Origin of the sequence: Enterobacter asburiae, assembly GCF_008080435.1 — a bacterium.
In the GTDB taxonomy this organism is placed as follows: Bacteria; Pseudomonadota; Gammaproteobacteria; order Enterobacterales; family Enterobacteriaceae; genus Enterobacter; species Enterobacter asburiae_C.
On sequence record NZ_VRKN01000001.1, the window covers coordinates 343296 to 400966 of the forward strand.

Consider the following 57671-nt stretch of genomic DNA (forward strand, 5'->3'; position numbering starts at 1 on the left):
CCTGACTGTTCGACTAAAACATGGTTACCTTTGCTGACAACTAATTTCACGGGTGCATAATATTGATTAGTTGACCGTTGCAAAATGCATCGGATTGAATCTGGCAGCCCATTGCTGAATATCAGCATGAATAACCTGGCTATTATCAGATGACTGGTAATGGATAACGTCAGACTCCGGAACTACCCAGGCTGCAAAGATTTTGCCGTCAGGATTGATAACCAGTGCGGATGCGTTATCCTGGTAGAGATCCTTTAGCCAGCCTTCAACAAACAATCCGCCACCTATGGTGGTATGCGGTTCACCAAAGACATCAAAGTTATCAATAAAGGTCTGGTAATGATTTCCCAGCGTCTTCCTGAGATTGTCTGTCACTTCGCTGTCGTTAACGATGCGACTGACCGTATCGAGGTTATTGTATTGCGATAATTCAAGCGCCGACGACGTTTCAACAACGCCTGTCAATAAAGCCGTGAACAATACGACTGCCAAATATTTCTTGGTCATAAATCACTCTGAAGAACCATTTTCGTAATTCATTGTTATTTTCACAACCTTACTGTCTTTAACCTCAAAAGAGAGCAATTTCTTACCCAATTCATAGGAAACCCACTGCTCCCCGGAATCATTTTCAACCTGGCCACTACCATAAGCGTTATTAAGTTCATTTATTGTTGAACCAATATGGATCCCGCGGGCTGTTTTGCCATCCGCAGCAGTTAGCGTAATCTGCGACACAATATAATCATCAACACTTCTCTCGGCTTTATCCCACCAAAGATTGGAACTGAATATTTCTAAACCAGCCTTTTGATGCTGGAAGAATTTATAATTTGTTCCGTCAAAAGGAACTTCCCCGACAAAATGGCCGTCAATTGGCAACTCAACTTTACGTGCCACGTCATTAGTCCATCTGTCGCCCAATGCGACAGACTGTTTGTTTATTTGTACAGAAAAATCGGGATTTGCTAAAAGATTATGTGATGAATTTTCAACTTCTTTATTGATTTGAGCAGTCGCGGCATAACTGTTCAAGCTGCAGAGCACCAGAACCGAACATAAAACACTCAGAATTTTCTTACTCATAAGTTGATCCATTACTTAAACTTTGGAATATCATATGATAGGTTTGCCCCAGGGAAATTATCAAACATTTTCTTCATGTTTGATGTTTGGGCTACAGCCCAGTTGACATCAGTTGCATACTGATGTGTTCCTGGCGAAGCTGGGTTCCATCGCATCTTATAAAGATTGTTTTGGGCATAATCCGCATTATTAATATATTTTTCGGAAATCCATTTCGCACCACCATCTATCGCTTTTTCTGGCGAAGTCCATCCCATTTTATATGCGTAATTGGAACCTGTTTTAACGGCATTGCCATCTAGAGCGCCAATACCGTACATGTTATAAACTTTTACACCGTTCACCTCGACACCTTTTGCCAGTTCACTCGCTCCGTTACCTGTTTCGAGAGCGGAATGCGAGGCCAGGTAAACTTCACTGACATTGTATTTCTTTGCTGCATCAAGATATGTTTTTTCTTGACCTTCAAGTACGCCTTTCCCTTTCAGGAAGGAAGCCATATCACTTTCAGAAACACCTGATGAAGATGAGAGATCAAGGAACTGATATTTATCAGTTCCAGTATTGTAGTTATCCGGGTTTGCATATTTCTTAATATCATCCTCAGAGGCGTTAACAAAACCGCGTCGCGTCCACTTTTGAGGTTTAGCCTTTAAATTCTTTTGCTTATCCACCATGTCCTGCAACGAATAATCATATTCACTGGTTTTGTCTGTGCCAGTCGATGCAGCTGAATTGTTTTGCGCAGGTGCCGCTTTACCTGCGCCTCCGGCAACTCCCGCACCAGCAGATTTTTTAGCCTGATCCGGAGAGAAATACACCTGCACCGCCGCATCAATATCCCCTTTATGCCCCGCCCCCGGTGCCGTTGTGCCCGGCTTGGTTCCCGAGGTATTCAGGTGCAGCTTACCGCCCGTGGTGATATAACCATCCCCTTCCACGAAGAAGTTAAACTCTTTGCCGATCAGGTTAATCTTGCCGTTAGCATTCAGCTCAATGGCGCTTTCACCAGAGACCAGCCGCAGCTTCGTCCCGGAAGCGATGACATACTGTTCCACCGCCGCATCCAGCTTGCCTTTCCCCGTCAGGATTTCGGTACCACCTTTCACGGCCTGGGTTTGGTTCGCTTCCACGCGATGCAGTTCATTTTTCTTCACGTAATGGCTGCGCTCGCCGCCGACGCTGTGCGTTTCATCATTTTTAACGCTGGTGTCCATGTTCCGCTCGGCCTGGATCCACACCTGCTCTGCGCCCGCCTTGTCCTCAAAGCGCAGGGCGTTGGCGTTGTCGACGGAACCGTCTTTCGTGCGGCTCATAAAGCCCATCTGCGTCGCCGCAGCAGGCAGCGCCCACGGCGGCATGCTCGCTTCGTTGTACACGCGCCCGGTAATAATCGGACGGTCCGGATCGCCGTTGATAAAGTCCACCACCACCTCGTCGCCCACGCGCGGGATCTGCACCCCGCCGTAGCCCTGCCCGGCCCAGGCGCTCGACACGCGCACCCAGCACGAGCTGGTGTCATCGCCCTTCGCCAGGCGGTCCCAGTGGAACTTCACCTTCACCCGGCCATATTTGTCCGTCCAGATACTCTCCCCCTGCGGCCCCACCACTTTCGCGGTCTGCGGGCCGTAGGTGCGCGGCCACGCGGTGGTCTGTGCCGGACGGTACACCACCGCCGACGGGATCACCGTGAAATCGGTGCGGTGAATGGTCTCCCCCTCGCCGCTGGCGTAGCGGTTCTCTTCGAGGTGGTAACCCGCTGCCGTCACCAGATACTCCCCGTTGTCGCTGAAGAACGGCGCGTTGGTTAACGTGAAGGTGTGCCCCGGCGCAATCCCCGCCGCCGTCGCGGTGGCCTGAATCTGCTGATGCTCAACCTGCCAGCGCTCCTGACGAATACGGGCATAGAACTCCCCGTGCCCTTTATCCACAAAGCGCCCCGGCCAGTCGTATACGTCGATGCTCCCCGGCTTCGGCGACGCCGGGTTCTGCTGGGCCTGGAACAGCCACGCGTTCGGCTTGCGGAAGTCATAGTCGTCGAGGCTGTAAATCCCCGGCGTCACGCTGTCCTCCAGCGCCCACTGGCTGATGCCCTCCTCATCCGTACTGCCGCCGGACGGCGTCTGGTGGTAAGGAATGACCTCATAGCCGCTGAACGGCTGATGCTGCGTCGCGGCGTCGGTGAGCACCAGGGTGTGTTTGTCCGCCTCATGGCGGAAGTGATACGCAATCCCCTCCAGCTCCATCAGGCGGCTGATGAAGTCCAGGCTCGACTCCTGATACTGCACGCAGTAGTCCCACACCCGGTAGCTGCCGGTGAGTTTATCCTCAACGTTGACCTGATGCTCACCCAGCAGGGTTTTCACAATCTGCGGTACCGTCTGCCCCTGGAAGATACGCAGGTTACGGTCGCGCTTCATCGGCCACAGGTCGGGCTCCACCGTCAGCTGGTACACCGCATAGCGGGTGCCCGTCAGCTCAACGGCGCTGACCGCCACGCGGGTAATCTTGCCGTTAACATAGCGGGAGGTCAGCAGGTTCTGCGTCGGGATGGTCACCGTGACCGGCTGGCCCAGCAGCTTGCTGCGGTCAATGCGCGCGTCCGTGCCGAGCACGGTCAGCGTCAGCGCGAACGACTCGGACATCGCCTCGCGGCCCGTCAGTTTCCAGAACAGAAGCCCCTCCACCGGGAGCTGAACGGTAATTCGGTTGAGCATAATCTTTATTCCATCTAGCTTATGCGATTCAGAAAAGAGGTTCGCATCTGTGACTGAGCGTAATTCTAAGGGTTCACCAACCAGGTGCCCGGCTTGGTGATATCCAGCGTCTGGCCACGCGTTCTTCCGTTGCCCTGCAGTTCAATCTTCACCTCACCGGCTGGCAGCTTGAGCGATGCATAGCCGTTTGTCGCCGGACGCAGCGCTTTTGGCTCGCCGTTTACTTTCAGCGTTTCACCGTCGAGGATGCGGATATAGACCAACGCAACAGGGCTCTCGACAGGCGGTGGAGTCTGTTGCGCCGTCGCCTGCTCGTTAACCTTCGCCGTTTCTGGCTTCACGTCTGGCGTGTTCGCGGCGGTTTCAGTCGGACGCGTCTCTGCCGGTGCCTGTGCGGTTTGCTCAGGTGCATCATTACCGCCGCTGAACAGCATCGCCCCGGCGACAACGCCCACCAGCACGCCTGCGGCAACCATGCCCGGGATCTTGTAGCGACGCCAGTCGAGTAGCGAAGCCGGTTTTTCTTCCTCCACCGGTACCAGCATCGTGCCAGGCTTTTTCGCCGTCAGCACATCGTTGATACCGGCGACCGGCATCTCTATCAGCGCAGCGAACTCGTCGATTGACTGCGGACGGTCCTCCATGTGCAGCGCCAGCGCGCGGTCGATGGCCTGCAGCAGCGGAATGGAATAGCCCTGCGGCATGATTTCCACCAGCGGTTTGCAGGTATCCTGAATAGAGCGCACCACGCTGACCGGCGGCGGAGACCCCACAATCAGGGTACGCAGCACGGCGCCGAGGGCGTAAATATCCGTCCACGGACCCTGCTCGCTTTCGTTGTCATCGGTGTACTGCTCAATCGGCGCAAAGCCCGGGCGCAGCATGGTTTCCGTTTCGTCGGACAGGTTACCGATGGTGCGGCGCGCCGAGCCGAAATCGAGCAGCACCGGCAGGCCGTTATCCTGGATCTGAATGTTATCCAGAGAGATGTCGCGGTGCAGGTAGCCTTCGTCGTGGATGGTCTTGATCGCACCAAACAGCATCGGCAGCGTGCGGCGGATCCAGGCTTCGTTGATCAGCTCCGGTTTTTCTTCGCGCAGGCGTGAAAGCGTGGTGCCGCTGTAAAACAGCGTCCCCATGTAGGCTGTGTCGTTTTGCACCCAGAAGCGCAGGACGTGCAGCAGGTTCGGGTGGTTAAAGCGCGCCAGCAGACGGGCTTCCTGAATGAAGCTGTTCAGGCCCGCGGAAAACGCCTTGCCAAAGCGCTCGCTGCGCAGCACCAGGGTCATGTCGTCGCCGCGTACGGCGAGCGAGGAAGGCATAAATTCTTTGATAGCGATAGTGCGTTCGAGCTGGTGATCCCACGCGCGATAGACGATGCCAAAACCGCCGCCGCCGATCACCTCTTTGATTTCAAACTCGTTGAAGCGGTACCCGACCGGGAGCGCGTTTGGGACAGTCCGATTGTTATCATTATCCGTCATCTTTTACAGTTCTCTTGATGATTATTACGCGGCAAACTGACAGTGAAACTCGCCCTGCTCGCAGGTGACGTGCAGACGTCGGTACTGCTCGTCGCTGCGGCTGGCGGTAAGTAAGATCTGACTCATCTGAGGCAGTAAGGTGTTGGTCAGAATAGCGTCCACCATGCGGCCACCGGACTCCACCTCGGTACAACGCTGAACAATCTGTTCCACCACGCTGTCGTCAAACTCAGAAATAATGCTGTGATTCTCTTCCAGACGACGCTGAATGCGCTTGAGCTGCAGGCGAACAATCTGCCCCAGCATCTCGTCGCTGAGCGGGTAGTACGGCACCACCAGCAGACGGCCCAGCAGTGCCGGTGGGAATACCTCCAGCAGCGGCTGGCGCAGGGCGCCGCTCAGGGCGTCCGGCTCCGGCATCAGCTCCGGATCGGCACACATGGCGCTAATCAGCTCGGTGCCAACGTTAGAGGTGAGAATAATTATGGTGTTACGGAAATCAATGTGGCGCCCCTCGCCGTCTTCCATCCAGCCTTTATCAAAGACCTGGAAGAAGATTTCGTGGACGTCCGGGTGCGCTTTTTCAATTTCGTCCAGCAGCACCACGCTATACGGGCGGCGGCGCACGGCCTCGGTTAACACGCCGCCTTCACCATACCCTACGTACCCCGGAGGCGCACCTTTTAAGGTGGAAACGGTATGCGCTTCCTGGAACTCACTCATGTTGATGGTGATAACGTTCTGCTCGCCACCGTACAGGGATTCGGCGAGCGCCAGCGCCGTTTCGGTTTTACCGACGCCGGACGGGCCGCACAGCATAAAGACACCCACCGGTTTGTTGGGATCGTCGAGCTTCGCCCGCGAGGTTTTCACACGGCGGGCAATGAGATCCAGACCGTGACGCTGGCCGATAACGCGCTGGTTCAGCGTGTCGGCGAGGTTGAGCACCGCGTCGATCTCGTTTTTCACCATCCGGCCCAGCGGGATCCCGGTCCAGTCAGAGACCACCGCGGCAACCACGTTTTCATCCACCGCCGCAAACAGCAGCGGTTCATCACTCTGTAAGGCGTTCAGTGCCTGCTGCTGCTCCACCAGCTGGCTACGCAGCACAGCGGTATCTTCATCTCCCGCCGCGAACAGTGCGGCGCGCAGGCGGATAATCTCCTGCACCAGGCTGCGTTCTTCTTCCCAGCGCTGGGCCAGGGCTTCGCGTTTTGTTTCATACGCATCGCGTTCGGCGAGTAAAGCCGTCACGCGATGGGCGTCACCGGCACCGACGCGCGCTTCACGTTCAGCTATCTCAATTTCCACGTCCAGCGCGGCAAGGTGGCGCAGGCAGTCTTCCAGCTGCGCAGGGGGCGCGCTCTGGCTGACCGCGACGCGGGCGCAGGCGGTATCGAGCAGCGCAACGGCTTTATCCGGCAGCTGACGCGCCGGGATGTAGCGATGGGACAGCTTTACCGCCGCGCTGACCGCTTCGTCGAGCAGCAGCACCTGGTGGTGCGTCTCCAGCGGCGACACGGTGCTGCGCAGCATCAGAATGGCTTTTGCTTCGTCCGGCTCGTGAACCTGCACCGTCTGGAAACGACGGGTCAGCGCCGGATCTTTCTCGATGTACTTTTTATATTCCGCCCAGGTAGTGGCCCCGATGGTGCGCAGCTGACCGCGCGCCAGCGCGGGCTTCAGCAGGTTCGCCGCATCGCCGGTGCCCTGCTGGCCGCCCGCGCCAATCAGGGTGTGGATCTCATCGATAAACAGAATGATCGGCGTGGCGCTGGACTGCACTTCATTGATTAACGCCTGCAGCCGGGCTTCGAACTCGCCTTTCATGCCCGCGCCTGCCTGCAGCATGCCGATATCCAGCAGCCACAGCTGAATATTTTGCAGCGGCTCCGGCACGTCGCCGTCGGCGATACGCAGTGCCAGCCCTTCCACCACCGCCGTTTTGCCGACCCCGGCTTCCCCGGTCAACAGCGGGTTGTTCTGGCGACGGCGCATCAGAATATCCACCATCTGGCGGATCTCCTCGTCGCGCCCGACCACCGGGTCAATCTTCCCATCGCGGGCACGCGCGGTCAGGTCCTGGCCGTACTGGGCCAGCGTCCCCTGCGCCGCCGGTACCGCACCCGCCGGTGCGTCGACGGCGGCAGCGGCCTGCTGCGTCTCTTTGCTGTTGGCACAGATGGCATCGAACTGCTCAATCAGCACCTCGACGTTAAGGCGGGTGAACTGCGCCGAGATGCTTTTCAGCACATTGGCCAGATTCCAGGTTTTAAGCATGCCGATCAGCAAATGGCCGCCGCGAATACGGCTAACGCCAAACTTCAGCGAGCCAAAGACCCAGGCGCGCTCTACGGCGCTGTCGATATGTTCAGAGAGATCGGAAACTGAACTGGCACCACGCGGAAGGACATCCAGCGCCGCAACGATATCGCGCGTCAGCTGCTGTTCATCGAGGGCAAAGTGGCGGATGATCTGCTGCAGATCGCCATCCTGCTGCTGCATCAGCTGATGCAGCCAGTGCACCAGCTCAACATACGGGTTGCCGCGCAGCTTGCAGAACGCAGTCGCGCTTTCCAGAGAGGTAAATAGCAGCGTATCCAGTTTGCCGAAAAGCACGGCACGGCTTATTTCTGACATGTTCGGTTCCGTTGATAACAATGCGTTAGAAAAATTATCGCTCTGCGCGATACACCAGATCGCCACGCGGGACAGGCTGCGACTGAAGACCCAGCCAGGTGTTATAGCCTAATCGCCCGGCGCTGCCGAGCGTGGTGCCCTGCACCGCGTCTTCACGCAGGATCACCCGTGTTTCCCATTCAAACTCCACCCCGGCGTACTGACGTACCCAGTCGCGCAGCTCGGTGACCCACGCTTCACCCGGCAGAAAACGGTTGTACTCCTCCGCGCTCAGCGGGCCAATCTCGATGCGAAACTTATGCTGCACGTCTCGCACCGCAACGCCGAGAAAAGCGGACTCACCCATGCGCGGCATGCGCCGTCCTGCGCCAAGCTGCGCCTGCTCGCGCGTGGAGAGCGGCATCCACTGCGGCACGTTGCTGACCAGTTTGACCGGCGCATTAAAATAGTTGCGCAGGATCTTCTCCAGCCCCTCCGGATCCCGCCCGTGACGGGTCAGATGTCCGGCGTGGGTAAAGCGGGCATGCGAACTCAGGCTGCCTTTGTTCATCTGCCCCGGCTGCCCCATGCCAATCAGCGACGCCAGGTAGCCCTCAAAGCGCCTGTTATCGGCGCGATCCAGAGAGACAGCCGGTTGCGCATCCGCCCAGGCGCGGTAAAACAGCAGCGCAAGGCGGTGATGGAACAGATCGGCAAACGCGCTGAGGCTGGTGTCCTGATGATGATAAATACGCTCGCGGGCGTATTCGGTCATGTGGACCGGCAGCGGGCCGTTCGGGCCAAACAGGCCGAAGCTGAGGATAGAGACCTCATGCAGCCCGCTCTCTTCCCGCTGACGGACCTGGGCCAGCGTCGACGGTGCAAAACTCATCGACGGCTGCTGGCCGATGCGCAGCGGCTCAAATTTCGGCAGCGGCGCACGCCCCAGCGGGTAGCGCTCGCCGCCCTGGGCATCAATGCGCCTTAACAGCTGAAACAGATCGTAGCGCCAGGGGGTCTCACGGACCCCGCGCCAGAACGCATCCGGCAGCCGGGTCAGGCGATGCACGCGCAGCGGTGCAGTGGCAGCGTCACTCATATCAGCGCCCTTTTACCCATGCGCGGCGCCCAGTAGCCAATCTCGCCGCGCTGCTGACTTTTCAGGGTGAACTCCGTAAAGCTGTTGATGGACACCAGACGGGCAAAGAGACGCTCCATCACGCTGCCAAAGAGCCACGGACTGGCGCCGGAAAAGGCTCGCTCATCTACCGTCAGAGTAATACCGATCCCGCGGGCGAAAACGACCGGGCCGGGTTCAGGCACGCGGCGGTGAACCGGCTCCAGCACGCAGTGGCGTACCCCCTCCACCTGACGCGCAACGGGCGTTTCTGCCAGGTTGGCGTACAGCCCTAACAGCTGGCGTAGCGCGGCCGCACCCTCTTCGTTTTCGCTGTCCATCAGGCTGAGGTAGTTCATCTGCAGCTGGCTGATGAGCCGCCAGGTGCTGAACCCTTCTGCCAGCGCCGGACGCGGCGGCGTCGGCCCTTTACGCAGGGTGAGTGATTTCACCGGCATGGAATCGGCCATAATGAACTGCCCGAGCTCCTGTTGCAGCATCAGCGGCAGATCGCGGCTGGTGCAGAGCACCTCGGCAGAGATATAGCGCAGGTTTTCCTGCCAGGGGGCATGCTGTTCATCCACCAGCGAGACGAAGACCTCCGAGCCGATATAGCCGGTTCGGGTACCGTAGCGCAGGGCGTGCTCGGAAAGCACGCGCTGTTCACGACGCAGGGAAAAATAGGCCCCGTAATTGCCCGCGTCGCCGCTCCAGGTGCTCCAGAATGGACGAAACGTCTGGTCATCACGCTGACCATCCGCGCTGCCATAGATTTTTTTAACCGCGTAAATTTCATAATCCAGCGGACGAATGTTATCGACCACCAGATGGTATTCATGCTGGCCTTCATTCAGCTTCTGACGCGCCGCGACCTTTGGGAACAGGTTGATGACCGGCGTACAGTGCAGCGCCAGATGGCTGGCATCGACCACGCGCTCCAGCTGTTCATCCGACTTATCCAGCAAAATAAAGATGTCGAAGGCTTTTTCGCCTTCACAGCGCTGGATAAGCGTGCTCAGACCGCTCAGGCTAATGAAGCGGAAACGGGCCGGAAACGCGAAATACTCCTGCAGCAGTCGATAGCCGTCAAAGTTACGCAGATCGTCCGGAAGCAGCGCCTGGTCAGGCTCAAAGCCCTCCTGGCGCAGCGCATCCGACGCCAGCAGCTGTCGCTGCGGCTGCGGGCTGACCGTCTGACAGACGATCCCGGCGTGGTGCTCCATCACCAGTTCCAGCAGCTTCAGTGCTTCAATGTCCGGACCGCCGAGGAAAAACTCCAGGCGGTCGAAATCCAGGTGCCCAAGGTTTTGCGGGCCGTCGCAGGCGATGCGGATCCGTAAAGCGCTGTTGATCCCCCGCTGGCTCAACCCCAGCTGCGCCAGCGGCAGGTCAGCAGGCACGCCGCCCAGCTCGACCTTGTCGATTTTCAGCGGGAGCAGGTTGACCTCGTGCGCCGTGGTATAGCTGCAGGTCACGCCGGTTTTTTTCAGCGCCAGGCTATCCATCATGGTACCGCGCGGCACAATGAAGCCCTTGCTCAGGTCGCCCCGGCTGCTGTCGGGCTCAATCTCAGCGATCGCCATCGACGGCGTGGGCGCGAGATAGTTAGGCGCAATCATCTCCAGCAGACGCTGGGAGAAGCGCGGAAACTCCGCGTCCATTTTCATCTGCACGCGGGAGGTCAGGAAGGCGAAGCCCTCCATCAGACGTTCGGTATACGGGTCCGCCACTTCGATGCCGCGCATGCCCAGCCGTCCGGCGACCTTAGGATAGCGTTCGGCAAACTCGGCCCCCATTTCGCGCAGGTAGGCCAGCTCACGGTTGTAGTATTCGAGCAGTTTACTTTCCATGATTACCCCGCATCTTTCAGTTCAAAATGGCCGTTTTCCAGATCGACATCGGTACGAAACAGAAACTCCAGCGGGTACGGCACACACCACAGACGCCCTTTGATCTCGATGGAGAGCACGTTGTGCAGATCCAGCGAGGAGGTATCCGACACGCAGCGGACCTGCAGCCCCTGCGGCAAAATGCGCGGCTCAAAATTGATGATGGCCTCGGTGAGCTTGCGCTGGATATCGTGCCATTCGATATCCGACATTCTTTTCCCGGCCAGCGGCGCGACGCCGAAGTTGACCACCGAGCGGTTCACGTGCGGCAAGGCGCTCAAATCGCCGGAGGCATCGTGGTTGATGGTGTTAAACAGCCACTGCAGATCCCGCAGGACATTGCGTCGCAGGGCGGCGTGGGTGATCAGATTGCTGTTGGCCGACTCGCGTTTTTTTTCCGGGTCGTTATCGGTGAGACGATCCAGCAGCGAGGGCTGCATTTTGTCACGCGCCCCCACCTTCTCCTGCTTGCTGCGGGCTTGCCAGCCGCTGCGCAGCAGATCGCCTTCGCCAGCGGGATTACTCATCAGCTCCATCCGTCGCAAACGTCACGAGGCTTAACGACAGCAGCGGGCTTTCGCTTTGCTCGCTCAGCCAGGCTTTCTGGCCCATCCCTTCGTAAAGGGTGCCGTCTTCGTCGAGCGGCTGCCATTCCGTGGTGCGGCCAAGTTTGACCGCATCAGTAGCTTCGGCAGCAAAAGGATAACGCGCCGGGATCTGACACACCTGCTCCGTACCATCGGTCAGGCGCACCAGCGCGTGACGCCAGACCAGATCGGTCACGCTGGCGGGAGCCTGGAAACGGATCTCCGCGATAGCGCTAAACGGCAGCCAGAAATAGCGGCCGTTGACGATGGTTTCGCAGACCGGGCCGAGACGGGCATCGCCATCCATCAGCCAGTCAAAGGCCTGCGTCTCCTCGTTTTCGAGGGCGATGCGGCCTGGGTTTACCTGAGCCTGTTCAAGGGCTTCCAGACGCAGCGCCCGGGCGCGCTCGCCCTCCTCGCTCAGCGCCGCGGCAAGGGTAGTCAGCCACGGCCACTGGGTTTCAGGCATGGCCGGACGCGCCTGTCCCGCCATCACCTTCGCGCGTTGCAGCTCACCCTGAATGGATTGCTCCAGCAGCGTGACGGTGGGCTTCGCCTGAGGCTTGAGCGCCAGCCAGCTTTTCAGCTGGGTCAGTGCACGCGTCCAGTTGCCGCTGAGGGTTAAAAACTGCACGAACGCAGCGCGGAGATCGGCATCCGCCGGACGGGCTTTGATTTCAGCTTCAAGCCGCGCCAGCGCATCGTTGAGCGACTCGCCCGCCAGGTGTTGATAGAGCGTATTCATAGCCATTCCTTAATTCGCCGCGCGCCATGCGCCGACGGCCGGATCGCGCAGCTGAGGACGCAGGGTGTCAATCAACACGATATTCAGCGGAGTGCCAGGTGCGACCCAGGCGCTCCACGTTTTTTTCACCGCCGCGATACGCGCCTGCAGTTTTGCATCATCGCTGGCGATTTCACGGGAAATCTCCACCGCTACGGTGCCGTTGCTCTTCCAGCTGTTCAGGGTGTTATCGTAAGGCAGGATCATCCAGCTCTGGTCGCTGTTTGGGGTGCTGAATACCATGCGCTCTTTGTTGACGGAGGTGATCAGCGCGTTTTCAGGATCGGCGCTTTGATTCAGTCCGGTCACCGGGAAGCCATGGATGTACGTCACCGCCATCTCTTTCTGTCCGCCGTTGCGGGACTGCGAAACAACGGTGTGTCCGCTCAGCCAGCTGCCGTTACCGCAGCGGGTGGTGTCAGAATCCGGAATAAAGAGCGCCGGTGCGGAAGCGCCCCCTTCCCAGAAGGTCCGCAGGTGGCAGCCGTCCTGCAGGGTAAATTCCTGCCACGGCGTACGGTCTGCAGCGACAGTGCGGGATGCAGCGTTCTGGTCTGGCGGCAGTAACGCGCCGCTGGCTGGGGTTGCGGTGACGGTCGCAGCAGGCGCGGCCTGCTCCTGTTTCACCACCAGCGCCCAGTCCTGCGCTTTGCCTGCCGTGCCCTGCGCCAGCGTGGTACCCGCCGGATCGTTGAGCGTCCAGCTAAGTTTATTCACTTTGCTGCACTGGTGTTCCAGCAGTGAGCCAAGACGCGGCACAAAGTTCTCCAGCACGGAGACGTCTTTCTTGCCGTTTGCCACAATGCGCAGCGCCACCTCAGGCTTACACCAGCTCTGCGGCGTGTTGTCTTTGATGTTGTCGATCCAGATATCCAGCTTCTGCGCAGGAGACTGCACGATGCGGAAATTCTCAGCCTGCGCGGTGGAGGTGACCGCCAGAAGTGCCAAACCCGATAGCCAAAGTTTCATATCGTTCCTTGTGTGTCTAATCAGTTCCGCAGGGAAGAAATTGTGCTGCGTCAGAGAGAGTGTGCAGCAAAGTGGTGTCCTGAGGGTTGCCCATCCATACCGCCAGGGCAGTATAGTTATCCTGAGCATTCCCTTCCTGTTCGCCATTCTTTTGAATGATTTGGTTCATTAAGGTCAGCCACTCCTGCGGCGTATTGACCATATGCAGCGACTGCTTCATTTGCTCTTCGCTCACGCCGTGCCAGAAACCGTCGGTGCAGAGTAAGAATGCATCGCCGTCTTCAACCTGCACCACGTCGCTGTAGCTCGCTTCCGGCCCGCCGTTTTCAATCCCCAGCGCCAGATAGAGCAAATTGCTGTTCAGGTTGTCGGTCTGGTGCCCGGCATCTTTCATCTGCTGCACGAGGCTGTGGTCGGTGGTCACATGCCACAACCATCCCCGGCGAAACAGGTACAGGCGGCTGTCTCCGGCATGCGCCCAGTAGGCCAGCCCGTAATCGCGGTCAATGAACAGGCTGACCAGCGTCGTGCCCATCCGGCGATAGTCCTGCACGGCCTGCTGTTCGCTGAGGATAGTGCGGTTCGCCGTCTGTACGTAGTCTCGGATATGCTGCGCATTAAGATGTTTGTCGCCATCGAAACGGGAGATAATGCTGTTGCGGGCCAGCTCGGCAGCCATCTCACCGCCCGGCAGGCCCGCGATGCCGTCGCAGACGACAAAGCAGGCTGAACGTTCCCCTATGGTTTCTCCCGTCTGATCCTGGTTGCTGGCGCGCGTCCCCTGGCGGGAGAGAGAAGCCGTTGCGATATTCATTTGTCTTCCGATCCGCTCTGTGAGTCTTTGTACTGATTCACCTCCATGTCATACGCATGAAGGAAGGCCTCGCCGAACAGGGTGTGGAAGTCATCCTCAATCTCGCCAGCCGTCTCGCCATAGCTGCGAACAAAATAGTCCCACAGGGCGGCTTTGCGGCTGCCCGGCAGCGCCAGACGAGAGGTCATCCCATTCTGCTTCGCCTGCTCTTCCAGCTGTTCCGGGTTAAAGGACTGTAGCATCGCGGCAATAATGGCGCGGATACCGGAGATCATGCCCAGCTGGTGCGCCTGCAGATCGATCAGCGCGTCGCGCACCGATTTTGTTGGCGGCATAAAGCCCGGCATCGGGGTGCCGAACATCTGGATCAGCACGGTTTTTCCGGTCGGTAACAGCTTGAACGGGTTGTTGGCATCGTCCAGCACCATGGTCATATCGGCTTTCACGCCACGCTTGAGGATGGAGCGCGAGGAGAGCAGCGCCACGGTTCCCTGAGAGAACATGCCGAGGATCTGCCCCAGCTGACGCATATTTTCACGGTCAAACTGCGGGACGGGCTGCATTTCGCTCAGACCCATACCTTCCAGCAGCGCCTCCAGCAGTTCACCCTGCAACACTTCGCCCTTCTCACCGTTGTTCGCCGTGGCGGTTGGGGAGGCGGCGTTATTGACCGGGTCGATGCGCAGACGGCCCTTCGGGGTCTGAGCGCTGCTGCGCGCAACGGCCTGTGGCGTTGGCATGGTGAAGCCTGCGTAATCCGATCGTGCGGGCTCTTCTTCAGCACGCGGTTCTTCCTGCGGCTCAGGGGCGAACAGCGGAGAATCGGCCAGCACGTCCTCTGCCTGCTCAGGTTCCGGCACTGGCGCTGGCTTTTCGTCAAGAATGTCATCCGGATGGGTTAATGGCGCGCCGCCCATCAGCCCGAGCGGGTCGTCATGACGCGCGGCTGGCGCGCTGGCCTTACCGCCAAACAGGGCTAGCGGATCGAGCTCATCCGTCGCCTCTTCTTCTGGCTTAACGGGGTTCGTCTCGCCCGGCGGCACCAGCGTTGACGGGGTGACGTCGTCAAAAATACTCTCCTTTTTGAACAACGCTTCGTCGCTGAACAGCGCGTCCGGGTCGACATTCTTACGCTCAAGCTTTGGATCGCTGTCGTTGAACATCGCCAGAGGATCTTCAGCGTTACGCTCCGGGGCCGCAGGCTGGGAGAAGGGATCGTGCGATGCAGCAGGCTGCGGTTTTGTGCGGTTGCTGGAGATGCTGTCGGAGATGGAGAACTCCTGCATGAGGCTATCCCAGATTTCCGTTGGCACGGCGGTCGGCTCGGCTTTCCCACGCGGTGCGGCACTCGCCGGTTTCGGTTGCGGAGCGGGCGCGGGTGCGACTGTCGGACGCGCCTGCTGGTGCAGGCTGGCCGCCATACGGCTCACGGGCTGGGTATCGTGGATCAATTCTGTCACTTCGATACGGTAGTCATCAATACCGAGAATGTCGCCATCCTGCAGTTCAACCTGACGCCCTCGCTCCAGCGGAATGTCATTTAATACCACGCGGGTGACGCTGCCACGGTTGGTCACGCGGCATTCGCCCTGGGCGTCAACGTGAACAATGGCCTGCAGACGAGAGATGGTGCGGTCATTATCCGGCAACACCAGATTGTTATCCGTACCGCGCCCAATGGTGCCGCCCGGGGCGTAAAAATCACAGCTGCTTTGCGGCGGCTGATGACCGGGTTTCGTAGAAATAATCGTGAATCGCATGGCGTATTCCTGCTGGTATGATTAGCGCTCAAACGCTGCCGCTCTCGGGGCGAGAACGGCGGCGTTTGGGGCCGATTCCATCTGTTCTATTCTGGCGTTTTGAGCGGACGAATCGCGTCGCTATTGGCGATTAAGTTGCACTTCAATACCTGATAATGACCCGGTTCAGTACCGCCTACTTTCTCTTTCAGTAAAGAAACAATCACCTTGTCGGCTTTTTCAAAATTCTCAGCAGGGAGATTGCTTGCTTCGAGCCAGGCGGCGGCACTGGCCTCTGCATCAGCTTTCAGGGCTTTGCTGTCCGCAATCTTACCGATACACCGGTTTTGTACCCAGTTTTCAAAAATTTGTTGCTGAGAAAAAGCACTAACATCAGGCAGCGCTTGGGCATAAACAACAGAGGCATTTAATGCCAACACGAGCAGCAGTAAACGTTTCATTTCAGGCTCCAGAATGTTGCGTTGGTACGTGCCCGGTAAACAGTAGTCATCAATGCCGAGAATATCGGCATCCGCCCGGGGCGTGAACCGCAGCATTTGGGGTTAACACATTCTATTCAGTCTGCGTAAGCTTAAACTGGCCTGAAGGACCTTCTTGTAAGGTGAAACGGGCCGCATAGCGAATAGAATCATTTTTCCCAGACACCTTCAGGGCAACATCATATTCTCCGGCTTGCCACGCAATCCCCTTCCACTGGTGACACTGTTGGGTCGTTAACGTCACCTCAGGGCTAAACGTTGATGGCGGCGATATCGCTTTCCATTCATTTCCCGCGCGTTTCATTATGGTGGGCGAATGACTGGTAACAGGCGCGTCTAACCCGGCGTTAGCAGGGATAGCAAAGCAGGGTTCGTTGTTCTTTAGCGTAACCGAAAGCGACTGATATTGTGCTGGATGAGAAACACAGGCGCTCACCGTTAATGCGATTGCTACAACACTGAGTAACTGTTTCATAACCATACCCGCCGGTCTTTAGGATTTTGAATAAACAACGATAATACCTGCAGGTATTTATCCTTCAGGTCGGGTCCGATAATCCCCTCAAACCCTGCAATGTTTCGGAAATCACCCAAGCCGTAATTTATCAGATAATAAAAATCTGAAATGATAGAAGCCTGCTGCTCCATACCAAAGTCCGACAGTTTTTTATCCGCGGGCAAAGAATAATTATAACTTGCTGCCCAACTGAATGCGCCTCGGGTTCGAACATTCATTCCAATTTGATGCTGCAATACATGCACCATTTCGTGAATAAACCAGTGTTTATATCGCGGAACCTCTATCGAGAAGTCATCCCGATAATGCGGCTCGCGGAAATAGAGCTCACCATTAGGAGTCATCGCGACATCTGTCGACTGCATATTAAATGGCAAATAGCTTTTATTATGGACTTTAACTTCTGAGTACTTTATTGCGTCACCAAAAACCGAGCGCGCCAATGCTATTTCGCCAATGGTGAGAGGACGGGTGCCTCCTTCCTGCAAGCTTGCCATGCTATCTTCCTTCCCGGTTGATAATGACCGGGGAAAACTCCCCGGCCACATACGCAATTACGCTTCTTTGTTCTCTTTGATGTTCCAGCCAGCGCTGCTTTCAGCACCTTTACCACCAGACGTGGTCTGCTCCCAGTACTGCTGTTTCACTTTCGCAGCCTGGAATGCATAGGTCACACCAACGGTATCGCCGTTGTCTGCACCGGTGTACTGAACAGAGGTGACCAGCACATCTTCCAGCGTGATGCGGGAGTATTCCACCTGCTGGCCGCCGGCTTTACAGACGGAGAGCTCAACTTTAGTCAGGTGTTTACCGCTGGCGCAGTGTTTCAGGATAGCGGTGGTGGATTTGTCGATCAGCGCGTTAACGTGCAGGTCGTTAAAGTTCACTTTACCGGCACCGCCGCCACCGCCAACGCTCATATTACCTGGCTGGGAAGCGCCCCAGGAGAAGGAGGTAATATCAGTCCAGCCGGTGTGGTTAGAATCTTTAGATTCGCCCGTAACACCCTCGACCTTCAGAAACATATCAATAGCCATAATATCTACTCTTCGTGGATGAACAATATTGCTTTCGAAAAAGCACTTATATGGCAAACAGGAAAGCATGGGGCTGAATAAAACCGTCCATATTTTACCTCTGCCTCATATCAAACGACTCATGTCATTTGACAGCCTTACATTCCTCCGAAATAACGGAAGGAATGTGAAGTCATTATTACCGTGCGTTATTCTGGAACCTGTTAAGGACAGCATTAACAATTTAGCCGTCTTTCATGCCGGGTGGCGCTGTGCTTACCCGGCCTACATTGAGCAACGATATCAATAGATTGCACGTTTGATTGTAGGCCCGTGCAAGCGTAGCGCCGCCGGGCGAAACTCACAAAACGCACTTTGTCAGCAGTCTGACGCTTTTACGCGTCTTTCGTCTTCAGCGACGGCAGTTTAGAAACCAGACGCAGGGAAACGGTCAGACCTTCCAGCTGGTAGTGTGGACGCAGGAAGAACTTCGCGGCGTAGTAGCCCGGGTTGTCTTCAATCTCCTGCACCTGCACTTCCGCAGCCGCCAGCGGTTTGCGGGACTTGGTCTCCTGAGAGGAGTTAGCCGGGTCACCGTCCACGTAGTTCATTACCCAGTCGTTCAGCCAGCGCTCCATCTCTTCGCGCTCGCGGAAGGAGCCGATTTTGTCGCGCACGATGCACTTCAGGTAGTGAGCAAAACGGCAGCAGGCGAACAGGTACGGCAGACGAGAGGCCAGACGCGCGTTAGCGGTCGCATCCGGGTCATGGTACTCCGCCGGTTTTTGCAGCGACTGCGCGCCAATGAAGGCGGCAAAGTCGGAGTTTTTGCGGTGAACCAGCGGCATGAAGCCGTTTTTCGCCAGCTCGGCTTCACGACGATCGCTGATGGCGATTTCGGTTGGGCACTTCATGTCCACGCCGCCGTCATCGCTCGGGAAGGTGTGGCACGGCAGGTTTTCCACCGCCCCGCCGGACTCCACGCCGCGAATCGAGGTGCACCAGCCGTACTCTTTGAAGGAGCGGTTGATGTTGGCGGCCATCGCATACGCGGCGTTCGCCCAGGAGTAGCTGTTGTGGTTCGCGCCGTCGGTCTGCTCTTCAAAGTCAAAGCTGTCGACCGGGTTGGTGCGGATCCCGTACGGCAGGCGCGACAGGAAGCGCGGCATCACCAGGCCCAGATAGCGGGCATCTTCGGATTCACGCAGTGAACGCCACGCGGCGTATTCGGTGTTCTGGAAGATCTTGGTCAGGTCGCGCGGGTTGGCCAGCTCCTGCCAGGACTCCATCTGCATCACGCCCGGTGCGGTACCGGTGATAAACGGACAGTGTGCCGCAGAGCCGATGCGCGCCATTTCACCCAGCAGTTCAACGTCCTGCGGGCTGTGGTCGAAGTAGTAGTCGCCCACGATGCAGCCGAACGGCTCGCCACCGAACTGACCGTACTCCTGCTCGTAGATTTTCTTGAAGATCGGGCTCTGGTCCCAGCCCACGCCCTTGAAGCGCTTCAGGGTGCGGCCCAGCTCCTGCTTGGAGATGCTCATAAAGCGGATCTTCAGCATCTCGTCAGTTTCAGTGTTGTTCACCAGGTAGCTCAGACCGCGCCAGGCGCTCTCCAGCTTCTGAAACTCTTCGTGGTGAATAATCTGATTCACCTGCTGCGACAGCTGCTCGTCGATACCGGCAATCAGGTTCTGAATCGTGCGGTAGGTGTCGCTGGAGAAAGTGACGGTATTTTCCAGCGCCTGCTGCGCCAGGGTTTTGACCGCGCTTTCTACGGCCGAACGGGCCTGATCGGTTTTCGGACGGAACTCTTTGTTCAGCAGCGCGCTGAATTCATCCTGGCTAAACGCCTGACCCGCCTGCTGCTCATGTTGTTGAGTCTGGTTGCTCATCGATTATTCCTCGCTACCTTTCGCGCTTTCGTCATTTTTCGGCAACTGGCTCAGGGATTTGAGCAGTGTCGGATCCTGCAGAATTTTAGCGATCAGCTCTTCCGCACCGTTTTTGCCGTCCATATAGGTCAGCAGGTTGGAGAGCTGGGTACGTGCTTCCAGCAGCTTATTCAGCGGCTCAACCTTGCGGGCCACCGCATCCGGCAGGAAATCATCCATGCTGTCGAAGGTCAGATCCACGTTGAGCTTACCTTCGCCGGTCAGGGTGTTATCCACCTGGAACGCCACACGCGGCTTCAGCGCCTTCATGCGTTCGTCAAAGTTGTCGATGTCGATTTCGAGGAATTTACGCTCGTCGACGGCCGGCAGATTTTCAACCGGTTTGCCGACCAGATCGGCCATGACGCCCATCACAAACGGCAGCTGAATTTTACGTTCTGCACCGTAGATCTCTACGTCGTACTCGATCTGCACGCGGGGGGCACGGTTACGTGCGATGAATTTCTGCCCACTGTTACTCATTGCCATGATGTTCTCCATCAAAGATGCGCGGTGAAGGTGAAACGGCAGGCTCCATGCCTGTCGTCATAATGCCTGGACGCGTTATTCGCGGCGCCCAAAGATGTTTTCAAGTTGGTTAACGCCGTCTGGCGCCAGGTCGCGAATAATGTCCATAAAGTTAAGTTCTGACAGCCGCTGCACCCGTTCAATCATCAGCGGTGCGGGGTGGCTCGGTTCGTACTGCGCAAAATACTGTTTCGCTTTTTCCAGCATCAGCTGTGCGTCGGCGCGGCTGGTAACCTGCACGCTGCGCCAGTCGGTGACCGGCTGAACGGGTTGCGCTGCCGCCGATTGCTGCTCAGCCTGTGGTTCAGCCTGCGCCTCACGGTTCGGCAGCAGCTTGCTGATGTCGGTCACCTGACACGCGCTGGCTACCAGTCCGACGGTTTTCAGCAGTTGCTCCATTTCGGGCACGCCGCTTTCACCAAGATGCCCGGTGAGCAACTCGCGAATGACCAAAAGCCGTTCATTAATGACGATGACCGCTGCGGTGCCAGGCTGATCGCCACGGGCCAGCTCGTCAATCAGCCGTGGACGCCCGCCGGGATAGTCCGGACATTCCGTCTTGCTGCCATCCAGCAGGGCCTGGGCATCCCGGAGCGAAATTTCATCGCCGTTTGAACGCAGAAGCGAGGCGTTTCGCACGGCGACGGTGAGGTCGGATTTATCGCTCAGCCCTGCCAGGGCGTTAATGCGATAGAACGGATCGGTTTCGCCATACTCTTCCAGCAGCGGGTAGAGCGTTTCCCAGTAACGGGCGATCGCCTCCTGCACCAGTAATAATCCGTCCGCGTAGCCCGCAAGCCCACGGCGGCGTGTCCAGGCATGGGTTAACGCCAGCAGTACCCGAAGATCTTTGGTGCGGGTCAGCAGGCTGGTGGCGAATTTTTCTACCGTGTTCCAGTCAGCAGGCTCTGCCGGGATAATGGTGTCGCCAAACTGCTGTTCCGCTTTCCCCTGACTGGCCTGATTCATGATCTGGAAGTCGGCGTCGTACTCCAGGTTTTCGCCGCAGGGCTTTTCGGGGCTTATTGGCGCGAGAAATTCTTCGATATTCATGAGATCCCTGCTTATTCAAACATAGGCGGATAGAGACCGTGACGCCCCGGACGGGCGCCCCCTGCAGGGTCGAACAGCAGGGTGAAAAGCTGCCCGGTAAAGTTACCGCTGTGAACATGGGTGTACAGCGGGTAACCGTCGCAACGGTTGGTCCACCAGTAGCTGGTCTGACGCAGCGGATCAAAACACTCAGCCGCCTGAGGCCAGCCCAGCGTGCTCTGGCCGTCCTCGTCATAGCCAATCACATCAAGGATGTCGGAACGCTTTTGCGGCTCGACGGGCTGCGGCGCCGGAATGGTCATCAGCATCTCATCCAGCTGCGAGGCGGAAAAACTGTTGCGCACCGCGTGCAGTCCCAGGCGCCCAATCTGCTGGTACCAGCTTTCGGCCTGGCTGAGCAGGCTGGTCGACCACTCTGACGGGGCGAAGCTCAGTTGAAGACACACCGGGTATTGTCGGCCAACGCTGTCGCGGCCAGGCAGCAGACAGCCCATCTGGATCATCTGGCTACCCAGCATGGGCGGTACTACAAAATTCCAGACTGGCGCTTTGTGAAACTGGCGCTCGCCGCTGCGCTGCTCTTCCTGCTGCCAGGCCAGCAGACCGACCTGGAACCAGTGCGACCACTGGCGCTGTAAAGTGTCAGGAAAGCGACGCTGCAAAAAATCTCCGGCGCTGGGTAATTTGCCATACCAGCTGTAGCGGTTCATCGCAGGGGTATTCGTCATACGGCTGTCCTTGCGGTTATGGGCATGAGAAACGGGGAAGCTGGAACGGGTTACGAATGCTGTTTGGCGCAAACTCCAGCGTGACCTGATGTCCGTCGACGTTGAAGGTGGCCTGACGGCTCAGACTACCCGCGCCCGGGCTGGTGCTCGCTTTATCGAAAAAGCGGTTCAGCGCCCAGGCGCCGTTGGTGACCAGCGTCGCCGTGCTGCCGTTAGCCAGCCCCAGCTGCATGCGCACCTGGTTGGTGCCGCCCGGCCCCGGCCAGTTCATGATCTGCACGGCCTGAGGACCGTGGCTGTAGCGCAGCAGCTGGCCGTCAACGTCCAGCGTCAGGTTCAGGATGGTGTTATCCATTCGTACGGTGCGAACCGTCACCTTAAAGGACGGCGTCGTTGCGCCATTAGCAAAGAAGGCGTCGCGAATAGACTGAGCCTGCTGGAACGGTCTCAGCAGCCCTTCACTTCCCGGCAGCGTTTTACCGTCGATGCCCGGCATAAAGCGCCAGTTTGCCTGCGTGGTGTCCACTTTATTGGTCAGATTGTCGCGGAAGAAGGCGTCCATCAGCCCGGTCCCCGGCGCAAACATGCGCGCGAGATCGTCGGGGGTAACCTCCGTGCTGGCGCTGCGCACCAGCGGGTAACGACCGGCGATTGCCTGGCGGCAGAAACCGCCCACTTCAACGTTAATTCGCTTACGCACGTTTTCCAGGTCACGACGCTGGGTATCGCTGCTGGCGCCTACCGCCATATTGCTGAACATGGTTTGCAGACCGCCCGGCAGACGACCGGCGCTGGCCTGCAGACGGCTGATCGCCTCGCCGCCCGGTGCCGGCATGCCGCTGTTGGCCGCATCCTGGACGGCGGTCAGGTAGCGATAGAGCTCATCCACCTGCTTGAGAAAATCGTCAAACACGATGGTCTTCCCGCCCTTTTCCAGCGGCTGCGCCAGCTCAATCATCGGCGCATAGTGGTCAGTGACCAGCTGTTCCGGCGCCTGGGTGACCACGGCGGCCTGGGTCGGCGCAGCGTCATTGTTGCTGAACAGGGCTTCCAGCGTTCGGGTGGCACGGTTGCTCTGCGCCTGCGCTTTACCCGCATCGTCCGGCGCTGGCGCATTGCGTGACAGCGTCAGGACCTGGCTCAGGTTCTGCACCAGACGGCGCAGCGGCGAGTTTGCGCCGGAGAGCAGGCGCGCGGTGTTGATGCGCTGGGAAAGATCGGCGCTGTTATTGAGCTGAATGTCGGCGAGGAAGCGATCCCAGTTAGCGATAAAGTCGCGCATGTAGAGCTGGCGCACGGCGTTATCGATCTGCTGTTTATCCTCCTGCACCGTCGCGGCCCCCAGCACCCAGGCGTCGTCCTCGTGCAGGGCGGTGGTTACGCTGTCAATCTGGCCGTTAAAGCTTTTCCAGTAACCGTCCGGCGTATACAGACCCGGCACGCCTTCGCTCACCGGCTTGCCGCTTTTACGTGAAAACACCAGCTCGCTCTGCGGTCCGCCCAGGTCAGAAAGGGAGACCGGCTTCAGGTTGTCATCATGTTCCAGCAGGCGTTTGAGACGACCGTATACGCGCGTCGAGAGCGGCTGCTGGTTGATCATCGCTCTTTCGCGGGCAACCAGAGATTCATCCTGAGCGTACGGCGAGGCCTGAATTTTCGGTTCCAGCAGCTGCGTCAGGTGCCATTCAAGCTGCTGCAGCTGCGCCTTCGTGACGTTCTGCGGCAGGTTACGCTGCAGATTGAGCATCACCCACGAATGCAGGAATTTGCCGTCGTAGTGCTTCGGCTGATACAGCATCTGATAGGCTTTCAGCGCTTCATAGCTGTATTCCACATCGCTGCCGTTGTCGTTGCGAAGCCAGGTGGTAATGTGCATGGCGACGGCAGGCAACAGCATCTGATCCAGCGCTTTCTGGTACAGAGACTGCGAGGCATCGCTGACGTCATCCCCGCGATAGAGCCCCATACGGCGGGATACGGGCGGATCGTTCACATCAAACGCGTCGCTTTTCGGCAGGTCGACCAGACCGTTCAGCAACGGAAGCAGTTCGAACAGGTCACGCTGAGTCTGGTTCTGTAAGGCTTTGCTCTGCTGGTCCAGCAGCGGCACTTTCGCATCCACCTCTTCCAGATAGGCCTTGTTTTTGGCATAGCTGGTGAGCCACAGTCCGCCGAGGATCACCAGCAGGGCCAGCAACGCCGCGTAGCCGGACCAGATTACCGCCCGGTTGCGCAGCTCCCACCAGCGGTTTTCGCCTGCGATCCCGGCTTCCTGGAATATGACGTTTTGCAGCAGGTTCTTAATGAAGAAACTCTGACCTTTTGCGCCAGGGATAGGCGCTTCTTTGCTGACCGAGTCCCAGTTATCCGCCTCCGCCCCTTCCGGCAGCGACAGCGCGCGGTTCAGTTCGCCCATCACGCGGTCGAACGGCATACCTTCCTGAGTCCCGCTGGCGAAGTAGATCCCGCGCGGCGAGAACTCGGTTTCGAAGTTGGAGCGGGCGAAGACCGTGCTCAGGTAGTCCGCCAGCAGCGGACGCAGCGCGGCGAACTCCTGCGGGAAGAGATACGCTTCTGCGCGGGTTTTCGCGTCATGCTCTTTCAGCATGGTTTCCGGCAGCCCGGCATCGAGGCGCTGCTGTAACAGAGAAAACTCCTGCTGGAAGTTGCCCATCAGGTCGTAATCGGCGTGTTTGGTTTGCTCCCACGGCAGCGTAAAGCCCCAGATCTGGTCGCGCTGCGCTTTGTCGTAGTCGGCAAACCAGGCGCGGAAGCCTTTAAGGAGGTCGGCCTTGGTCACCATCACGTACACCGGGAAGCGGATACCCAGCTGTTCATGCAGCTCGGACAGACGCTGACGCAGATTCACCGCCTGCTGGCGGGACGCCTCGGCAGACTGGGTAAGCAGGTCAGAAATGCTGATGGTGATAATGACACCGTTGATCGGCTGGCGGCGGCGGTACTTACGCAGTAACCCCATGAACTCCAGCCACTCGCCGGCGTCCTGCACCTGCTCGCTCTCCTGGGTGGTATAGCGGCCCGCCGTGTCCAGCAGCACCGCCTCATTGGTGAACCACCAGTCGCAGTTACGCGTGCCGCCAATGCCCCGCAGCGCGGTCTTACCGAAACGATCGGCCAGCGGGAACTGCAGCCCGGAATTGACCAGCGCCGTGGTTTTACCGGAGCCCGGCGCGCCGATAATGACGTACCACGGCAGCTGATAGAGATATTGCGTGCTGAAGCGCTGCGTCCACTGGGCGCCCTGACCCGCTTTGCTGAAGTGCGCTTTTTTGAGCATCTGCGCGGCTTCATCAAAACGGCTGGCGAGGATCTGCTCCTCGCTGTTCAGCCGCTTCTGCGGATCCGCGGCTTCCGGGCTGGCGGTATTCTCTTTGAGCTTGTCCATCAGCTTGCGGTTTAGCCAGGCATTGTACAGGCGCGGCAGAATGTGGCCCTGCGCCCAGAGCAGATAGACCACGGCAATGCTGATAATACGGTTCTGTTCAGACTCAAGCGGTCGGGTGTCCACGATGGACAACAGAGGACCAATCATCCAGATCACCGCCGCAAGCGCCGTTACGCCGAGGAAGCTCCACAGAATGCGGTTGGTCAAAATGGAAAGAAGTGTAGTCAGCATCCTTAGTTTCCTTGCGGCAATCCGTTCAGCTCAGCCTGAGTGTTTTCAGGCGACACCAGCAGAGTAATTTCCACACGGCGGTTACGGGCGCGATTTTCAGGCGTCGTGTTCGGCGCCACCGGGTTAATCTCGCCCCGCCCTTCCGCTTTCACGCGGCCTGGCTGAGAGAGGCTTCCCTGCAGCATTTTCTGTACCGAGCGGGCGCGTTCCAGAGAGAGTTCATAGTTAGAGGCAAAGCGCGCGCTGCGAATCGGCACGTTGTCGCTGTAGCCCACCACCAGAATTTTGCCGCTGACGTTATTCATCGCCTGCGCAATGCGGTTGATGACCGGTTCATAGCGGTCACGCACCACGGTAGAGGCAGAGGCAAACAGCCCATCGCCTTTCAGGATAACGACGCTGCGATCCGCTTCGTCTTTCACCGCGACCAGGCCAGCCTCGATTTCAGGTTTCAGGAAGCCGCGCAGGTTCAGCACCGCCGGTAGCTGACGGGCCGGTTGCTGAATAGTGGTTTCCGGCAGCTGGGACTGGTAAATCTTCGCCAGCACCGGGCTGGTGTTATCGCCAAGACGCCAGTTAAGCACGATATAAAACAGACAGGCGATAAACCCGGCCAGCGCCACGCAGGCCCACAGGGGAACCATCGGCCGCCAGAGCTTGCGCAGCACCGGACGATCTTCCGGATGGGGAGAAAGCGGCGGCGGATAGCTGCCGCGCACGCCGCGGATCATCTGCCACAGCCGCTGCTTGATGGTTTCAAGCTGGGTGCGGCCATTATCCAGCACCCGATAACGTCCTTCGAAGCCCAGCAGCAGGCAGTAGTTGATCATCTCCAGCAGCAGAATATGCTCGCGCGGGTTCTGCGACAGGCGCGCCAGCAGTTGAAAGAACTTCTCGCCGCCCCAGGTTTCGTTATGGAACGTCACCAGCAGACCGTTGCTTGACCAGACGCCGCTGCTGCCCCAGGGGGTGAGCGCGGCGGCCTCATCGAGCGCCGTACACAGGCAGTAACGTGCCCCGACGATCACTTCGTAGGGCAACCCCGCCTGCTGGCAGCGAACTTCGAAACGGCGAATCTCATCGATCAGGCGTTGGCGTAGCGCCACCTGATCGTCATGGGAGACCGAATGACGGATCTGCGGAATCGCATTGAGCAGCGGATTGGCGGCTGCCACCAGCTGATTGTTGCTACTGGCTCCGGTAAACGCGGCATCACTGCCGGTGTCCTGTCGTTCCTGCATATTAAGCGCTCGCTTTATTATTCTGTCGGGCTACGGATGGCCCAAAACTCCATATCCAGCCCGGGGAATTCCCCTGCAAGATGCAGGGCGAATGCACCGGACTTATCCATCTCGTGCCACAGCTCGCTGCCCTTCTCCAGTTCAAAGTAGCTGTAGCCGGCATGCCACGGGATCTGCGGCGGCGCAACCGGCATGGCGCGCAGCATAATGCCCGGCAGCTGAAGCTGAACCAGATCGCGGATTTTCGAGACTGGCGCGACCTTCATCTGCGCCGGGAAATGGGTTTGCAGGTGTTCGCCAGGCACATTGGCTTTAACCGCCAGCACGAAGCCGAACTCACGCACCATGCTGGTTTCAGGCACCGTGGCGATGTTCAGGCCGTGAGAGCGTTCGTTAAGCGGCAGCTGAATCGCGTGGTCTTCCATCACCAGCGACAGCCCCTGACGCAGCATCAGCATCAGTTTGCTGAAGCAGTTTGCCAGATCGTCATGATCGTAAATCGGCAGCACGCTTTCAGCGGTACGCTGTGACGTCCAGGTGGCGAGCTCGGTCGCAAACGGCAGCCAGCTGCGCCAGAGGGTTTCCGGATGCATCAGCGGGAGGGTTTTTAAATGAGAAACCTCGCCCAGATGACGGTTAACCAGCGACAGCAGCGTGAACTCAATCAGCTCGGAGGTATTAAAGCGGCCAGGCTGGCGCAAACGACCGCCAATTTGCTGGCTGCGCTGCACCAGCAAGCCGTGCAGATCGTTGATCATGCTGTAGATCTGCGGGCTGTTGTTGGCGTTGAGCATTGGCGGGATGTAGCTGTTGTCGAGCCGCACATGGTTGTCGTTACGTTTCTCTGTCACAAACGCCACGCCGATGGCGGTCCATTCTGCCGTAAGGTCTTTTTCCAGCATCAGGGTCAGACGCAGACGGCCAAACTGGACGGTGGCATCCCCCACCGACATGGCGTTGTCGTCTTCCACCTCTTGTTCGAAAGCGATGAAGCGCGCCAGCGAGGCCGGCTCTTCGCTAAAAATCACCTCTTCTCTCTCGCCCCGACGGACCGGCAGTGCGAGCACCACCTTTTCGTTGGTGAGATTGTCAGGAATTTTCAGCGGTACAGGACCGTTGCGCCCGTTACGTACCTGGAAAAAGGTGCCATCCGGCAGCAAGCCACTGCAATAGCTCAGGGCAATGCATCCCTGACGAAGCATCGCTTCATCCAGTTCAACGTCAAGAAAACCCCAGAGATATGACCGCTGTAGCGCACCCCATTCACGAACATGGTTGAGCAGATAACTTTCAGTCCGCTGAAAATGGTGTGGACGCAGGAACATGCCTTCGGTCCAGACGACCTTTTCTGCTTTCGTCATGATGATGTGTTTCCTGTTTTGAAGCGCGTTACTGGCTGATGACCCGAATGCCGTTCACGTCGAGAAAAACGTTGGCCTGAAGTTCATCTGCGGACCATTTCCAGAACTGGTAGATATGATTTTCCCCAGGTACAGGCAGAGGGAGTGAAACGCGCCATTTTTTGCCATCCAGCACCTGATACTCCGCCATCACGCCGATGTAGCGGGCCTCCGGAGAGCTTTGCCCACTGAGGGTTTTGGACAGCTGTCCCGGCATCAGGAAGAACACGTCGCTGTTCAGCAGATTCGCGCCAAGCGTGGCTGACGCGTTGTTCTGCAGAGAGTAGAAGTCGCTGGACATGAAATCCGCATCGGATTTCAGCAACAACACCCGAACCTTAAGCGGCGCAGATTCATTGATTTGTGGATGAGCCTGAAACTGCAGATTGTAGCGGGAGGGGTCGCTGTGTGAAGACGACGTACAACCACTGACCAGGGCGAAAATCACCGCGTAAAAGAGTAACCACAGCTTATGAAAATTTTTATTATTCATAAAAATGCGCTCATGAAAGCCGTTTAGTTCAGGATCCAGGTACCGTTAGCGCTGTCTTTACAGGCTTTGCTGTTGCCATCGACATCAACACAGGTCGCTTTTTTACGCGCCTTAGGACGAATGGCCTGTTTACGCACGGCGGCGTCGTACTGGTCGGCCTTGATCACGGCGCGCATCGGGACGTAACCAATCAGCTGATCGTTACCTTCATCGGCAAGCGCCATCCAGTAGTGTTCAACCTGCCCCAGCACCACATACGTTTTTCCGGTCTCGAGGTTGCGGATAACTTTACCGCCAAAGTCAGGACGGCTCATCAGGGAGGCCGGATACATGGCGCGATACGGCTCGTTGACCGGCGTGAACTCCGTCGGCGGCGTAACGGCGTGACGGTGGGTTAAGGTTACGCCGTTGACCTGGCTGGTCTCGATCGTATCGTCGTTGATCACAGGTTTCTGCGGCGCTTTACAGCCCGCCACCGCCATTACAAACAGAAGTGAAAACAGTACGCGCATTTTCATATGCTTTTCCGTAGCGATATTTCGATGATGGAGATAAGGGGATGAAGTTTGACTTAAGTGCTATTGTTAAAATAGTCAGGATATTTTCGGGGCGTTACTATTTTAAGGGCATAGCTACCGCACGAGCCCTTCAGAATAAGGCCCAGCGTCTTCCTGACATATTTTGACAAACGGTAAACAAGTTTACATGAGCTTCGCCTCAATTCAATATTTACCGTTACGTAACTGTTGGTAAATGAAGCAGTCGGCAGATTATAGGATTAATCCTAATAAAAAATCCTACATGGCCTACACCCATTTATTTTTTCATCAAAAATCAATATAACTGCTTGTTATATAAAACAAAAACACAAAAGAGAACCACTTTCATTAAAGCAATATAGCTATTATCGCCACTACCATAATTAGTAGAATTCGCGTATTGGTGATGTCAGAAGAATATATCGCCGATGAATTATTTGTTGCACTAACAATGTACCTTTAATATTTAACGCAGTTTACGCCTTGAATGTACCTATTTCACTTATGCAGTCCGGCGTTAATTTCACGGCTCAAAATAACTTTATATTTCACGATGTGATAATTACCCTGTCAGGCATAAATTATCCCCATTAATCATTAAGCCTGAGTTAACCTTCCTGTCATTATCGCAACCGAAAAATGCACGCAATTGCCCGCCAGTCGCGAGCATTGTCTATTTCTACCGCTCGCAAACTTCATTCGAAGTTTTATTGGTGCTACATCCTTCCTTGCTCATCGCCATCTATCTCGCCTACCGGGTGATAGATAAGATTTATTATTGAAATGATAAAAATTCGTTATAATTTCTTTAAATACTTAAACATCAGTTCCTGTAAATCGCTGTAATAAAAAGAATTTAAGATAAAGCATTTTTCCGCACCGCATGCGCGTAGCCATCCGGTCATCATTGCTTTCGCTTATTGTCCTGCGCAGCGCTTTTATGGGTTCAGACGTTGTGTGACCGAACAAATCAGGAGTGGGTATGAACAAAAAAAGACGCTCAGTGCCAGGTATCAGACACTATGACGGTCCTGCCGGAGGCTGGGGTGCATTAAAAGCGACGGCTATCGCGGTACGTACCCAAATGGATACCCTTGATGCCCCCGCAACGCTGCTGCGCACCAACCAGCCTGACGGTTTTGACTGCCCGGGCTGCGCGTGGCCCGATAAAGAACACAAATCGACGTTCCAGTTCTGCGAGAACGGCGCCAAAGCGGTGACCTGGGAAGCGACCAGCAAACGCGTTACCCCCGCGTTTCTGGCAGAAAACAGCGTCTCCTCACTGCTGGCAAAATCGGACTTTGAACTGGAAGGCTACGGTCGACTGACGCATCCTCTGCGCTATGACCGGGTAAGCGATACCTTCCGGCCTGTCGACTGGGACGAGGCGTTTCAACACATCGGCGAAGTATTGCGCGGGCTCGAACCGGATCAGGTCGAGTTCTATACCTCCGGGCGAGCCTCTAACGAAGCGGCGTATCTGTTCCAGCTGTTCGCTCGCGAATACGGCACCAATAACTTCCCCGACTGCTCGAATATGTGTCACGAGGCCACCAGCGTCGGTTTGCCGCGTTCAATTGGTATCGGGAAAGGCACCGTCTCGCTGGACGACTTCGATAAGACCGAGCTGGTGATCTCCATTGGTCATAACCCCGGCACCAACCATCCGCGAATGATGGGTACTCTCCATGAGTTGGCACGTCGCAATGTGCCGATTATCGTCTTTAACCCGCTGCGCGAACGTGCCCTGGAACGTTTCGCTGACCCGCAAAGCGTGATTGAAATGGCGACCTACGGCTCAACGGATATCGCCTCGACCTATTTCCAGGTCAAGGCCGGGGGCGATGCCGCCGCGCTGAAAGGCATTGCCAAACACCTTCTGGAAATGGAGACCGAACACGGTGACGTGCTGGATCACGCATTTATTGCCGAACACACCCAGGGCATTGAGGACTTCGCCGCCGATATCGCGCAAACCCGCTGGGACGAGATCGAGCGCGAGTCGGGCCTGAGCCGTGCGGCGCTCAAAAAAGTGGCCGATGCCTATGCGAAATCAAATGCCACCATCATTACCTACGGGATGGGAATTACCCAGCACAATAAAGGCACGGCGAACGTTCGACTGATTGCTGACGTGCTGCTGCTGCGCGGAAATATCGGCAAGCCCGGCGCGGGAATATGCCCCCTGCGCGGCCACTCAAACGTTCAGGGGAACCGTACCGTCGGGATCAGCGAGAAACCCACGCCGGCCTTCCTGAACCGTCTCAAGGACGTATTCGGCTTTGAGCCACCGTCTCACCACGGACACGATGCGGTGCAGGCCACGCAGGCGATGATTGACAGCCGTGCGAAAGCGCTCATCTGCCTCGGCGGTAATTTTGCCGTCGCGATGCCCGATCACGAGCGAGGTTTTCCGGCGATGGGTAACCTGGAGTTGAGCGTGCACGTCGGCACCAAGCTGAACCGCACCCATCTGCTGGTCGGTAAAGAGACCTTTATATTTCCGTGTCTCGGCCGTACCGAACTGGATATTCAGGCCACTGGTCGTCAGTCCATTACCGTCGAAGACTCCATGTCGATGGTGCATGCCTCATCCGGCAAGCTGAAACCCGCCTCACCGTTACTCCGTTCGGAACCCGCTATCGTCGCCGGCATGGCGAAAGCCACCCTGCAGGCCACTCGCGTAGACTGGTTGACGCTGGTTGAGGATTACGACCGGATCCGCGATCTGATCGAGCAGACCATTCCGGGCTTTGAGAACTACAACGCGCGCATCCGCGTTCCCGGTGGCTTCCGCATGCCGCTGCCGCCGACGCAACGTATCTGGCCAACGGCGACGGGAAAAGCGATGTTCTCGGTGTTCGACGGTGTTCACGAGAACGCCAGCGGTGAAGGTGAGCATGTTCTGCGGCTGATCACGCTGCGCAGCCACGACCAGTACAACACCACCATTTACGCCCTGGACGACCGCTACCGTGGCGTGTTTGGCCGCCGCGACGTGCTGTTTATGAACGAAGACGATATGGCGCAATCAGGGCTGGAACACGGCGACCGCGTGGATATCGAAACCGCCCTCCCCGGCAACGTTCAGCGTCTGAAAGACATTACCGTGGTGGCGTACAACATCGCGCCGGGCACGGTCGGCGCCTATTACCCGGAGGCCAACGTGCTGGTACCGCTTGATTATCTGGATAAGGACAGCGGTACGCCGTCGTATAAATCCGTTCCGGTTCGCATCACCCTGCGCTCAAAAGAGATCCGCATGCTGTAAGGCTGCTTGCGCAGAGATAACGATGGATATTAAACAGTTAAAATACTTAATCGCACTCGACGAGACCCGGCACTTTGGTAAAGCGGCCTCGCAGTGCAACATCACCCAGCCGACCCTCTCCATGCGCATCCGCAGCCTGGAAGAGGAGCTGGGGCTGGTGCTGATTGTTCGCGGGCAGCGCTTTGAAGGGTTTACGCCGGAGGGTGAACGCATCCTCGCGTGGGCCCGCGCCCTGCTGGCCGCGCACGACGGGTTACAGGCGGAAGCCGCGCTGTGCAAAGGCCAGGTGGTGGGCGAATTACGTCTGGGGATGGTGCCGCTGGCGAGCGTGGATCCGATGATTTTCATTCGCCTGCTGACGCAAAAATACCCGGAGCTGACCTACAGCCTCTATTCCATGTCCTCAGCGCAGATTGCCGACGGCGTTAGCCGTAATCAGCTTGAGCTGGGAATTTGCTATCTCAACAGTATCGACACCAGTCTGTTCGACATTATCCAACTGCCAAAAACGAAGATGGGCCTGCTGCACGACACCCGCCATTTCCAGCTCGGCCAGGCAACGCTGACCTGGCGCGACCTGACGGATTTTCCGCTGGGTTTCCTGACCAAAGGGATGCATTACCGGGCGCATATGGAGGCCAGCTTTAACGCTGCCGGCATCGAACCGACGTCCGTTTTCGAGAGCGACTCGACGTTCCAGATCATTCAGGCGGTTCAGAGCGGCGTGTGCTGCGCCGTGATGCCGCTGAATAACGGGCTGGAGGCACTGAACGGCAATTTCAGGATTGTCCCCATCGCCGACGCGAACATTGAGGCTCCTGTCGGCCTGATTATGCGCAGGCAGAAGCCCGTCTCCTCGCTGGCGCTGCGCTGCTTTACCGACGCGCAGGAGATTTATCACGCGGACAATGAGGCGTAGGCCTGGCGCGTCACCACGCTAAAACCGCCGATCAGCACCGCGTCGCAAGCCTCCTGATGTACCGGTGAACTCACCAGCTCGCGTAGCGCATCGCGAATGGCGTTCAGCGTTTCAGGCGAGGTGTTATGCGAAGTAATCAGCGGCAATCCCGGCGTCAGCGGGGTACGGTCAATGATCGCCAGCCCCGCAAGCCGTTCCGGCTCATGGCGCTGCAGCAGTGCCCAGGTCACGCAGTCGATAGCCGCGATATCCCCTGCCCCGCGTTTCACATCAATCAGCGACTGGCGATGGCTGCCGCTAAAGGACGTTTGCGCGAAAAATGGACCGTCAGCGGTCAGGGGAGCCACTTTTTTTCGCAGCGCATTGTAGCCGGACTGCGAGTCCGGGGAATTACAGACCGCACGACGTCCGCGAAAATCCGCCAGCTTGAGATGCCGATCCTCCTCGCGCACCACCAGAAAACTGCGGTACTGGATCCCTTCGCAGCCCGGTGCCGTGTAGTGAAAACAGCCGACCACCTGCACGTCCGGCAGTTGCGTGACCAGCGGATAACCGCAGGTCTGGCTGAGGATTAGCGCAGGCTGTTGCCAGTGGGTCAGCAGGTCAGACCCTGGCTCGCCGGGGTCACGATCGACGGATACACCGCGCGCAGCCAGCAGCCCCTTGACCGCCAGCCAGAGCGCGCGGGTGTCGGCGCGATCCACACCATACATGGGAAACGCCAGCAGGTTACTCATACCCTTCCCCCTGTTGTTTTCCGGGGTGAACGGTGACGTCGACGGGTCTGACCCAGAACTGACGCAGCCATTCACCATAGCCCCTGACGAGAAAACCGTGGTTTCGCTGCTGGTACGCCTCCCGGTTTTGCTGGTAGATCGCCTTCAGCCCGTACCAGGGAACGCCCGGCAGATCGTGATGTACTGAATGGTAGTTGAGATTCAAAAACAGTACCCGCCAGAACAGCCCGGCCTCGTTAATAACAGAGCGCGCCAGCGGATCGTCCGCCGCGCGATGTTCGAAAAACGATCGGACCTTGGTCAGCGCCAGCGCCGGATAACTGACCGCCAGCACGAACCAGACGGGTGAAAAACCGGTATGCGTCATCCAGGCGAAGAGCGCCACCAGCAGCAAAACGTGAACCAGCCACATCGTCATTGCCCGCAGTTGAAGATGACGAAATGCCGTCACGGCGCAGCCCAGCGTCTGAAGGATATCCAGCAGCGGCGCCAGCACTAGCCGCCCGGCAAAGGTATTCCGGGCGCGGATCGCACGTTTCTGCAAAGGGGAAAAGCGCGCCCAGCGCTCGTCGGTAAAATAGTACGACTCAGGGTCATCCACCGGATGGGTCAGGCTATGGTGCCGATGATGGGCGAGATGGGAGTCCCGGTACAGGCCATACGGATACCAGACCGACAGCGGGAGCGTGCCAAACAGCTGGTTGAGCCAGGCAAAACGCGTGGGGTGTCCGTGGATCAGCTCATGCTGCAGAGACATGTACCAGGCGGTAAACCCGATGAGCAGCAGCGTGGCGGGCAGCAGGCCGAGCGTTTGCCAGAACGTCAGCGTGGCAAACCAGCCTGCATAAATAGTAACGATCAACAGCCACGTGGGCAGTTCGCTTCGCCACAGGAATCCCGACGCGAGACGGTGGATTTGATTGCGTTGTTGCGGATGTAAATAGAGGGAGCTTCGTTTACCCATTCCTTCAGACGCCGTTTCGCCAGAGACAGTGTCCTGACGATCGGGGATAACGCCTGAAATAACAAAGAACTTAAATCGCTTTGCTTTGCCAGAAACGTGGGGCGCACGTGTTGCTTGACTTATTCTGTGATAAAGGTACTTTTCAGGACATGAAGAAGATCCTGATTATTGTTCCCGACGGCGGCATGCTGTTTGAAGCCGCCGGTATCGCCGACATTCTGATGCAGGCCAACCGGCTGCATCCGGAAGGGCTTGCGCGCCCCCGCTACCGGATTATCATCGCCACCACGCAGCCTCACCAGGTGATCCACGGCCAGTCCGGCCTGAATTTGCTGGCGGACTATCGTCTGCCGGAGCTGGATCCGCGTGAAGCGCTGGATACCATTATCATCACCGGACGCGGCATGAACGAGCTGGAGAGCACGGCGGTGGTAGACTGGCTGCATCTCGCTGCGCCACATGCCCGGCGCGTCGCCTCTATCTGCGGCGGCGCGATGCTGCTGGCCCAGACCGGCTTGCTGGACGGTCGGCGCGCGACCACCCACTGGCGGCTGCTGGAGACGATGCAAACCCAGTATCCGGCTATCCACGTCGAAGGCGGTCCGCTGTATATTCAGGATGGCCCCATCTGGACCTCCGGCGGCGTGAGCTCCGGGTTCGATCTGACCCTGGCGCTGGTGGAAGACGACTACGGATTTACCCTCGCCCGCGACGTGGCGCAGGATATGGTGATGTATCTGCGCCGTCCCGGCGGCCAGCTGCAGTTCAGCCGTTACAGCCTGCAGCAGCCTGGCACATCCGGCCCGATAAGCGACCTGCAAGCCTGGCTCCTGCAGAACCTCACCGCCGACCTGTGCGTGGAAAATCTGGCCGAGAAAGCGGCGATGAGCCCGCGTAATTTTACCCGCGTGTTTACCCGTGAAACCGGCGTCTCTCCTGCCCGCTACGTGACCGAAGCGCGTCTGGCCGCCGCTCGCCAGCTGCTTGAGCAGACCAGCGATTCCCTTGAGCGCATAGCCGAGCAAAGCGGGTTTGGTACCAGTATTAATTTGCGACGCGTGTTCGAGAAACAGCTCCACCTCACGCCTGGCGAATACCGCCAGCGTTTCCATTGCCGCAGGATGGCATAATCTGATCCTTTTTTGTCGTTTACGCCAACCGACCCGCCGCCTACAGTGACTCCAGACAACAGAGATAAGGAGTGCACCATGGTTAAGGTCGGTATTAACGGTTTCGGCCGTATCGGACGTAATTTCCTGCGCGCGGCGCTGGGTAACCCGGATCTGCAGATTGTGGCCATTAACGATCTGACAGACAGTAAAACCCTCGCCCACCTGCTGAAACATGATTCCCTTCTGGGCAAGCTGCCCGCGCCCGTTGAAGCGGCAGACGGCGCGCTGCAGGTAGACGGACAGCGGATCGCCGTATTTAGCGAACGCGATCCGGCGAATATCCCATGGCGTGATGTCGGCGTTGACGTGGTGATTGAGGCCACCGGCTTCTTTACCGAGCGGGAAAAAGCGGCAGTGCATATCACCCACGGCGGCGCTAAGCGCGTCATCATTTCCGCCCCCGGGAAGAACGACGACCTGACGATTGTGATGGGGGTTAATCATGAGCAGTACGATCCCGCCCGACACACGGTGGTGAGTAACGGGAGTTGCACCACGAACGGTCTGGCACCGGCCGCTCAGGTGCTGCATCAGCAGTTCGGGATTGAGCATGGCCTGATGAATACCACGCATGCCTACACCAACAGCCAGGCGCTGCACGACCAGCCGGAGAAAGATCTACGCGGCGCACGCGCGGCGGCGCTGTCGATAGTGCCTTACTCCAGCGGCGCGGCGAAAGCGCTGGGGAAAGTGATCCCCTCCCTTGACGGCAAACTGACCGGGTACTCCCTGCGCGTGCCGGTGCCGGTGGTGTCGATTGTAGATTTGACGGTAACGCTGAGCCGGAACGTGACCGCCGACGAGGTGAATGACGCGTTCCGCAATGCTGCCACCAGCGGGCCCCTGAAAGGCGTTCTGGGCTATAGCGATGAACCGCTGGTCTCCAGCGATTACCAGGGCGACCCACGCTCCTCGATTATCGACGGGCTTTCCACGCTGGTGATTGGCGGGAACATGGTGAAGATCCTGGCGTGGTACGACAACGAGTGGGGATTCTCAAACCGCCTGGTGGATTTGGCGGTGCTGATGGATAAGAAAGGGCTGTAAGCCATACCTTGATGCCGGGTGGCGCTTGCGCTTACCCGGCCTACACTTTATATCATCATTAAGTAATATCCCCCCCTCGCAGAATATATAATTCAAGATAATCTTACGCTTATTCAATACTTTCCAATTCATCGTATCAATTATAAAAAAGCATCGATTAACTTAGATAATAGGATAGTGGTTATTCTTTATTTTACTTATAAAAGTGCGAGTGCGATCACTTTCTTTAGACGATAACGTAGACCATGATAAACCCTGTAAACAACAGGGACTTATTATGTATTACAGCAAGGAAATTATAGAAAGAATTGGATCCGATAAAAATCTCGCAGTAAGGCTCGATCGTGCCGTCGCGGGGGTGAAGGATGGTGTCATAGAATATTTAAACAATCTTGGTGATGCTACCACGCGATTGCTTTATTATACGTCTTGCTTTACAGACAATTATCAGGATGTCTGTACAAAATTGGGTTCGGAAGATTTGAGGTTCTTAGCAGGAGTCGCCGAACTTGTTAAGCATAGAGATGTAATTTCTAGAATGGTAAGGATTTATATTGAAACGATGCTTCAGAACAAATCCATTATTCAAAGAAAAAACATTCTCGAAAAAACAATACCATTTACAACAAACTATTCAGTAAAGCAAGTATCTAAGAATGGTTTGATTTATGCCGTCACGTCATACATCTGTTATGGTAATAACATGAACGCGGCCGTAAAAAGTGCATTTATGAAAAAGGTTGGTTTGAGCACAGGAGGTGTAATTACCGTATTAAACCTTTACGCTATAGTTCAGCATGCGGCAGACAGCGCAAATACACTTAAAAAATTTCAACCGTTATTTTACCATGCGCTGTATGTTGAAAAGCTGGAAATGATGTATTTCCTTATTGAACCGGTGATAATGAAAGCCGGGTATCTTAACTTAAACACTGCATCCGATAGCGAAATTGCTGATGCGCTGAATAGAATGATGCGATAATGTGGCCATCAATAAAAGCATTTTTGATACAATTTTTAAAAAGTTCCTTACAAGACATTATGGATGATTTTTTTTGGTATGGCACTGGAATATTCGCCATCATTCTTGGTGCCGTCGTAGTGAGTTTTATAGAAAACGAAAAAATTGCACTACGAATCGTTGGGATTATTGTATTAGTTGTGTACTTCATTGCATTTCGTTACAAAACAAAGGATGAATAAATGTCTACACCAGCCCATATATGGTTTACTGATGAAAATAACGCGCCTGTTTTAGGCGAGTGTTTAATGCCTACAAGATTGGGCTCTACCGAACTAAAATCGTTTAACCACTCTGTCTGGATCCCCACCTGTTCCAACACGGGAAAACTTACGGGAACACGCCTTCATGTTCCAATTACCTTTGAAAAAGAAATAGACCGCATCACACCCTATTTATTTCGTGCTGTATGTACAGGCAAAACCTTCAAATCAGCATTGATTAAAATGTATAAATTTGATGACGCCGGTATTGAGCGTGAATACTTCAACATCATACTGGAAAACGTAAAGATAACAAGGATCTCGCCAGTATTGCACCCGCTCGGTATCGCAAGTGCGCATATGGAAGAAGTCGAACTCCGCTATGAATCGATCGAATGGAAATATTGCGACGGGAACATCATGTTTAAAGACACATGGAATGAAAGAGCGGTAGCTTAGAACAATGGACACCCGTTAAGCCCCTCTCCCAAAGGAGAGGGAAAGCACTCACTCTGCTTTAACTTTCACGCCCATAAACACAATCACCATCGCCATCACCAGCAGGAAACCGCTTCCCGCGAATACGCCGCTGGCACCGTTGAGGTCAAATACCGCCCCGCCCCCGGCCGCTCCGGCACTGATTGCCAGCTGAATTGAGGCCACCAGCAATCCTCCTGCACTTTCGGCTTCATCCGGAACAGTGGTGGCAAGCCAGGTTGACCAGCCCACCGGAACCAGACCGAATGCAAAGCCCCACAGCGCGACCAGGAACCCGTCCAGCATAGCCAGATGACCAAACGCCACCATCGTGAGCGCGAGAACGCCCATCGCGAACGGCACCAGCGCCAGCGTCAGGCGCAGATTACGTGCCAGCAGATGCCCGGCAACGGAGGTGCCGACAAAGTTGGCCAGCCCAAAACCCAGCAGGATCAGCGAAATGGTCTCAACGCTCGCCTGCCCCACCGTTTCCAGGAACGGACGCAGGTAGGTAAAGAAGGCGAAATGGCCGCTGAAGATCAGGATGGTCGCCAGCATGCCGCCGATCATCCCAGGACGACGCAGCACGCGGAACAGCGTACTCAGGCTACCGCTGCTCTCCGGCTTCATGGACGGCAGTACCCACAGCTGCCACAGCAGCGCCAGCATGCTCGGCAGGATGCAGAGAACAAAGACGTTGCGCCAGCCAATCAGGCTGCCCAGATAGCTGCCGAGCGGCGCCGCGACCACCGTGGCAATTGATACGCTGGAGAAGATCACCGCCAGCGCCTTCGGCACTTTATCCGCCGGCACCAGACGCATCGCCGTGGCCGTCGACATCGCCCAGAATCCCCCGATGGCTACCCCCAGCAGCAGACGCCCCATCAGCAACACGTGCAGCGTCGGCGCAAAGGCTACCAGCAGACTGGAGATAATTTGCAGGACCGAGAAAAACATCAGCATCCAGCGGCGGTCGATACTTTTGGTGGCTGGGGTAATCAGCAGCCCGGTGACAAGTGCCACCAGCGCGGTGGCGGTGACGGCCTGTCCGGCCATTCCCTCACTTACGCCCAGGCTCGCGGCCATCGGCGTTAACAGACTGGCGGGCAGAAATTCTGCCGTAATCAAACCAAACACCCCCAGCCCCAGTGAATAGACGGCCCGCCAGGCGGGTTTTGCAGGCGCTACAGCCTCGCTCGCCGCGACACATGAATTCATCTGTTTTTCTCCCGTTATAAAAATGTGACAACTGTCGCAAAAGCATAGAAGGTTCACCCTGGACGATCTATGACATATAATCTCCACTTATTGATTATTCGTCCGGAGTTGCGCCATGACCGTACAGTCACCCGATTTGATCAGCGAACTTTTACGCGGCATGCGCCTTTCAGGGGTGAAATACCGACGGATTGAAGCCAGCTCGCCGTTTGGCGTTGCGTTCCATCAGGCGCCCGGCAGGGCGCAGTTTCATTTTGTGAGCCACGGCAGCGCCCTGCTGCGAATGGAAAGCGGTGCCACGTTCGAACTGAGTAGCGGGGACGCCCTGTTTATTCCGGGCGGTAATTCCCATGCCCTGCTCTCCGACGAGCGGGCAACCATTACGCCCATCAATGCCTTTCCCAGCGAGCCCATCTGCAGCTCGGTGTGTGCCATCACCTGCGAGCCCTGTCCGGAAAGCGAGAACACCATCATCTTTAGCGGGTGCATGGATTTTGAGCTTGGCGGGATGCAGCCGCTGATCAAGGCGATGCCGGAAGTGATGATGGTCAGCCGGTTGATGTCCACCTGGCCGGAGATCCACCCGCTGCTGGCGGCGATGGAGCGGGAATCGGTGGCGCGTCAGGCCGGGTACGCCGGGATCCTTGCGCGCCTGGCCGACGTGGTGGCGGCGTTAATCGTGCGCGGCTGGGTTGAAGGCGGCTGTGGTAAAGCCACCGGCTGGGTGCAGGTTCTGCGCGACCCGCGCCTGAGCCGGGCCATTTACGCCATGCACCAGCAGCCCGGCCTGAACTGGAGCGTGGCGGATCTGGCAAAAGAAGCGGGCACGTCCCGTTCCGTGTTCGCCGAACGGTTTCTGGCCGCGACGGGAACCACCCCGGCAAAATATCTCAGCGAGCTGAGGATGCGGCTGGCCATCCAGTACATTCGCCACGAAAATCAACCGATTGAAACCGTCGCGCTGCGGCTGGGGTACGGCTCTCTGGCGGCATTTAGCCGGGCGTTTAAGCGCATTATTGGACATGCGCCGGGCACGCTGCGGGAAGCCAGCCAGACGCCGGAAGAGGTCTGACTGGCCAGCAATATTTAACGCGAAGCGGGCAATATTCGTCTAAGGTTTTCAGGTGATTGACGACAGCGGTCACGCTGTTTAGTGAAGACAGGAGACGAACTGATGATAAGACCTCGTACACTACGCCCCGCGTTCTTGCCCCTTGCGTTAGGAGGCGCGCTGCTCGGCGTAACGACATTGGGTTATGCCAATGATAGCCCCGCAACCCAGACAACTTCGCCCGATATTTTGCTGGGCCCGCTGTTTAATGATGTGCAAAGTGCCAAACTGTTTCCCGATCAGAAAACCTTCGCTGATGCCGTCCCCAAAAGCGACCCGCTGATGATTCTGGCGGATTATCGGATGCAGCACACACAGTCCAGCTTTGACTTACGCCACTTTGTCGAGATGAACTTCACGCTCCCTGCGGAAGGGGAAAAATATGTTCCGCCTACCGGGCAAAGCTTACGTGAGCACATCGACGATCTCTGGCCCGTACTGACGCGCACCACGGATAAAGCCAGCAACAAATGGGATTCCCTTCTGCCGTTACCCAAACCTTACGTTGTGCCCGGCGGACGTTTTCGCGAGGTCTACTACTGGGACAGCTATTTCACCATGCTGGGCCTGGCAGAGAGCGATCACTGGGACAAAATCAGCGACATGGTGGATAACTTTGCGTATGAGATTGACACCTTCGGCCACATTCCCAACGGCAACCGCAGCTATTACCTGAGCCGATCCCAACCGCCGTTCTTCTCGCTGATGGTGGAACTGCTGGCAACGCACGACAGCGATGCGCTGAAGAAGTATCGTCCGCAGATGGAGAAAGAGTATGCCTACTGGATGGACGGCGTCGACGCCCTTCAGCCGGGGCAGGCTAACAAACGCGTGGTGAAACTGGATGACGGCGCTATCCTCAACCGCTACTGGGACGACCGCGATACCCCACGCCCGGAGTCCTGGCTTGACGATGTGAATACCGCCAAAAGTAACCCTAACCGACCTGCGACCGAGATCTACCGCGATTTGCGTTCCGCTGCGGCCTCGGGCTGGGACTTTAGCTCCCGCTGGATGGACGACCCGCAAAAACTCGGCACCATCCGGACCACCAGCATTGTGCCCGTGGACCTGAACGCCCTGATGTTCAGGATGGAAAAACTGCTGGCGCGGGCAAGCCAGGAGAGTGGCGACGCCGCCAGCGCAAGCAAATACGAGGCGCTGGCAACGGCGCGTCAGAAAGCCATCGAGAGCCACCTGTGGAATGATAAAGAGGGCTGGTACGCGGATTACGATCTGAAGAGCAAGAAGGTACGCAATCAGCTCACGGCGGCAGCCCTGTTCCCGCTTTACGTGAAGGCGGCGGCGCAGGATCGGGCCGATAAAGTCGCCGCGGCAACCTCATCGCGCCTGTTGAAACCGGGCGGTCTTGCGACCACCACCGTCAATAGCGGCCAGCAGTGGGATGCACCAAACGGCTGGGCCCCGTTGCAATGGGTGGCCGCAGAAGGGCTGCAGAATTACGGGCAAGAGAAGGTCTCGATGGATGTGACCTGGCGCTTCCTGAAGAACGTTCAGCATACTTACGATCGGGAAAAGAAACTGGTCGAAAAATATGACGTGTCGACAACCGGTACGGGCGGTGGCGGCGGCGAGTATCCGCTGCAGGACGGATTCGGCTGGAGTAACGGTGTGACGCTGAAAATGCTGGATCGGGTCTGTCCGAAAGCAAAACCATGCGACAGCGTGCCGGAGAATCAGCCTGCAGCGAATGATGAGGCTGCGCCGGTGAAAGCTGCGGCGCAGTAAGGGTATTGCCGGGTGGCGGCTACGCCTTACCCGGCCTACATTTTGAACTCACAGGAATTTACTCAGAAACTGTAACTCGCCCCTAACTGATACGTCCTGTCACGCCCAATCCAGCAGTTGGTCGCGTCGTAGCAGGTCAGCGTCTCTTTATTGGTGATGTTCTGCGCGCTGGCTTTAAGCGTTAACCCTGCCAGCGAGGGCAGGATTTCGCCCATCCGGTAGGAAGCCGCCAGATCGTACTGGGTGGTGCCGCCCAGTTTTCCCATATCGTTTGCCGGAGAGATTTCCATCGGCCCGGTGTAGCGTGCGCCCGCCCCCAGCATCAGCCCTTTCAGCGGCGTGTTCTCAAAGGTGTAATCACCCCAGAGGTTGAAGGCATTCTCCGGGACCTGCGTTGGACGTTTACCTTTGTACTTGTCATCTTCCCGGTTGATCGCGTGGGTGTACGCATAGTTGGCAATCAGCGTCAGGTTATCAGTAGGGCGGCTGATGGCGGACAGCTCTGCGCCTTTAGATTCCACTTCCCCGGTCTGACGATAGTTCAGGAAGCCCGGATCGGAGGTGACGACATTTTTCTGACGGATGTTAAACACCGAGGCGGTAAAGGTGGTAGCGTAGTCGGCCAGCAGATATTTTACCCCGCCTTCAACCTGCTTGCTGGTGGTCGGCTTGACGTCTTTCGCCGTGAGCGTTCCCTGCGGTGACACCGGTGCAAAACCTTCTGAATAGCTGATAAATGGCGAAATCCCGTTATCGAAGGCGTAAAGCGCACCCAGGCGTTTGGTGACGCGATCCTGCGATACCCAGGCTTTATCACCGTTTTGCAGGTAGTTGGTGGTGACGGAGCGGTAATCGTCGTAGCGCAGGCTGCCCAGCAGGTTGAGGCCGCCAAACTCTACCTGATCCTGCAGGTAGTAGCCGTTTTGCTGGTAGCTGAGACGGTTTTTCTGGGCGGTATACAGTCCCAGCGCGCTTTCCTGGATCTGCGAATAGTCAGGATGACGCATATCGATACCCGGCGTGGCCGACGCGTAGCGATAATGGAAATGGGAGTTCAGCTTCTGATAGTCAAACCCGGCCAGCAGATGGTGTTTCCAGTCACCCAGCGCAACGGTTTTGGTCACCTGGTTGTCGATGTTGAAACTCTTAAGGTCTTCATCGGTGGTATAAGCAAAGCGGTTGAGCTGATACACCTCGCTTCCCGTCCCTGTCGCGTAGACGCTGCGCTGGTGGGTATCGACGTCGAAATAGCGCGCTTTCTGATTAAAGCCCCAGCCGCTGTCAAATTCATGTTCAAAGCTGTAGCCCAGCATCCACTGACGCTGCTTAAACCCGCTCCATTCATCTCCGGCATAATCCCGGCGATCGGCATATTTCGAGCGCAGATAAGCGAGCGGCAGTGGGTCAGACGGCGTCAGGCTCGGGGTGTTTTGCGCCAGCGCGTCCAGGGTAAGGCGGGTTTTACTGTCGGGTTGCCAGGTGACGGACGGCGCAACCAGGTAGTTTTCATACCGGGTGGTGTGCGGCTGATCGTCGTTTTCCGTCGCTTTGCCCAGCAGACGGTAGTTCCAGTCGCTGTCAGCAATCTGCCCGGTTGAATCGAGATAGCCCTCTTTCAGATTACGGTTTCCGGTGTTAACGCCGATCTCGGTTCGGGCTTCTCGCTGCGGTTTTTTACTTTGAATATTCACCAGCCCGCCCGGCGAACCGCCGCCGTAGAGGACCGATGAGGGGCCTTTCAGGATATCCACGCTGTCAATCAGCAGCGGATCGATACGCGCTTTGGTATTGCCGGTGACGTTATAGGGCAGCTGCAGCCCGTTGTAGAACTCCTGGTCGACGGTAAAGCCACGAATTTTATATTCGCTCATGTAGGAGGTATTCCCCCGCACCTCGGTTGAGACGCCTGGGGCATAGCGCAGGATTTCATTCACCGAATTCGCGTGACGCTTTTCAATTTCCGGCGCAGAAACGGTCGTAATGACCTGCGGCGTTTTACTTTCGGCAACGGCCGATTTCGTGGCGCTGTTCGTCCAGGCCGGCAGCGCGCTGCCCTGTTCTGAGCCCGTGACGACGATGGTGGATTCTTCGGCGAACGCCGGGACCTGCAATGCCAGCGTAACAGCGCCTGCCAGGGCGCAAAGCGTAAAACGTGAGGTATTCATAATGTCGTCTTGTTGTTAGATGCAATACGGAACGACAATTATTATCATTTAGATTAACAAATCAATACTCAGGCAAAAAAACGGCCCTCCGCAGAGAGCCGTTTATGTCAATTTATGCTCGTCGCAGTAACCTGAATATGCCCAGCACCACAATGGCACCCACGACAGCGACCAGAAAACTGTGCAGGTCGAAACCACTTATGTTGCCTCCAAAGCCAAACATCGTCGCCAGCCAGCCGCCCACAACCGCACCAACGACCCCGAGTACACAAGTCAAAATAAAGCCGCCACCATCGTTTCCCGGCATGATCAGTTTAGCGATAGCGCCAGCAATAAGACCAAAGATAATCCAGGCGATGATACCCATAGCGATGCCCTCTTGCAGGTTTAACGCGTGCGCAGAAAACCTTCTGCACAGCTAACTTAAGTATAGGTCATCGCCGGAAAACCATTTTCATCTCACCGACTTATCTTTGCTTAAACAGGCAAAAAAAACTCACCGGTTTGTATTAAGTTTCATTGCAGATTGCCGATAACGCTAAGACAGTCTGTCATCAATCAAGGAGCCATCCGGCGTGAGTCATTACAGTGAGCAGTTCCTCAAGCAAAATCCGCTGGCTGTATTAGGGGTATTACGCGACCTGCAAAAAGGTGAAGTGCCGCTGCGCATCAGCTGGTCGAATAATCAGTTCATCAGCAAGATCCTTGACGTCTCGCAGGAGCGACTGGTGATCGATTTAGGCAGTCAGGAGTATGAAAACCGCGCGGCGCTGAAAGCGGAGAATATCGCGGTGATGGCAGAAACGCAGGGTGCCAAAGTGGAGTTTGTCCTGTCGCGACTGGAACTGAGCGAATACCAGGGACTCCCTGCTTTTGCTACCCCGCTTCCCACCAATCTCTGGTTTGTTCAGCGTCGAGAATATTTCCGCATCAGCGCCCCGCTCCATCCCGCCTATTTTTGTAAGGCCAAAATGCCGGACAAAAAAGAGATCCGCTTCCGCCTCTTCGATCTGTCGCTGGGCGGCATGGGCGCACTGATGGATACGCCGAAACCTGACGGACTGGTAGAGGGCATGCGGTTTACGCAAATCGAACTGGATATGGGTGGCTGGGGTCGCTTTTATTTCGATGCACAGCTGATAGCCATCAGCGACCGCACCGTCGTGGACAGCAAAAATGAAACCATCACCACGCCGCGTCTGAGCTTCCGTTTCCTGAACGTCGGGCCCGGTGCAGAGCGTGAGCTACAGCGCATCATCTATTCTCTCGAGCGGGAGGCGCGGGAACGCGCAAATAAAGTCCTGTGAAGAAAATCGGGCAGCGTGACCGCCGCCCGTCTGCGGCATTACATGGCATCCATCGCTTTCTGTACTTTCCAGATATAACGAGGCGCCTGTGGTGCCGGGTGGTTTTTCGCCACATGTTCAAAGAACTCGTCTTTGTCCATGCTGTTAATCTCTTCTATCGCCTCTTTACGGTCAGAAGAGAAGGTTCTGAGCAACGCGCCGGCACCGTTAACGTAAGACACCACCAGCGCGTACTGCATCACCTCCGGATCCTGAATCCCCTTCAGCACGCCATGCTCCATTATGCTCAGATAGGCCGTACCCATTGAAATGTTGCGTTCCGGGTTCTTCAGCTCGCTGGTCGACGGTTGACCGCTCCAGCCCATATAGCGGTAAACTTCTTTCCCCGCCGTTGACGCTTTAAGCTGCATCAGACCCACCGCGTTGGATTTGCTGACAAGCGTGGGGTTACCGCCGGACTCTACCGCAATGATCGCCGTGATGAGACGCGGACTGACGCCCCAGGCTTTACCGGCTTGTTCACTGATCGGCATCCACTGCATGGCCCGTTTCACCGGCACTTCCGGGTTCCAGGGTGGGTTTTGATAATCATGTTTTGAACTACAGCCAGCGAGCAACACAATCAAAAAAGCAAACCATCTCAATTTCACGTCATCTATCCTTATAGCCGGTCATCGCGGTGCGCCACCTCTTGAAGCAGGCGGCGTATAAGCGGCATGATATAGACAATTAGTTTCTCATTCAGCAAGGAAGTGCCATGTCTCAGTTTCATCTCATCGCGCCGTCGGGCTACTGCATTAACCAGGACGCGGCGCAGCGGGGGGTTCAGCGTTTGCTGGAATCGGGTCATCAGGTAGAAAATCAGACGATTATCCCCCGCCGCCAGCAGCGTTTTGCCGGTACCGAAGCGCAGAGGCTGAATGATATCAATAGTCTGGTGAGCCTGACGGGCGAAAACCGGATTGTGCTTGCAGTCCGCGGCGGATATGGTGCAAGCCGGTTACTGGAGAGCATTGACTGGCAGGGGCTGGCACTGCGCCAGCAGCACGACCCGCTGCTGATTTGCGGCCACAGCGATTTCACCGTCATCCAGCTTGGGCTGCTGGCCCTGCATAACGTTATCACCTTCAGCGGTCCGATGCTGGCCGGTAACTTCGGCGCACCGGAGCTGGATGCGTTTACCGTGGAACATTTCTGGCGCGCGCTGCGTAATCCCACCTACAGCGTGGAGTGGCAAGGCAATGGGCCGCACTGGGAATGTGAAGGCCAGCTCTGGGGCGGTAACCTGGCGATGCTGGTCTCGCTTATCGGCACGCCGTGGATGCCGCAAATCGAGGACGGCATTCTGGTGCTGGAAGATATCAACGAACATCCGTTCCGCGTCGAGCGCATGCTCTTGCAGCTTTATCATGCCGGTATTCTTGAACGCCAGTCCGCGATTGTGCTGGGCAGCTTTAGCGGTTCTGCCCCGAATGACTATGACGCGGGTTACTCCCTTGAGACCATGGTCGACTTCGTTCGCTCGCGGCTGGATATTCCGGTCATCACCGGTCTGGATTTCGGCCATGAACAGCAAACCGTGACTCTGGCGCTGGGGGCGCACGCCTCCCTGATCCACAATGATTCAGGCAGTCGGCTAACCCTCAGCGGCCATCCTGTCATAAAGGCATAAAAAAGCCGTTATACCCCCTTAATAAAACGCTGTTGCCGTTGTTAATATGTTAGGGTTTTAGTAACAGCGTTAACATTGAGGTGGGAGTAAGAGAACATTGGATGCCGCAGCGATAATCAGCCTTTTCATTTTGGGTTCCGTCCTTGTAACCAGCAGTATTTTATTAAGTTCATTTTCATCGCGTCTCGGCATACCTATTCTTGTCATTTTCCTCGCCATCGGCATGCTGGCCGGCATTGATGGCATTGGCGGTATCCCCTTCGATAACTACCCTTTCGCCTACATGGTGAGTAACCTCGCGCTGGCGGTGATCCTGCTGGACGGTGGGATGCGCACCCAGGCGAGCTCTTTCCGCGTGGCCTTAGGGCCCGCGCTGTCGCTCGCCACGGTCGGCGTGCTGATTACCTCTGGCCTGACCGGCATGATGGCCGCATGGCTCTTCCATCTTAATATCATGGAAGGTTTGTTGATTGGTGCTATCGTTGGCTCAACCGATGCGGCAGCGGTGTTTTCCCTGCTCGGCGGAAAAGGGCTTAACGAACGTGTCGGCTCCACGCTTGAGATTGAATCCGGCAGTAACGATCCAATGGCGGTATTTCTCACCATCACGCTGATCGAGATGATTCAGCAGCATGAAAGTGGGCTGAGCTGGATGTTTGCGTGGCATATCCTGCAGCAGTTCGGCCTGGGGATTGTTATCGGTCTGGCGGGGGGCTATCTGTTACAGCAGACGATCAACCGTATATCGCTTCCTTTGGGGCTTTACCCTCTGCTGGCGCTGAGCGGCGGGATTCTCATTTTTGCCGTCACCACCGCGCTGGACGGCAGCGGTATTCTCGCCGTCTACCTCTGCGGGTTCCTGATGGGCAACCGCCCTATTCGCAACCGGCATGCCATTTTGCAGAACTTTGACGGTCTGGCCTGGCTGGCACAAATCGGCATGTTTCTGGTACTGGGCCTTCTGGTCACGCCGTCGGACCTGCTGCCGATCGCCGTTCCGGCGCTGCTGCTGTCTGCGTGGATGATCTTCTTCGCCCGTCCGCTGTCAGTGTTTGCAGGCCTGCTGCCGTTTCGCGGCTTCAACCTGCGCGAGCGGGTGTTCATCAGCTGGGTGGGCCTGCGCGGCGCGGTACCGATTATCCTTGCGGTGTTCCCGATGATGGCCGGTCTGGATAACGCGCGTCTGTTCTTTAACGTGGCGTTCTTCGTGGTGCTGATTTCGCTGCTGTTCCAGGGAACCTCGCTTGGGTGGGCGGCGAAAAAAGCCAAAGTCGTGGTGCCTCCCGTGGGCTGGCCGGTCTCCCGCGTGGGGCTCGACATTCATCCGGAAAATCCGTGGGAACAGTTCGTCTATCAGCTGAGCGCCGACAAATGGTGCGTGGGGGCCTCACTGCGCGATTTGCACATGCCGGCCGAAACGCGCATTGCCGCCCTGTTCCGCGACAATATCCTGTTGCACCCTACCGGCAGCACCCGCCTGCGCGAAGGGGATATTCTCTGCGTCATTGGCCGCGAACGCGACCTGCCCGCGCTGGGCAAACTGTTCAGCCAGTCACCTCCGGTGGCGCTGGATCAGCGTTTCTTCGGCGATTTTATTCTGGAAGCCAGCGCCAGGTTTGCCGATGTCGCGCTGATTTACGGCCTGGATGAGGGGGCTGAAGACGGTGATAACCAGCAAACGCTGGGCGAAATCATCCAGCAGCGGCTTGGCGCTGCCCCGGTAGTAGGAGACCAGGTGGAGTTTGCCGGGATGATCTGGACGGTTGCCGAAAAAGAAGATAACGCGGTACGGAAAGTGGGGTTGAGGCCGATGGAAGAGGAAACGGAGTAGTTGTTTTTTGCCGGGTGGCGGCTTCGCCTTACCCGGCCTACAAAACCCTCGAACGTAGGTCGGGTAAGCGTTAGCGCCACCCGACACAAACATTCGTTACACCGTCACAACCGGCACTCTCGGTGCCAGCGCGCACATCAATTCGTACCCGACCGTGCCCGCCGCGGCAGCCACGTCATCAATCTTAATTTCGTTACCCCACAGCTCGACCGGTGAACCGATGCCCGCCTGCGGGCATGGCGTCAGGTCAACGGCCAGCATATCCATTGATACGGTGCCCACCGTTCCCGTGCGAACCCCATCTACCCAGACAGGCGTGCCGGTCGGCGCGATGCGCGGGTAGCCGTCGGCATACCCGCCCGCCACGATGCCAATCCGCTGCTCGCCCTTTGCCCGGTAGCGGCTGCCGTAGCCCACCGTGTCACCGGCCTTCAACGTCTGCACGCCAATGATTTCACTGCGCAAGGTCATAACCGGCTTCAGGCCGCTGTTGGCGATATCCTGCCACTGGCCTGAGGGAGACGCACCGTAGAGAACAATTCCCGGACGCACCCAGTTATAGTGCGCCTCGGGATGCCACAGCGTAGCCGCCGAGTTGGACAGCGAACGTGGGCAATCCAGCCCTTCTGCCGCCTGCTCAATGCGGACCATGGCATCGGCAATCCCGTCGGTTTTTTCCGCGTCGGCAAAATGCGCCATCAGCGTCATTTCGCCCACGTTCTTCATGGCGCGCAGCTGCTGCCAGACCGTATGCACCCGCTCAGGCTGGAAGCCCAGGCGGTTCATGCCGCTATTCACCTTGAGATAGATATCCAGCGGAGCATGGAGCTTCGCATCCTGAATCGCCTTAATCTGCCAGTTGCTGTGAACGCTGGTGGTCAGCCGATACTTATCCAGCAGCGGCAGATCGTCGGCGTGGAAGAACCCTTCCAGCAGCAGTATGGGCCCTTTCCAGCCGCGCTCGCGCAGCAGAATGGCCTCTTCCAGATTCAGTAGCGCAAAGCCGTCGGTCGCGCTCAGCGCGCTCCAGATACGGTCGATACCGTGGCCGTAGGCATTCGCTTTCACCACCGACCAGACGCGCGAACCAGGTGCCGCCCGACGAACAATTTGCAGATTATCCTTCAGGGCCTGCAGGTTCAGCTGGGCCAGAACAGGACGGGACATGACAACTCCTTAGTTATGCGCGCCGTGCAGATGCTGTGGACGCGAAGGCGTAAACCCCGATTGATAGCGCGCGGCGCTTAAATCGTCAAACGGAATTGCCGGCGTGCGCCCGGAAATCAGGTCGCTCAGTAGCTGGCCCGATCCGCAGGCCATCGTCCAGCCAAGCGTGCCGTGTCCAGTATTGGTCCACAGGTTTTTAAACGGCGTGCGGCCCACGATCGGTGTGCCGTCCGGGGTCATCGGACGCAGGCCGGTCCAGAACGTCGCCTGCTCAACAAAACCCCCGCGCGGGAAGAGATCGCCCACGACCATCTCCAGCGTTTCACGACGCGGCTGCAGCAGCTCGGTATTGAAGCCGACGATCTCTGCCATGCCGCCTACGCGAATACGGTTATCGAAGCGGGTAATGGCGATTTTGTAGGTTTCATCCAGAATGGTCGATACCGGGGCGCCGCTCTCTTCTTTCACCGGAATGGTCAGCGAGTAGCCCTTCAGCGGGTAGACCGGAATGTCGAGAATGCCTTTCAGCATGGCGGTGGAGTACGAACCAAACGCCATCACGTAGGCATCCGCTTTGATCACCTCGTCGCCGCACTTCACGCCGTAAATTTTTTCCCCTTCCGACAGCAGCTTGTCGACAGAGGTGTTGAAGCGGAACTTCACCCCCGCCTGTTCGCACATTTGTGCCAGACGTTGCGTAAAGAGCTGGCAGTCGCCGGTTTCGTCATTTGGCAGGCGCAGGCCGCCCGTCAGTTTATGCGCCACTTCCGCCAGCGCCGGTTCAACCTGGCCAAGCTGGCTGGCCTCAAGCAGCTGGTACGGTACGCCGGCATCTTCCAGCACGGCGATATCGCGGGTGGCATTTTCGTACTGTTGCTCGGTGCGGAACAGCTGCAGCGTCCCGCCCTGACGGCCTTCATACTCAATCCCCGTCGACGCGCGCAGCGCTTTCAGACAGTCGCGGCTGTATTCCGCCAGGCGCACCATACGCCCTTTGTTCTCCATGTAGTGGCGGGTGTCGCAGTTGCGCAGCATCTGCCACATCCACTTCAGCTGGAACTGCGTGCCGTCAAGGCTGATGGCCAGCGGCGCATGGCGCTGGAACATCCATTTAATCGCTTTCAGCGGAACGCCCGGCGCAGCCCACGGTGCCGCATACCCCGGAGAGATTTGCCCGGCGTTTGCCGCGCTGGTTTCAAGCGCTGGACCGGATTCACGATCGATAACGGTTACGTCATGTCCCGCCTGACTTAAATACCAGGCGCTGGTTACCCCAACGACACCACTTCCCAGTATGACAACACGCATAGCCACTCCATTATGTGCAAAAGAACAATCTTCTAATTACAGATTGATAACCTAGTTGAAAATATTATTCAACATACGACTTTTTTATGGTGACTTACCTCACACATCCCCCAGCATCAGGGGATAGTGCTAATTTGGGATCTCCTGCTACGCGTTATTTTTAACCAGCATAATATGCTGAGAGACACCGTTTATTTGCCGTATCAAAAACGCGAAATCGCAAAGAAAAAATTTCTGCCCCAGCACGCTTTTTAACACGTTGATCTATGCTTGATAAGGAGGCTCTCCAGACAGAGAGAGCACCCACAACGAGGGCGCGCTAATGGCTACTATTGATTCCCTGAACAAGGACAACACACGTCTGAGCGATGGACCCGACTGGACCTTCGAGCTGCTGGATGTTTACCTCGCCGAAATCGACCGGGTCGCAAAACTGTATCGTCTGGATACCTATCCCCATCAGATTGAAGTCATTACGTCCGAACAGATGATGGACGCCTACTCCAGCGTCGGGATGCCGATTAACTATCCGCACTGGTCGTTTGGTAAAAAATTTATTGAAACGGAGCGGCTGTATAAGCACGGCCAGCAGGGGCTGGCGTATGAGATTGTCATTAACTCCAACCCGTGTATCGCCTATTTAATGGAAGAGAACACCATTACCATGCAGGCGCTGGTGATGGCGCACGCCTGCTACGGTCATAACTCATTTTTCAAGAATAACTACCTGTTCCGCAGCTGGACGGATGCCAGCTCCATCGTCGATTACCTGATCTTCGCCCGTAAATACATTACCGACTGCGAAGAGCGCTACGGCGTGGACGAAGTGGAAAAACTGCTCGACTCCTGTCATGCGCTGATGAACTACGGCGTGGACCGCTACAAACGTCCGCAGAAAATCTCCCTGCAGGAGGAGAAGGCCCGGCAGAAAAGCCGCGAAGAGTACCTGCAAAGCCAGGTGAACATGCTGTGGCGAACCCTGCCGAAGCGTGAGGAAGAGAAAGCGGTCACCGAAGCGCGTCGTTATCCGTCCGAGCCGCAGGAAAATCTGCTCTATTTTATGGAGAAGAACGCCCCGCTGCTGGAGCCATGGCAGCGTGAGATCCTGCGCATCGTGCGCAAGGTGAGCCAGTATTTTTACCCGCAAAAGCAGACGCAGGTCATGAACGAAGGCTGGGCGACCTTCTGGCACTACACCATTCTTAACCATCTGTACGACGAAGGGAAAGTGACCGAGCGGTTCATGATGGAATTCCTCCACAGCCATACCAACGTGGTCTTCCAGCCGCCCTACAACAGCCCATGGTACAGCGGGATTAACCCGTATGCGCTTGGCTTCGCCATGTTCCAGGACATTAAGCGCATCTGCCAGTCGCCGACGGAAGAAGACAAGTACTGGTTCCCGGATATCGCCGGTTCTGACTGGCTGGAAACGCTGCACTTTGCGATGCGCGACTTTAAGGATGAGAGCTTCATCAGCCAGTTTATGTCGCCGAAGATCATGCGTGATTTTCGCTTCTTCACCGTGCTGGACGATGACCGCAACAACTATCTGGAGATTTCCGCGATCCATAACGAAGAGGGATACCGTGAGATCCGCTCTCGCCTCTCTTCCCAGTACAACCTGAGCAACCTTGAACCGAATATACAGGTATGGAACGTCGATTTGCGCGGTGATCGCTCCCTGACGCTGCGCTATATCCCGCACAACCGCGCGCCGCTGGATAAAGGGCGTAAAGAGGTGCTGAAGCATGTGCATCGCCTGTGGGGCTTTGACGTGCAGCTGGAGCAGCAGAATGAAGACGGGAGCGTAGAGCTGCTGGAACGTTGCCCGACGCGGTTGAATACGCTGTAGTGCAGCTTTTTTTGCCCGGTGGCGCTACGCTTACCGGGCCTACAAGACCCGTAGGTCGGGTAAGGCGAAGCGCCACCGGGCGAAAAAAAACCTCTCATACGAGAGGTTTTTTCTTTTAGCGCGTCTGAATCGCTAAATCACCCGGCAGCGTTTTCTGCATACGGTGCCAGATTTCACCGGAATCATGACCGTAGCGGCGCACCGTCTCATAAACCTGATCGTGCAGGCCTTCAGTACAGAGCTTGCTCAGTTTATGGTAGAAGCCCAGCGCCAGGCTACGCGCTTCCGGATTGGCAAAGTAGTGGCGGCCGATGCGGGTGTAAAGCCCTTTCATACCGTTGAGGATCAGGCCATACACCGGGTTGCCGGAGGCAAACGCCAGGCCGCGAAACACATTGTAATCGAGGGTGGCAAAGGAATCGGCATGATCTTCCACCTCGTTCGCGCTGGCCAGCACCGCAAGGGCGTCTTCCGGATGCTGACGGAAAGCGGTACGAATAAAGATCGTCGCGATGTTGGTGCGAACGGAGAGCAGATTATCAATGAGCTGCGGCACGCTTTCATGGTCGAGACGCGCCAGCGTTTCAAGAATGTTCAGCCCGGAGGTTTCCCAGAAGTTGTTCACTTTCGTAGGCTTACCGTGCTGGATCGTCAACCAGCCATCGCGCGCCAGCCGCTGGAGCACTTCACGCAGCGTGGTGCGAGTGACGCCAATCAGTTCAGAGAGTTCGCGTTCAGCCGGAAGAATGGACCCCGCAGGGAAACGATTATTCCAGATGCTTTCAATGATGTACTCTTCCGCGAAACCCGCCGGGCTCTGCGCCTTAATGACCATAGTGAGATTTCCATTACACAGCTTTAGCAAATTGGACTCATCATACCAGAGGCAGGCAGTGGCAGGTAGCGCGGCAAAGAGAGAAAAGAGGGATCGCCGTTTCATTTTTGTGAAATTTACAATGCAGCCTTATCTGCCTCCAGGCCGCGATTTTTGCGTATACTGATGTTTTGTCTTACTTGACGGGGAAGGACGTCTGTCGTGGAAATTTCTTTTGGGCGCGCACTGTGGCGCAACTTTTTAGGCCAGTCTCCGGACTGGTACAAACTTATACTTCTGGTGTTCCTGGTCGTTAACCCCCTCCTCTTCAGCGTGAACCCGTTCATTGCCGGGTGGCTGCTGGTGGCGGAGTTTATCTTCACCCTGGCGATGGCGCTGAAATGTTATCCTCTGCTGCCGGGCGGATTGCTGGCGTTTGAGGCCGTCGTTATCGGTATGACCAGCGCCGAGCATGTCAAAGCAGAGCTGGCGTCTAACCTTGAAGTGCTTTTGCTGCTGATGTTTATGGTGGCGGGCATCTACTTCATGAAACAGCTGCTGCTGTTTATCTTCACGCGCCTGCTGCTCAGCATTCCATCGAAAATGTTCCTCTCGCTGGCGTTTTGCCTTGCGGCCGCCTTCCTGTCGGCCTTCCTGGATGCGCTGACGGTCGTCGCGGTGGTGATAAGCGTAGCGGTTGGGTTTTACGGTATTTATCACCGTGTGGCCTCCTCTCGCCCGGGTGAGGATTTGCAGGATGACAGCCACGTCGAGGCGCATAACCGTGACGTCCTGGAACAGTTCCGCGCCTTCCTGCGCAGCCTGATGATGCATGCCGGCGTGGGTACCGCCCTGGGCGGCGTGATGACCATGGTGGGCGAGCCGCAAAACCTGATCATTGCCAAAGCGGCGGGCTGGCACTTCGGTGAGTTCTTCCTCAGAATGGCGCCGGTGAGCGTACCGGTGCTGATCGGCGGGCTGGCAACCTGTCTGCTGGTGGAGAAGTTTCGCCTCTTTGGTTATGGTGCGCAGCTCCCGGAGCCGGTTCGTCAGGAGCTGCATAAATTCGATCTGCAGAGCCGAAGCCAGCGGACGCGCCAGGAGACGCTACGACTGATTGCTCAGGGGATCATCGGCGTCTGGCTTATCGCGGCGCTGGCGTTCCATCTTGCCGAAGTGGGGCTGATTGGCCTGTCAGTCATTATTCTCGCCACCACCTTTACCGGTGTGACGGACGAACATGCCATCGGCAAAGCGTTTACCGAAGCCCTGCCGTTTACCGCCCTGCTGGCGGTGTTCTTTGCCGTCGTGGCCGTGATTATCGACCAACACCTGTTCGCGCCGATTATTGCCTTTGTATTACAGGCGTCACCGGATGCTCAGCTCTCGCTGTTTTACCTGTTTAACGGCCTGCTCTCGTCGATCTCAGATAACGTCTTTGTCGGGACGGTCTACATCAACGAGGCCAAAGCGGCCATGGAGCAAGGCGTTATCAGCGCCGGACAGTTTGAACTGCTGGCCGTGGCGATCAATACCGGCACTAATCTGCCGTCGGTGGCGACGCCAAATGGCCAGGCCGCCTTCCTGTTCCTTCTGACCTCCGCCCTCGCGCCGCTCATACGACTTTCTTATGGCAGGATGGTGTGGATGGCGCTGCCGTATACGCTGGTGCTCACGATCGTGGGATTGCTTTGCGTCAAAATTACCCTCATTCCCTGTACGCAATGGTTGATACAAGCGGGTATACTTGCGGCGCAGTAAACTATGCATCTCGGGCAGTTCGCTGCCCGTTTGCCTTTTCGCACGATAAACATCCAATTACGTTTTATTTCGCCAGGTACAGGTGGCGCGAAAAACGAATTCGTTTACACTGCGCTTTCTAAGCATGTTCCAGGGAAATGATTATGTTGAGATTTTTAAACCAGTGCTCCCGCGGTCGCGGAGCGTGGTTGTTAATGGCCCTGACCGCCTTTGCGCTGGAAATGGTCGCGCTGTGGTTCCAGCATGTAATGGGACTGAAACCTTGCGTGCTTTGTATTTATGAACGCTGCGCACTGTTCGGCATTATGGGTGCAGGCTTGGTCGGCGCGATTGCCCCGAAATCGCCGCTTCGCTATGCCGGTATTGCCATCTGGATCTACAGCGCCTGGAAAGGGATTGAACTCTCCTGGCAGCACACCATGATGCAATTGCATCCGTCACCGTTTATGACCTGTGATTTTGCCGCCCGCTTCCCGAGCTGGCTGCCGCTGGACAAATGGCTGCCGCAGGT

General features: G+C 56.8%; 48 protein-coding genes and 1 pseudogene (1 of these 49 only partly in view). 14 read left to right on the plus strand and 35 right to left on the minus strand.

The window, feature by feature from the left end; genetic code table 11:
- Positions 1-66: 66 nt before the first annotated feature.
- The 25 genes from FU672_RS01595 to FU672_RS01715 form a co-directional block, all read right to left on the minus strand.
- A complete protein-coding gene (locus tag FU672_RS01595) occupies positions 67-507 on the minus strand; it encodes an Ivy family c-type lysozyme inhibitor (protein WP_262348990.1) in 441 nt (146 codons plus the stop codon).
- Positions 508-510: 3 nt separating this feature from the next.
- The gene (locus FU672_RS01600; RefSeq protein WP_262348991.1) at positions 511-1086 is read right to left on the minus strand and encodes a hypothetical protein; all 576 of its coding nucleotides are present in this window, start codon (positions 1084-1086) and stop codon (positions 511-513) included.
- A gap of 11 nt (positions 1087-1097) precedes the next feature.
- Positions 1098-3803: a type VI secretion system tip protein TssI/VgrG gene (tssI, locus tag FU672_RS01605; protein ID WP_148241888.1), complete on the minus strand. Its 2706-nt coding sequence runs from the start codon at positions 3801-3803 to the stop codon at positions 1098-1100.
- A gap of 65 nt (positions 3804-3868) precedes the next feature.
- Positions 3869-5287 (minus strand): serine/threonine protein kinase, encoded by a 1419-nt coding sequence (locus tag FU672_RS01610; protein ID WP_148241889.1) that lies wholly within the window; start codon positions 5285-5287, stop codon positions 3869-3871.
- Positions 5288-5311: 24 nt separating this feature from the next.
- Positions 5312-7927, minus strand: a complete 2616-nt coding sequence (tssH, locus tag FU672_RS01615; RefSeq protein ID WP_148241890.1) for a type VI secretion system ATPase TssH — start codon at positions 7925-7927, stop codon at positions 5312-5314.
- A 34-nt stretch (positions 7928-7961) separates the two neighbouring features.
- The gene (gene tssG, locus FU672_RS01620; protein WP_148241891.1) at positions 7962-9005 is read right to left on the minus strand and encodes a type VI secretion system baseplate subunit TssG; all 1044 of its coding nucleotides are present in this window, start codon (positions 9003-9005) and stop codon (positions 7962-7964) included.
- Positions 9002-10873 carry a type VI secretion system baseplate subunit TssF gene (gene tssF, locus FU672_RS01625; protein WP_148241892.1) on the minus strand — a complete coding sequence of 624 codons (1872 nt, stop codon included), beginning with the start codon at positions 10871-10873 and terminating at the stop codon, positions 9002-9004. The genes tssG and tssF overlap by 4 nt, the downstream gene beginning before the upstream one ends.
- A 2-nt stretch (positions 10874-10875) precedes the next feature.
- Complete coding sequence (tssE, locus tag FU672_RS01630) at positions 10876-11439, minus strand: type VI secretion system baseplate subunit TssE (protein ID WP_010432861.1); 564 nt, start codon at positions 11437-11439, stop codon at positions 10876-10878.
- Positions 11432-12244: a type VI secretion system accessory protein TagJ gene (locus tag FU672_RS01635; protein ID WP_148241893.1), complete on the minus strand. Its 813-nt coding sequence runs from the start codon at positions 12242-12244 to the stop codon at positions 11432-11434. The genes tssE and FU672_RS01635 overlap by 8 nt, the downstream gene beginning before the upstream one ends.
- Positions 12245-12253: 9 nt before the next feature.
- A complete protein-coding gene (locus tag FU672_RS01640) occupies positions 12254-13252 on the minus strand; it encodes a hypothetical protein (protein ID WP_148241894.1) in 999 nt (332 codons plus the stop codon).
- 16 nt (positions 13253-13268) lie between these two features.
- Complete coding sequence (locus FU672_RS01645) at positions 13269-14066, minus strand: PP2C family protein-serine/threonine phosphatase (RefSeq protein ID WP_148241895.1); 798 nt, start codon at positions 14064-14066, stop codon at positions 13269-13271.
- Positions 14063-15826: a type VI secretion system-associated FHA domain protein TagH gene (tagH, locus tag FU672_RS01650; protein ID WP_148241896.1), complete on the minus strand. Its 1764-nt coding sequence runs from the start codon at positions 15824-15826 to the stop codon at positions 14063-14065. Before tagH ends, FU672_RS01645 begins: the two co-directional genes overlap by 4 nt.
- Before the next feature lie 86 nt (positions 15827-15912).
- Entirely contained in the window at positions 15913-16266 is a 354-nt protein-coding gene (locus tag FU672_RS01655; RefSeq protein WP_148241897.1) for a T6SS amidase immunity protein Tai4 family protein, read from the minus strand.
- A 112-nt stretch (positions 16267-16378) separates the two neighbouring features.
- Positions 16379-16786, minus strand: a complete 408-nt coding sequence (locus FU672_RS01660) for a putative T6SS immunity periplasmic lipoprotein (protein ID WP_148241898.1) — start codon at positions 16784-16786, stop codon at positions 16379-16381.
- Entirely contained in the window at positions 16777-17319 is a 543-nt protein-coding gene (locus tag FU672_RS01665; protein WP_148241899.1) for a hypothetical protein, read from the minus strand. Before FU672_RS01665 ends, FU672_RS01660 begins: the two co-directional genes overlap by 10 nt.
- A 57-nt stretch (positions 17320-17376) precedes the next feature.
- On the minus strand, positions 17377-17859 hold the full coding sequence (locus tag FU672_RS01670) for an Hcp family type VI secretion system effector (protein WP_008502640.1): 483 nt from the start codon (positions 17857-17859) through the stop codon (positions 17377-17379).
- A 374-nt stretch (positions 17860-18233) separates the two neighbouring features.
- Complete coding sequence (gene tssC, locus FU672_RS01675; protein ID WP_148241900.1) at positions 18234-19733, minus strand: type VI secretion system contractile sheath large subunit; 1500 nt, start codon at positions 19731-19733, stop codon at positions 18234-18236.
- A 3-nt stretch (positions 19734-19736) separates the two neighbouring features.
- Positions 19737-20261, minus strand: coding sequence for a type VI secretion system contractile sheath small subunit (tssB, locus tag FU672_RS01680; protein WP_008502644.1), 525 nt, complete (start codon positions 20259-20261; stop codon positions 19737-19739).
- Between the two features lie 75 nt (positions 20262-20336).
- Positions 20337-21353 carry a type VI secretion system protein TssA gene (tssA, locus tag FU672_RS01685; protein WP_148241901.1) on the minus strand — a complete coding sequence of 339 codons (1017 nt, stop codon included), beginning with the start codon at positions 21351-21353 and terminating at the stop codon, positions 20337-20339.
- Positions 21354-21364: 11 nt separating this feature from the next.
- The gene (gene tagF, locus FU672_RS01690) at positions 21365-22081 is read right to left on the minus strand and encodes a type VI secretion system-associated protein TagF (protein ID WP_023312158.1); all 717 of its coding nucleotides are present in this window, start codon (positions 22079-22081) and stop codon (positions 21365-21367) included.
- 16 nt (positions 22082-22097) lie between these two features.
- Positions 22098-25718 (minus strand): type VI secretion system membrane subunit TssM, encoded by a 3621-nt coding sequence (gene tssM, locus FU672_RS01695; RefSeq protein ID WP_148241902.1) that lies wholly within the window; start codon positions 25716-25718, stop codon positions 22098-22100.
- Between the two features lie 2 nt (positions 25719-25720).
- Positions 25721-26959: a DotU family type VI secretion system protein gene (locus FU672_RS01700; protein WP_063440429.1), complete on the minus strand. Its 1239-nt coding sequence runs from the start codon at positions 26957-26959 to the stop codon at positions 25721-25723.
- A 17-nt stretch (positions 26960-26976) separates the two neighbouring features.
- Positions 26977-28320, minus strand: a complete 1344-nt coding sequence (gene tssK, locus FU672_RS01705) for a type VI secretion system baseplate subunit TssK (RefSeq protein ID WP_148241903.1) — start codon at positions 28318-28320, stop codon at positions 26977-26979.
- Positions 28321-28348: 28 nt separating this feature from the next.
- Complete coding sequence (tssJ, locus tag FU672_RS01710) at positions 28349-28852, minus strand: type VI secretion system lipoprotein TssJ (RefSeq protein WP_148241904.1); 504 nt, start codon at positions 28850-28852, stop codon at positions 28349-28351.
- 23 nt (positions 28853-28875) lie between these two features.
- Positions 28876-29370, minus strand: a complete 495-nt coding sequence (locus tag FU672_RS01715; RefSeq protein ID WP_032647696.1) for a hypothetical protein — start codon at positions 29368-29370, stop codon at positions 28876-28878.
- A 1003-nt stretch (positions 29371-30373) separates the two neighbouring features.
- Between FU672_RS01715 and FU672_RS01720 the strand changes: the two genes are divergently transcribed.
- Together FU672_RS01720 and FU672_RS01725 are read left to right on the plus strand one after the other, a co-directional pair.
- Positions 30374-32662, plus strand: a complete 2289-nt coding sequence (locus tag FU672_RS01720) for an FdhF/YdeP family oxidoreductase (RefSeq protein WP_148241905.1) — start codon at positions 30374-30376, stop codon at positions 32660-32662.
- 22 nt (positions 32663-32684) lie between these two features.
- Complete coding sequence (locus FU672_RS01725; protein ID WP_148241906.1) at positions 32685-33581, plus strand: LysR family transcriptional regulator; 897 nt, start codon at positions 32685-32687, stop codon at positions 33579-33581.
- Here FU672_RS01725 and FU672_RS01730 read toward each other — a convergent pair.
- Together FU672_RS01730 and FU672_RS01735 are read right to left on the minus strand one after the other, a co-directional pair.
- Complete coding sequence (locus FU672_RS01730; RefSeq protein WP_148241907.1) at positions 33560-34318, minus strand: phosphate/phosphite/phosphonate ABC transporter substrate-binding protein; 759 nt, start codon at positions 34316-34318, stop codon at positions 33560-33562. The two genes, FU672_RS01725 and FU672_RS01730, sit on opposite strands and share 22 nt — an antisense overlap.
- A complete protein-coding gene (locus FU672_RS01735) occupies positions 34311-35282 on the minus strand; it encodes a fatty acid desaturase (protein WP_148241908.1) in 972 nt (323 codons plus the stop codon). The genes FU672_RS01730 and FU672_RS01735 overlap by 8 nt, the downstream gene beginning before the upstream one ends.
- Positions 35283-35431: 149 nt before the next feature.
- Here FU672_RS01735 and FU672_RS01740 point away from each other — a divergent pair, with 149 nt between their 5' ends.
- The 4 genes from FU672_RS01740 to FU672_RS01760 all read left to right on the plus strand — a co-directional run bounded on the left by FU672_RS01740 (position 35432) and on the right by FU672_RS01760 (position 39184).
- Complete coding sequence (locus tag FU672_RS01740; RefSeq protein WP_148241909.1) at positions 35432-36412, plus strand: GlxA family transcriptional regulator; 981 nt, start codon at positions 35432-35434, stop codon at positions 36410-36412.
- Between the two features lie 78 nt (positions 36413-36490).
- Entirely contained in the window at positions 36491-37501 is a 1011-nt protein-coding gene (gap, locus tag FU672_RS01745) for a type I glyceraldehyde-3-phosphate dehydrogenase (protein WP_148241910.1), read from the plus strand.
- Between the two features lie 277 nt (positions 37502-37778).
- Positions 37779-38483 carry a hypothetical protein gene (locus FU672_RS01750; protein WP_148241911.1) on the plus strand — a complete coding sequence of 235 codons (705 nt, stop codon included), beginning with the start codon at positions 37779-37781 and terminating at the stop codon, positions 38481-38483.
- A gap of 221 nt (positions 38484-38704) precedes the next feature.
- Positions 38705-39184, plus strand: a complete 480-nt coding sequence (locus tag FU672_RS01760; protein ID WP_148241913.1) for an Hcp family type VI secretion system effector — start codon at positions 38705-38707, stop codon at positions 39182-39184.
- A gap of 48 nt (positions 39185-39232) precedes the next feature.
- On the opposite strand, the gene FU672_RS01765 is transcribed toward FU672_RS01760, so the two are convergent.
- Positions 39233-40420 carry an MFS transporter gene (locus FU672_RS01765; RefSeq protein WP_148241914.1) on the minus strand — a complete coding sequence of 396 codons (1188 nt, stop codon included), beginning with the start codon at positions 40418-40420 and terminating at the stop codon, positions 39233-39235.
- A gap of 115 nt (positions 40421-40535) precedes the next feature.
- Between FU672_RS01765 and FU672_RS01770 the strand changes: the two genes are divergently transcribed.
- On the plus strand, positions 40536-41492 hold the full coding sequence (locus FU672_RS01770; RefSeq protein ID WP_148241915.1) for an AraC family transcriptional regulator: 957 nt from the start codon (positions 40536-40538) through the stop codon (positions 41490-41492).
- Positions 41493-41594: 102 nt separating this feature from the next.
- Positions 41595-43280, plus strand: coding sequence for an alpha,alpha-trehalase (locus tag FU672_RS01775; protein WP_148241916.1), 1686 nt, complete (start codon positions 41595-41597; stop codon positions 43278-43280).
- A 62-nt stretch (positions 43281-43342) separates the two neighbouring features.
- Here FU672_RS01775 and FU672_RS01780 read toward each other — a convergent pair whose 3' ends face one another.
- The gene (locus FU672_RS01780) at positions 43343-45445 is read right to left on the minus strand and encodes a TonB-dependent siderophore receptor (protein WP_148241917.1); all 2103 of its coding nucleotides are present in this window, start codon (positions 45443-45445) and stop codon (positions 43343-43345) included.
- A 112-nt stretch (positions 45446-45557) separates the two neighbouring features.
- On the minus strand, positions 45558-45812 hold the full coding sequence (locus tag FU672_RS01785; protein WP_008502662.1) for a GlsB/YeaQ/YmgE family stress response membrane protein: 255 nt from the start codon (positions 45810-45812) through the stop codon (positions 45558-45560).
- A gap of 208 nt (positions 45813-46020) precedes the next feature.
- Here FU672_RS01785 and ycgR point away from each other — a divergent pair, with 208 nt between their 5' ends.
- A complete protein-coding gene (gene ycgR / locus FU672_RS01790) occupies positions 46021-46752 on the plus strand; it encodes a flagellar brake protein YcgR (protein WP_148241918.1) in 732 nt (243 codons plus the stop codon).
- A gap of 38 nt (positions 46753-46790) precedes the next feature.
- On the opposite strand, the gene emtA is transcribed toward ycgR, so the two are convergent.
- On the minus strand, positions 46791-47402 hold the full coding sequence (gene emtA / locus FU672_RS01795) for a membrane-bound lytic murein transglycosylase EmtA (protein WP_148241919.1): 612 nt from the start codon (positions 47400-47402) through the stop codon (positions 46791-46793).
- Positions 47403-47509: 107 nt separating this feature from the next.
- Here emtA and ldcA point away from each other — a divergent pair, with 107 nt between their 5' ends.
- Together ldcA and FU672_RS01805 are read left to right on the plus strand one after the other, a co-directional pair.
- Entirely contained in the window at positions 47510-48424 is a 915-nt protein-coding gene (ldcA, locus tag FU672_RS01800; RefSeq protein ID WP_148241920.1) for a muramoyltetrapeptide carboxypeptidase, read from the plus strand.
- 97 nt (positions 48425-48521) lie between these two features.
- Complete coding sequence (locus FU672_RS01805; protein ID WP_148241921.1) at positions 48522-50255, plus strand: potassium/proton antiporter; 1734 nt, start codon at positions 48522-48524, stop codon at positions 50253-50255.
- On the opposite strand, the pseudogene FU672_RS25535 reads toward FU672_RS01805, so the two are convergent.
- From FU672_RS25535 to FU672_RS01815, 3 genes and pseudogenes are all read right to left on the minus strand, one after another.
- Positions 50199-50348 (minus strand): annotated as a pseudogene (locus FU672_RS25535) (hypothetical protein); the annotation flags it as partial. The gene FU672_RS01805 and the pseudogene FU672_RS25535 sit on opposite strands and share 57 nt — an antisense overlap.
- Positions 50349-50351: 3 nt before the next feature.
- Positions 50352-51422 (minus strand): catabolic alanine racemase DadX, encoded by a 1071-nt coding sequence (dadX, locus tag FU672_RS01810; protein ID WP_148241922.1) that lies wholly within the window; start codon positions 51420-51422, stop codon positions 50352-50354.
- 9 nt (positions 51423-51431) lie between these two features.
- Entirely contained in the window at positions 51432-52730 is a 1299-nt protein-coding gene (locus FU672_RS01815) for a D-amino acid dehydrogenase (RefSeq protein ID WP_032647721.1), read from the minus strand.
- A 322-nt stretch (positions 52731-53052) separates the two neighbouring features.
- Here FU672_RS01815 and FU672_RS01820 point away from each other — a divergent pair, with 322 nt between their 5' ends.
- A complete protein-coding gene (locus FU672_RS01820; RefSeq protein ID WP_148241923.1) occupies positions 53053-54585 on the plus strand; it encodes a SpoVR family protein in 1533 nt (510 codons plus the stop codon).
- Between the two features lie 115 nt (positions 54586-54700).
- On the opposite strand, the gene fadR is transcribed toward FU672_RS01820, so the two are convergent.
- On the minus strand, positions 54701-55420 hold the full coding sequence (gene fadR / locus FU672_RS01825) for a fatty acid metabolism transcriptional regulator FadR (RefSeq protein ID WP_063143834.1): 720 nt from the start codon (positions 55418-55420) through the stop codon (positions 54701-54703).
- Positions 55421-55621: 201 nt separating this feature from the next.
- Between fadR and nhaB the strand changes: the two genes are divergently transcribed.
- The gene (gene nhaB / locus FU672_RS01830; RefSeq protein ID WP_148241924.1) at positions 55622-57160 is read left to right on the plus strand and encodes a sodium/proton antiporter NhaB; all 1539 of its coding nucleotides are present in this window, start codon (positions 55622-55624) and stop codon (positions 57158-57160) included.
- A 143-nt stretch (positions 57161-57303) separates the two neighbouring features.
- A protein-coding gene (dsbB, locus tag FU672_RS01835) for a disulfide bond formation protein DsbB (protein ID WP_024909807.1) crosses the window boundary here: on the plus strand, positions 57304-57671 show its 5' portion. The gene runs 163 nt beyond the window's last position; the window shows 368 of its 531 coding nt (coding positions 1-368); the start codon lies at positions 57304-57306; the stop codon falls past the right edge of the window.

What these genes read in the sequence shown, in the direction of transcription:
- tagF (WP_023312158.1), bottom strand. Translation starts at nt 22,081, where the DNA reads ATGACGAATACCCCTGCGATGAACCGCTACAGCTGGTATGGCAAATTA.
- FU672_RS01720 (WP_148241905.1), top strand. Translation starts at nt 30,374, where the DNA reads ATGAACAAAAAAAGACGCTCAGTGCCAGGTATCAGACACTATGACGGT.
- ldcA (WP_148241920.1), top strand. Translation starts at nt 47,510, where the DNA reads ATGTCTCAGTTTCATCTCATCGCGCCGTCGGGCTACTGCATTAACCAG.
- gap (WP_148241910.1), top strand. Translation starts at nt 36,491, where the DNA reads ATGGTTAAGGTCGGTATTAACGGTTTCGGCCGTATCGGACGTAATTTC.
- FU672_RS01780 (WP_148241917.1), bottom strand. Translation starts at nt 45,445, where the DNA reads ATGAATACCTCACGTTTTACGCTTTGCGCCCTGGCAGGCGCTGTTACG.
- tssM (WP_148241902.1), bottom strand. Translation starts at nt 25,718, where the DNA reads ATGCTGACTACACTTCTTTCCATTTTGACCAACCGCATTCTGTGGAGC.
- tssC (WP_148241900.1), bottom strand. Translation starts at nt 19,733, where the DNA reads ATGAGCAACCAGACTCAACAACATGAGCAGCAGGCGGGTCAGGCGTTT.
- FU672_RS01595 (WP_262348990.1), bottom strand. Translation starts at nt 507, where the DNA reads ATGACCAAGAAATATTTGGCAGTCGTATTGTTCACGGCTTTATTGACA.
- dadX (WP_148241922.1), bottom strand. Translation starts at nt 51,422, where the DNA reads ATGTCCCGTCCTGTTCTGGCCCAGCTGAACCTGCAGGCCCTGAAGGAT.
- FU672_RS01700 (WP_063440429.1), bottom strand. Translation starts at nt 26,959, where the DNA reads ATGCAGGAACGACAGGACACCGGCAGTGATGCCGCGTTTACCGGAGCC.
- tagH (WP_148241896.1), bottom strand. Translation starts at nt 15,826, where the DNA reads ATGCGATTCACGATTATTTCTACGAAACCCGGTCATCAGCCGCCGCAA.
- FU672_RS01660 (WP_148241898.1), bottom strand. Translation starts at nt 16,786, where the DNA reads ATGGTTATGAAACAGTTACTCAGTGTTGTAGCAATCGCATTAACGGTG.
- FU672_RS01645 (WP_148241895.1), bottom strand. Translation starts at nt 14,066, where the DNA reads ATGAATATCGCAACGGCTTCTCTCTCCCGCCAGGGGACGCGCGCCAGC.
- FU672_RS01665 (WP_148241899.1), bottom strand. Translation starts at nt 17,319, where the DNA reads ATGGCAAGCTTGCAGGAAGGAGGCACCCGTCCTCTCACCATTGGCGAA.
- tssK (WP_148241903.1), bottom strand. Translation starts at nt 28,320, where the DNA reads ATGACGAAAGCAGAAAAGGTCGTCTGGACCGAAGGCATGTTCCTGCGT.
- tssJ (WP_148241904.1), bottom strand. Translation starts at nt 28,852, where the DNA reads ATGAATAATAAAAATTTTCATAAGCTGTGGTTACTCTTTTACGCGGTG.
- FU672_RS01610 (WP_148241889.1), bottom strand. Translation starts at nt 5,287, where the DNA reads ATGACGGATAATGATAACAATCGGACTGTCCCAAACGCGCTCCCGGTC.
- FU672_RS01750 (WP_148241911.1), top strand. Translation starts at nt 37,779, where the DNA reads ATGTATTACAGCAAGGAAATTATAGAAAGAATTGGATCCGATAAAAAT.
- FU672_RS01725 (WP_148241906.1), top strand. Translation starts at nt 32,685, where the DNA reads ATGGATATTAAACAGTTAAAATACTTAATCGCACTCGACGAGACCCGG.
- tssA (WP_148241901.1), bottom strand. Translation starts at nt 21,353, where the DNA reads ATGAATATCGAAGAATTTCTCGCGCCAATAAGCCCCGAAAAGCCCTGC.
- FU672_RS01760 (WP_148241913.1), top strand. Translation starts at nt 38,705, where the DNA reads ATGTCTACACCAGCCCATATATGGTTTACTGATGAAAATAACGCGCCT.
- FU672_RS01820 (WP_148241923.1), top strand. Translation starts at nt 53,053, where the DNA reads ATGGCTACTATTGATTCCCTGAACAAGGACAACACACGTCTGAGCGAT.
- FU672_RS01815 (WP_032647721.1), bottom strand. Translation starts at nt 52,730, where the DNA reads ATGCGTGTTGTCATACTGGGAAGTGGTGTCGTTGGGGTAACCAGCGCC.
- FU672_RS01600 (WP_262348991.1), bottom strand. Translation starts at nt 1,086, where the DNA reads ATGAGTAAGAAAATTCTGAGTGTTTTATGTTCGGTTCTGGTGCTCTGC.
- tssI (WP_148241888.1), bottom strand. Translation starts at nt 3,803, where the DNA reads ATGCTCAACCGAATTACCGTTCAGCTCCCGGTGGAGGGGCTTCTGTTC.
- FU672_RS01740 (WP_148241909.1), top strand. Translation starts at nt 35,432, where the DNA reads ATGAAGAAGATCCTGATTATTGTTCCCGACGGCGGCATGCTGTTTGAA.
- FU672_RS01735 (WP_148241908.1), bottom strand. Translation starts at nt 35,282, where the DNA reads ATGGGTAAACGAAGCTCCCTCTATTTACATCCGCAACAACGCAATCAA.
- FU672_RS01670 (WP_008502640.1), bottom strand. Translation starts at nt 17,859, where the DNA reads ATGGCTATTGATATGTTTCTGAAGGTCGAGGGTGTTACGGGCGAATCT.
- FU672_RS01655 (WP_148241897.1), bottom strand. Translation starts at nt 16,266, where the DNA reads ATGAAACGTTTACTGCTGCTCGTGTTGGCATTAAATGCCTCTGTTGTT.
- tssH (WP_148241890.1), bottom strand. Translation starts at nt 7,927, where the DNA reads ATGTCAGAAATAAGCCGTGCCGTGCTTTTCGGCAAACTGGATACGCTG.
- FU672_RS01730 (WP_148241907.1), bottom strand. Translation starts at nt 34,318, where the DNA reads ATGAGTAACCTGCTGGCGTTTCCCATGTATGGTGTGGATCGCGCCGAC.
- tssE (WP_010432861.1), bottom strand. Translation starts at nt 11,439, where the DNA reads ATGAGTAATCCCGCTGGCGAAGGCGATCTGCTGCGCAGCGGCTGGCAA.
- FU672_RS01785 (WP_008502662.1), bottom strand. Translation starts at nt 45,812, where the DNA reads ATGGGTATCATCGCCTGGATTATCTTTGGTCTTATTGCTGGCGCTATC.
- tssB (WP_008502644.1), bottom strand. Translation starts at nt 20,261, where the DNA reads ATGGCAATGAGTAACAGTGGGCAGAAATTCATCGCACGTAACCGTGCC.
- FU672_RS01715 (WP_032647696.1), bottom strand. Translation starts at nt 29,370, where the DNA reads ATGAAAATGCGCGTACTGTTTTCACTTCTGTTTGTAATGGCGGTGGCG.
- FU672_RS01635 (WP_148241893.1), bottom strand. Translation starts at nt 12,244, where the DNA reads ATGAATACGCTCTATCAACACCTGGCGGGCGAGTCGCTCAACGATGCG.
- tssG (WP_148241891.1), bottom strand. Translation starts at nt 9,005, where the DNA reads ATGAGTGACGCTGCCACTGCACCGCTGCGCGTGCATCGCCTGACCCGG.
- FU672_RS01765 (WP_148241914.1), bottom strand. Translation starts at nt 40,420, where the DNA reads ATGAATTCATGTGTCGCGGCGAGCGAGGCTGTAGCGCCTGCAAAACCC.
- fadR (WP_063143834.1), bottom strand. Translation starts at nt 55,420, where the DNA reads ATGGTCATTAAGGCGCAGAGCCCGGCGGGTTTCGCGGAAGAGTACATC.
- FU672_RS01775 (WP_148241916.1), top strand. Translation starts at nt 41,595, where the DNA reads ATGATAAGACCTCGTACACTACGCCCCGCGTTCTTGCCCCTTGCGTTA.
- tssF (WP_148241892.1), bottom strand. Translation starts at nt 10,873, where the DNA reads ATGGAAAGTAAACTGCTCGAATACTACAACCGTGAGCTGGCCTACCTG.
- FU672_RS01770 (WP_148241915.1), top strand. Translation starts at nt 40,536, where the DNA reads ATGACCGTACAGTCACCCGATTTGATCAGCGAACTTTTACGCGGCATG.
- FU672_RS01640 (WP_148241894.1), bottom strand. Translation starts at nt 13,252, where the DNA reads ATGAAACTTTGGCTATCGGGTTTGGCACTTCTGGCGGTCACCTCCACC.